Source organism: Exiguobacterium alkaliphilum 12/1, assembly GCF_000714435.1.
Taxonomy (GTDB): domain Bacteria; phylum Bacillota; class Bacilli; order Exiguobacteriales; family Exiguobacteriaceae; genus Exiguobacterium; species Exiguobacterium alkaliphilum.
The window spans coordinates 1-43,482 of record NZ_JJMW01000043.1 but is presented as its reverse complement, the minus strand read 5'-3'; the positions used below and the strand labels follow the sequence as shown (position 1 = coordinate 43,482).

43 protein-coding genes and 2 tRNA genes are annotated in these 43,482 nt (G+C 53.0%); 44 read left to right on the top strand and 1 reads right to left on the bottom strand.

Annotated features, from left to right (window positions below; genetic code table 11):
- Positions 1-91 precede the first annotated feature (91 nt).
- From RT52_RS10535 to rsmI, 9 genes are all read left to right on the top strand, one after another.
- Entirely contained in the window at positions 92-1,513 is a 1,422-nt protein-coding gene (locus RT52_RS10535; RefSeq protein WP_245175518.1) for an aminotransferase class I/II-fold pyridoxal phosphate-dependent enzyme, read from the top strand.
- 2 nt (positions 1,514-1,515) lie between these two features.
- Entirely contained in the window at positions 1,516-2,157 is a 642-nt protein-coding gene (gene tmk, locus RT52_RS10530) for a dTMP kinase (RefSeq protein ID WP_051690338.1), read from the top strand.
- On the top strand, positions 2,154-2,483 hold the full coding sequence (locus tag RT52_RS10525; RefSeq protein WP_034803672.1) for a cyclic-di-AMP receptor: 330 nt from the start codon (positions 2,154-2,156) through the stop codon (positions 2,481-2,483). The genes tmk and RT52_RS10525 overlap by 4 nt, the downstream gene beginning before the upstream one ends.
- Positions 2,484-2,497: 14 nt before the next feature.
- The gene (locus tag RT52_RS10520) at positions 2,498-3,490 is read left to right on the top strand and encodes a DNA polymerase (RefSeq protein ID WP_051622477.1); all 993 of its coding nucleotides are present in this window, start codon (positions 2,498-2,500) and stop codon (positions 3,488-3,490) included.
- Between the two features lie 6 nt (positions 3,491-3,496).
- Positions 3,497-4,327 carry a PSP1 domain-containing protein gene (locus RT52_RS10515; RefSeq protein ID WP_034817188.1) on the top strand — a complete coding sequence of 277 codons (831 nt, stop codon included), beginning with the start codon at positions 3,497-3,499 and terminating at the stop codon, positions 4,325-4,327.
- Between the two features lie 23 nt (positions 4,328-4,350).
- Positions 4,351-4,686 (top strand): DNA replication initiation control protein YabA, encoded by a 336-nt coding sequence (gene yabA, locus RT52_RS10510; RefSeq protein ID WP_034803771.1) that lies wholly within the window; start codon positions 4,351-4,353, stop codon positions 4,684-4,686.
- A gap of 69 nt (positions 4,687-4,755) precedes the next feature.
- On the top strand, positions 4,756-5,490 hold the full coding sequence (locus RT52_RS10505; protein ID WP_034817186.1) for a tRNA1(Val) (adenine(37)-N6)-methyltransferase: 735 nt from the start codon (positions 4,756-4,758) through the stop codon (positions 5,488-5,490).
- Positions 5,483-5,761, top strand: coding sequence for a GIY-YIG nuclease family protein (locus RT52_RS10500; protein ID WP_034803681.1), 279 nt, complete (start codon positions 5,483-5,485; stop codon positions 5,759-5,761). The genes RT52_RS10505 and RT52_RS10500 overlap by 8 nt, the downstream gene beginning before the upstream one ends.
- A complete protein-coding gene (rsmI, locus tag RT52_RS10495) occupies positions 5,733-6,602 on the top strand; it encodes a 16S rRNA (cytidine(1402)-2'-O)-methyltransferase (protein ID WP_034817183.1) in 870 nt (289 codons plus the stop codon). Before RT52_RS10500 ends, rsmI begins: the two co-directional genes overlap by 29 nt.
- Before the next feature lie 16 nt (positions 6,603-6,618).
- Here the strand turns inward: rsmI and RT52_RS10490 are convergent, their stop codons facing one another.
- Entirely contained in the window at positions 6,619-6,912 is a 294-nt protein-coding gene (locus RT52_RS10490; RefSeq protein ID WP_034803687.1) for an AbrB/MazE/SpoVT family DNA-binding domain-containing protein, read from the bottom strand.
- Between the two features lie 327 nt (positions 6,913-7,239).
- On the opposite strand from RT52_RS10490, the gene metG reads away from it, so the two are divergent.
- From metG to lysS, 35 genes are all read left to right on the top strand, one after another.
- The gene (metG, locus tag RT52_RS10485; protein ID WP_034817181.1) at positions 7,240-9,195 is read left to right on the top strand and encodes a methionine--tRNA ligase; all 1,956 of its coding nucleotides are present in this window, start codon (positions 7,240-7,242) and stop codon (positions 9,193-9,195) included.
- Between the two features lie 53 nt (positions 9,196-9,248).
- Positions 9,249-10,016 (top strand): TatD family hydrolase, encoded by a 768-nt coding sequence (locus RT52_RS10480; protein ID WP_034817179.1) that lies wholly within the window; start codon positions 9,249-9,251, stop codon positions 10,014-10,016.
- A complete protein-coding gene (locus tag RT52_RS10475) occupies positions 10,016-11,305 on the top strand; it encodes a 3D domain-containing protein (protein WP_034803696.1) in 1,290 nt (429 codons plus the stop codon). Before RT52_RS10480 ends, RT52_RS10475 begins: the two co-directional genes overlap by 1 nt.
- Positions 11,298-11,858 carry a ribonuclease M5 gene (gene rnmV, locus RT52_RS10470; protein ID WP_034803698.1) on the top strand — a complete coding sequence of 187 codons (561 nt, stop codon included), beginning with the start codon at positions 11,298-11,300 and terminating at the stop codon, positions 11,856-11,858. The genes RT52_RS10475 and rnmV overlap by 8 nt, the downstream gene beginning before the upstream one ends.
- Complete coding sequence (gene rsmA / locus RT52_RS10465; protein WP_034817177.1) at positions 11,855-12,733, top strand: 16S rRNA (adenine(1518)-N(6)/adenine(1519)-N(6))-dimethyltransferase RsmA; 879 nt, start codon at positions 11,855-11,857, stop codon at positions 12,731-12,733. Before rnmV ends, rsmA begins: the two co-directional genes overlap by 4 nt.
- A gap of 83 nt (positions 12,734-12,816) precedes the next feature.
- Entirely contained in the window at positions 12,817-13,053 is a 237-nt protein-coding gene (locus tag RT52_RS10460; RefSeq protein WP_021065751.1) for a Veg family protein, read from the top strand.
- A gap of 100 nt (positions 13,054-13,153) precedes the next feature.
- A complete protein-coding gene (gene ispE, locus RT52_RS10455) occupies positions 13,154-14,017 on the top strand; it encodes a 4-(cytidine 5'-diphospho)-2-C-methyl-D-erythritol kinase (protein ID WP_034817192.1) in 864 nt (287 codons plus the stop codon).
- A gap of 73 nt (positions 14,018-14,090) precedes the next feature.
- On the top strand, positions 14,091-14,915 hold the full coding sequence (gene purR, locus RT52_RS10450; protein WP_034803704.1) for a pur operon repressor: 825 nt from the start codon (positions 14,091-14,093) through the stop codon (positions 14,913-14,915).
- A gap of 136 nt (positions 14,916-15,051) precedes the next feature.
- Positions 15,052-15,354, top strand: coding sequence for a septation regulator SpoVG (gene spoVG, locus RT52_RS10445; RefSeq protein WP_034803706.1), 303 nt, complete (start codon positions 15,052-15,054; stop codon positions 15,352-15,354).
- 184 nt (positions 15,355-15,538) lie between these two features.
- Positions 15,539-16,894, top strand: a complete 1,356-nt coding sequence (glmU, locus tag RT52_RS10440; protein WP_034817175.1) for a bifunctional UDP-N-acetylglucosamine diphosphorylase/glucosamine-1-phosphate N-acetyltransferase GlmU — start codon at positions 15,539-15,541, stop codon at positions 16,892-16,894.
- Positions 16,895-16,939: 45 nt separating this feature from the next.
- The gene (locus RT52_RS10435; protein ID WP_034803710.1) at positions 16,940-17,896 is read left to right on the top strand and encodes a ribose-phosphate diphosphokinase; all 957 of its coding nucleotides are present in this window, start codon (positions 16,940-16,942) and stop codon (positions 17,894-17,896) included.
- A gap of 54 nt (positions 17,897-17,950) precedes the next feature.
- Positions 17,951-18,508: an aminoacyl-tRNA hydrolase gene (gene pth, locus RT52_RS10430; RefSeq protein WP_034803713.1), complete on the top strand. Its 558-nt coding sequence runs from the start codon at positions 17,951-17,953 to the stop codon at positions 18,506-18,508.
- Between the two features lie 45 nt (positions 18,509-18,553).
- Positions 18,554-22,078, top strand: a complete 3,525-nt coding sequence (mfd, locus tag RT52_RS10425; RefSeq protein ID WP_034817173.1) for a transcription-repair coupling factor — start codon at positions 18,554-18,556, stop codon at positions 22,076-22,078.
- A complete protein-coding gene (locus RT52_RS10420; protein WP_034817171.1) occupies positions 22,062-23,615 on the top strand; it encodes a polysaccharide biosynthesis protein in 1,554 nt (517 codons plus the stop codon). The genes mfd and RT52_RS10420 overlap by 17 nt, the downstream gene beginning before the upstream one ends.
- 1 nt (position 23,616) lies before the next feature.
- Complete coding sequence (gene yabN, locus RT52_RS10415; protein ID WP_034817170.1) at positions 23,617-25,032, top strand: bifunctional methyltransferase/pyrophosphohydrolase YabN; 1,416 nt, start codon at positions 23,617-23,619, stop codon at positions 25,030-25,032.
- On the top strand, positions 25,029-25,301 hold the full coding sequence (locus tag RT52_RS10410) for an RNA-binding S4 domain-containing protein (RefSeq protein WP_034817168.1): 273 nt from the start codon (positions 25,029-25,031) through the stop codon (positions 25,299-25,301). Before yabN ends, RT52_RS10410 begins: the two co-directional genes overlap by 4 nt.
- Before the next feature lie 45 nt (positions 25,302-25,346).
- Complete coding sequence (locus RT52_RS10405; protein WP_034817166.1) at positions 25,347-25,721, top strand: FtsB family cell division protein; 375 nt, start codon at positions 25,347-25,349, stop codon at positions 25,719-25,721.
- Positions 25,722-25,795: 74 nt separating this feature from the next.
- Positions 25,796-26,311 carry a S1 domain-containing RNA-binding protein gene (locus tag RT52_RS10400; protein ID WP_034817164.1) on the top strand — a complete coding sequence of 172 codons (516 nt, stop codon included), beginning with the start codon at positions 25,796-25,798 and terminating at the stop codon, positions 26,309-26,311.
- A 203-nt stretch (positions 26,312-26,514) separates the two neighbouring features.
- Complete coding sequence (locus RT52_RS10395; RefSeq protein WP_034817162.1) at positions 26,515-28,917, top strand: YhgE/Pip domain-containing protein; 2,403 nt, start codon at positions 26,515-26,517, stop codon at positions 28,915-28,917.
- A gap of 142 nt (positions 28,918-29,059) precedes the next feature.
- Positions 29,060-29,136: transfer RNA gene (locus tag RT52_RS10390), tRNA-Met, on the top strand.
- A 9-nt stretch (positions 29,137-29,145) separates the two neighbouring features.
- A tRNA-Glu gene (locus tag RT52_RS10385) sits at positions 29,146-29,217 on the top strand.
- A gap of 66 nt (positions 29,218-29,283) precedes the next feature.
- A complete protein-coding gene (gene tilS, locus RT52_RS10380) occupies positions 29,284-30,507 on the top strand; it encodes a tRNA lysidine(34) synthetase TilS (protein WP_034817160.1) in 1,224 nt (407 codons plus the stop codon).
- Positions 30,508-30,542: 35 nt separating this feature from the next.
- On the top strand, positions 30,543-31,088 hold the full coding sequence (hpt, locus tag RT52_RS10375; RefSeq protein WP_034817159.1) for a hypoxanthine phosphoribosyltransferase: 546 nt from the start codon (positions 30,543-30,545) through the stop codon (positions 31,086-31,088).
- A 105-nt stretch (positions 31,089-31,193) separates the two neighbouring features.
- A complete protein-coding gene (gene ftsH, locus RT52_RS10370) occupies positions 31,194-33,215 on the top strand; it encodes an ATP-dependent zinc metalloprotease FtsH (protein ID WP_034817157.1) in 2,022 nt (673 codons plus the stop codon).
- A 94-nt stretch (positions 33,216-33,309) separates the two neighbouring features.
- Positions 33,310-34,074, top strand: coding sequence for a type III pantothenate kinase (locus RT52_RS10365; RefSeq protein ID WP_034803743.1), 765 nt, complete (start codon positions 33,310-33,312; stop codon positions 34,072-34,074).
- A gap of 20 nt (positions 34,075-34,094) precedes the next feature.
- Positions 34,095-35,021 (top strand): Hsp33 family molecular chaperone HslO, encoded by a 927-nt coding sequence (hslO, locus tag RT52_RS10360; protein WP_051690337.1) that lies wholly within the window; start codon positions 34,095-34,097, stop codon positions 35,019-35,021.
- 86 nt (positions 35,022-35,107) lie between these two features.
- The gene (cysK, locus tag RT52_RS10355) at positions 35,108-36,061 is read left to right on the top strand and encodes a cysteine synthase A (RefSeq protein WP_034803744.1); all 954 of its coding nucleotides are present in this window, start codon (positions 35,108-35,110) and stop codon (positions 36,059-36,061) included.
- A gap of 125 nt (positions 36,062-36,186) precedes the next feature.
- The gene (locus RT52_RS10350; RefSeq protein ID WP_051690339.1) at positions 36,187-37,536 is read left to right on the top strand and encodes an anthranilate synthase component I family protein; all 1,350 of its coding nucleotides are present in this window, start codon (positions 36,187-36,189) and stop codon (positions 37,534-37,536) included.
- Positions 37,533-38,117 carry an aminodeoxychorismate/anthranilate synthase component II gene (gene pabA / locus RT52_RS10345; RefSeq protein ID WP_034803748.1) on the top strand — a complete coding sequence of 195 codons (585 nt, stop codon included), beginning with the start codon at positions 37,533-37,535 and terminating at the stop codon, positions 38,115-38,117. The genes RT52_RS10350 and pabA overlap by 4 nt, the downstream gene beginning before the upstream one ends.
- Positions 38,101-38,934 (top strand): aminotransferase class IV, encoded by an 834-nt coding sequence (locus RT52_RS10340; protein WP_034817155.1) that lies wholly within the window; start codon positions 38,101-38,103, stop codon positions 38,932-38,934. The genes pabA and RT52_RS10340 overlap by 17 nt, the downstream gene beginning before the upstream one ends.
- Entirely contained in the window at positions 38,931-39,716 is a 786-nt protein-coding gene (gene folP / locus RT52_RS10335; protein ID WP_034817153.1) for a dihydropteroate synthase, read from the top strand. The genes RT52_RS10340 and folP overlap by 4 nt, the downstream gene beginning before the upstream one ends.
- The gene (gene folB / locus RT52_RS10330; protein WP_034817152.1) at positions 39,709-40,074 is read left to right on the top strand and encodes a dihydroneopterin aldolase; all 366 of its coding nucleotides are present in this window, start codon (positions 39,709-39,711) and stop codon (positions 40,072-40,074) included. Before folP ends, folB begins: the two co-directional genes overlap by 8 nt.
- Positions 40,071-40,574: a 2-amino-4-hydroxy-6-hydroxymethyldihydropteridine diphosphokinase gene (gene folK / locus RT52_RS10325; protein WP_034817150.1), complete on the top strand. Its 504-nt coding sequence runs from the start codon at positions 40,071-40,073 to the stop codon at positions 40,572-40,574. The genes folB and folK overlap by 4 nt, the downstream gene beginning before the upstream one ends.
- Before the next feature lie 23 nt (positions 40,575-40,597).
- Positions 40,598-41,593 (top strand): tRNA dihydrouridine synthase DusB, encoded by a 996-nt coding sequence (gene dusB, locus RT52_RS10320; RefSeq protein ID WP_034803760.1) that lies wholly within the window; start codon positions 40,598-40,600, stop codon positions 41,591-41,593.
- A 148-nt stretch (positions 41,594-41,741) separates the two neighbouring features.
- On the top strand, positions 41,742-43,232 hold the full coding sequence (gene lysS / locus RT52_RS10315; RefSeq protein WP_034803763.1) for a lysine--tRNA ligase: 1,491 nt from the start codon (positions 41,742-41,744) through the stop codon (positions 43,230-43,232).
- Positions 43,233-43,482: the final 250 nt, after the last annotated feature.

Genomic DNA, 43,482 nt, shown 5'->3' with positions numbered 1-43,482 from the left:
ATAGGACGTTGCCAGGCAACATGAGACGATCAAGCATCTGCTTGGTCGTCTCTTTTTTGTCTATATGCAAAACGATTAAGGAGGTTTTTTGATGACACGCCGATCTAAAAAGAACCCTTTCACATTCATGGAAGTTTTAGAACAACATGTGCGGGAAAGTCGTGTATCCTTTCATGTCCCTGGCCACCATAACGGTACTGTTCACGATCCAAGTTTACCGACAGCGTTCCATAAAATCATGCCGTATGATTTAACCGAGCTCGAGCAATTGGATGATTTACATCAGGCAGAGGGAATCATCCAGCAAGGTGAGGAAGCGCTTGGAACGCTCTATAAAAGTAAGAGTAAATGGTTGGTCAATGGTTCGACCGCGGGAAATTGGAGCATGCTAGCTGCGACTGTAAAACGTGGGGAACGTGTGTATGTACAACGAAATTCACATAAGTCCGTGTGGAATGCGATTGAGTGGTTAGGCTTAGAACCGATTTTATTGTCGCCTGAATTGGAACGGGGAAGCGGTATTCCTACGGTCGTCAATTTAGCTACGGTTCAAGAAGCGGTCGAGCGCTATCCAGGTGGTAAAGCACTGCTTCTCACATCACCGACGTACTATGGCGATATGGCTGATATTCAAGCAATCAGTACGTATTTAAACCAACATATGATCCCGTTGCTCGTTGATGAAGCGCATGGTGCGCACTTGATTTACGACGGATTGCCAAGACGTTCAGCGATTTTTGAAGGGGCGAGCGCGGTTGTTCAGTCGGCTCATAAAACGTTGCCTGCTTTTACGATGGGCGCTTGGTTACATTACAAAGAGAATGTCGATGAGAACCGATTGTTTCATGCCCTGTCTTCATTTCAAACGTCTAGTCCGTCTTACTTGATTATGGCGTCGTTAGACCATGCGCGGACTTATCTTGAACACTTGACGGAGCGAGACTGGTCAAGTATTCAAACAAGTCATTTCGCTTTTGTCATGGAATTGAAGCGCGCAGGATTTGCCGTTAAAGTCGGAGATGATTTTACAAAAGTCACGATTCTGACGTATCCGAAAAACGGTTTGATCTTTAGTCGCCACTTAGCATCGATTGGCATAGATATCGAGCTTGCCGCTGAAGATCATGTGTTACTCTGTTTGCCGTTACGGGAAATAAAGATGGAAGAGATTCATCATTGGGTGAAACTGATTCAAAATGCATCGAAACATGTGCCGCTGATTGAGGACGATGAAACGATTTATCCTTACCCTTCTACGGAGCAAGTCTCGAAATTAACTATGCTTCATGACGTCGTGAAAACGGTGAGGCTTTCTTTTCAAGACGCAGTCGGTCAAATTGCAGCGGAAACGATTATCCCTTATCCTCCAGGTATTCCGTGGATCTTAAAAGGGGAAATGGTGACAGAGGAAAAAGTTCGCGTGTTGGTCGAGTGGATTTCTCTCGGGCGGAAGCTTCAAGCGAGCAGACATGTTATGATGAAACAAATCGATGTTATCGTAGAGGAGTTTTAAGTGTGAATGGGATGTTTATTACAGTGGAAGGGCCAGATGGCTCTGGAAAAACGACACAATTGAAATTACTAGAGCAAGCTTTAAGCGCTCAAGGGTATGAAGTCGTCACCACACGTGAGCCGGGGGGAACGAAAGTCGGAAACAGCATCCGCGAGATTTTGTTATCACCTGAACACGATGAGATGACGGCTAGGGTAGAGATGATGTTATATGCAGCCTCGCGAGCCCAAAACGTAGAACAAGTGATTCGACCTGCCTTGTCACGAGGTGCGATTGTCGTCTGTGACCGTTTCATCGATGCTTCGGTCGCCTATCAAGGTTTCGGATTAGGATACGATTTAGAACACGTCCTATCATTAAATGAGTGGGCAACAGGCGGCTTAACCCCAGACTTAACGTTTCTTTTCGATTTGACACCAAGTGAAGCAAGTAACCGTATGCGGGAACGCGGGCAATTGGACCGAATCGAGAGCCGGGACGAAGCGTTCCACCAACGCGTCTATGACGGTTTTCAAACATTGCTTGCGCAGCACCCTGATCGGATGGTACGAATCGATGCGAATGAGACGATTGAATCGATACAAGATGAAGTACTAGATATTACATGTGAGCGATTAAACGAAAAAGGAGTGAACAAAGCATGAAGATGGTAATTGCGATTGTACATGATAAAGATAGCGCCCGTTTATCTGACGCTTTGATTGAAGAGGACTTTCGAGCGACGAAACTTGCGACGACTGGTGGGTTCTTAAAAGAAGGAAACACGACGTTCATGATCGGTGTACCGAAAGAACGACTCGAGGATTTGCTTTCGCTCATCAAATCAAATTGCTCGAGCCGTGATCAGATGATCACACCGATTTCTCCGATGGGTGGCCACGCCGATTCGTATATCCCGTATCCCGTAGAAGTACAGGTAGGCGGCGCTACGGTATTCGTCTTGCCGATTGAAGGATTCCATCAGTTTTAATGGGAGTGGGACAGATGCGTTTTGAACAATTGGCCGCGTCTCAGACCGTTGTCGCCAAAGTGATGGAGAACTCGATTCGGACTGATAAAGTCGGGCACGCCTATATCTTTTCGGGCGATTATGAACCTTACTTGATTGAGACCGCTCAACTGTTTGCCAAGTCACTCTTTTGTGAGGCGCCAGATGGGGTAGAACCTTGTGGAGATTGTCGGAATTGTCGGCGGATGGATTCAGGAAACCTAGTCGATTATCTCGAGATGGAGCCGGACGGGGCAAGTATAAAAAAAGAACAGATTCAACAACTGCTCAGTGATTTGTCGTTACGCGGAGCCGAAGGAGATCGGCAAGTGTATGTGATTCATCAGGCCCATAAAATGACGACGCAGGCGGCGAATAGTCTGCTTAAGTTTTTTGAAGAGCCAGGTGTCGGGAAACTCGCGATTCTTGTGACGACACAGCCGCAACTGTTGTTGCCGACAATTCGCTCACGAGCCCAGCAGCTCGTCTTTCGACCGATTGATCGGAATGAGTTGGCGGATAAGTTGTCTGCGGACGTCGCATGTACGACGGATTTGGCTCGCTTGGCGCTCGCTGTTTATCCGAAATGGGATGACGCCCGTGAAGTGCTTCACAACGAGTGGTTTGTACAGTCGTATGGGCTAGTGGTACAATTAGTTGAAGTATTGACTAAACGACCACAGGAGTTACTCCTATTCGCCCAAGAGAAGTGGCTCGGCCATTTTAAAGGGCGCAATGAGTTACGAGTGGGCCTCGAATTGTTTGAGAGCTGGTTAGAAGAGTCGCTCCGGTTCAAAGTCCGGACGGATTACACGCCGCAACTGTTCACTCGCGAACAGGCGTTGTATCAGGCGTTCATCAGTAATCGTTCGGCGCATAAGATTGTCCATGCGATTGAACACGTCCATGAGGCGATTCGACGACTCGAGGCAAACGTCAATCCTCAATTAACGTTCGAACGGTTAACGTTCGATTTACAGAAAGGATAAGAGAGCGTGCTTGAAGTAGTCGGAGTCCGCTTTAAAGAAGCGGGAAAAATCTATTACTTTTCACCAGGCGAAGCAACGCTTGAACGTGGGGACCATGTCATCGTCGAGACGGTGCGTGGTATTGAATACGGGGAAATCGTCCAAGTCGGGAAACAACTTGGGGAAGATGAAGTCGTTTTACCTCTAAAAACGATTCTTCGTGTCGCTGATCAAAAAGATGCTCAAATCGTCCAAGAAAATCGATTGGCAGCTTTTGACGCTCACGCCGTCTGTGAAGAAAAAATACGTGAACATCGACTGGAGATGAAACTCGTCGATGTTGAATATACATTTGATCGCAACAAAGTCATCTTTTATTTCACGGCAGAAGGTCGGGTCGATTTTCGAGAACTCGTCAAAGATTTGGCGAGCGTCTTCCGCACGCGCATCGAACTCCGTCAAATCGGTGTCCGGGATGAAGCGAAACTACTCAGTGGGATCGGTCCATGTGGCCGTGTCTTATGTTGTTCTTCCTTCTTAGGAGAGTTTGAACCGGTTTCGATCAAGATGGCGAAAGATCAAAACCTTTCCTTGAACCCGAATAAAATTTCCGGTGTGTGCGGCCGTCTCATGTGTTGCTTGAAGTATGAGAATGATACGTATGAAGAGTTGAAGCGTGACTTGCCGGACGTTGGGAAACGAATCAAGATTCCTGAAGGTGACGGACGTGTCATCGGCCTCAACATTTTGGATCAACTGATTCAAGTCGAGTTGAGCGACCGGACCCGTGTTGTGACGTATACGATTGACGAACTCGTTGAGGTCGGTGCGATCAAACGAAAACCGTCGAAACAGTGATGGGGTGCTGAGCAGTGGAACGAATGGATAAAAAGGAAGTTATGATGCGCGTCGATGCCATCGAGCAACAAATGCAGCTGTTGACGGAGCATCTAGGTGTACTGAAAGAGCAGTTGGCCTATTTGCTCGAAGAAAACCAGCATATGTATCTCGAGAATCATCACTTGCGTGAAAAAGTCGAGCAACTCGCAGAAGTGGAGACGACGGATGGCGATGCGCAAATCGCATTGTCGGGCAAAGGGCAAAACAATTTGGCCGCCTTGTATCAAGAAGGGTTCCATATCTGTAATTTGCACTACGGACAAGTACGAAAAGACGGCGATTGTCTTTTCTGCATGTCGATGTTAAATAAACACTAATACATTGGGGCGATAGACGGGGAAGTCACCCGTCCGTCGCCTTTGTCGTTATGTAGGAGGGAACGAAGCGTGACTGTAAAACAAGGGGAGCGGCTCGATGATTTGCTCGGACGCCCCGGAAAAATTATTCAAAGCGACGATGTGTTTTCGTTCTCGTTAGATGCGGTGCTACTCGCTGAGTTCGTCTGGGTACCCATCCAAAAAGGAAACCTAGTCGATTTGTGTGCCGGAACGGGTGCGATTCCGCTCTTCTTATCGTATCGGACAAAGGGGAGCGTCACAGGCATCGAGATTCAACCGAGACTCGTCGATATGGCGAACCGTAGCATCGCGGTGAACCGTCTCGAGCATCGACTGCAGATTATAGAAGGCGACGTCAAAGAAGCGGCGACACGGCTAGGCCACGCCCGTTACGATGTCGTCACGTGTAATCCACCGTATTTTCTGGCAAACGAGACGTCGCTCCGCAATCAAAACGAACACCATACGATTGCGCGCCATGAAGTGCTCTGTACACTCGAGGATTGTATCCAATCGGCGAGTCAGCTCGTCAAACCAGGCGGAAAAGTGGCGTTCGTCCACCGTCCGGAGCGGCTACTCGATATCGTCACGCTCATGCGGACATATCGAATCGAGCCGAAGCGGATGCAGCTCGTCTATCCAAAAGCGGGACGAGCGGCGAATACATTATTGATAGAGGGGTCAAAAGATGGAAAAGCTGGGCTCACGATTTTACCACCGCTTATCGTCTATGAAGATGATGACACGTATACGAAAACGATGCGAGACATCCTCGATGCGTAAGCACTACGTATATATTTTGGAGTGCCAAGACCACACGTATTACACGGGTTATACGAACGACCTCGACAAGCGGCTTCGTACCCATAACGCTGGAAAAGGTGCCAAATACACGCGAGCACGTTTACCTGTAACGCTCTGTTACGTGAAATCGTTTGAGACGAAACGAGAAGCCATGCGTTATGAGTGGTCAATCAAGCAATTGACCCGCGCCCAAAAACAAACGTTGATGGAGGGGACGAGCAATGAACTCACAGAAAAGTTACCAGACTGACGGACCGACGCTTTACATCGTGCCGACCCCGATCGGTAACCTAGAAGACATGACATATCGCGCCGTGCGTATGTTGCGCGAGGTGGACTTGATTGCGGCCGAAGATACACGCCAGACGATGAAACTGTGCCGTCACTTTGAAATCGATACGAAGCTTGTCAGTTACCATGAACATAATAAACAAGTGAGCGGGCCACGGCTGATTGAAGATATCGAGAATGGAAAATCGGTGGCTGTCGTATCCGACGCCGGGATGCCTGGCATCTCTGACCCCGGTAGTGACCTCGTTCGGCTCGCGATTCAAGCGAAGGTACCGGTCGTCGTCTTGCCAGGGGCAAATGCAGCGCTCACAGCGCTCGTCGCGTCCGGACTGCCGACAGAACGCTTTTTATATTACGGGTTTTTGCCACGCAAAAAGAAAGAACGGGTCGACGTGCTAGCGTCGCTTCAATATGAGCCAGGGACGCTCGTCTTCTACGAAGCCCCGCATCGCTTAAAAGAGATGCTACAAGGGGTGAAAGCTGTGCTCGGCAATCGTGACGTCGTACTTGGGCGGGAATTGACGAAGACGTTCGAGGAGTTTTTGCGAGGAACGGCCGATGAGGCGCTCGCTTGGTGTGAAGGTGAAGTCCGCGGAGAGTTCGTCGTGTTGGTGGGAGGTTCGACCGAGTCGGCTCCGACGCAAGATTGGTGGGAGACGCTCTCGCCGCTCGAACACGTCGATCGTTATATCGAGGACGGGCTAAAGCCGAACGCAGCGATTAAACAAGTGGCGAAAGAGCGTGGTCTCTCACGCAACGACGTCTATGACGCGTATCACGGAGTCGACAAAAAAGAGTAAGCAAGGAGTTCCTTGCTTACTCTTCGTTGTAGTAATTCTCAAGCATGTTTTTCAACTCGACGAGAACACGTTGTGCGCCTTCTGGTGAAAGAATCAACTTTCCGTCCGCCAACTTGAAGTTATCGTCTGATACTTCGCCTGTTACTTGGCAAGTCATGTTCGGCTTATATTTTTTCAAAACGATTTGCTCGTTGTCGACGTAAATTTCAAGTGCGTCTTTCTCAGCAATTCCGAGTGTGCGGCGCAATTCGATTGGAATAACGACCCGACCGAGCTCGTCCACTTTCCGTACGATACCTGTTGATTTCATTTTGTGTTTCCTCCTCCGATGATGTCGAAATCTCTTGGTGACATGAATCGTCAAAATTCGACAATGTGGCTACAGCAAAAAGCATACTAAACTTTCCAATTGCAGTCAACTGCTTACTATTGGAATTGTGCTTTTTCGAAAAATGACGATAAAGGAACGATATACACCTAAATTTCCCCGTAACGTAGAGCTTTAAACAAAGAAAGGGTTTTTTTGGAACATTTATTTGAATAGGCAACAAATTAATTCCAAACAATTGGTTTGGAAAAAGGTTTGTCGAACCGTGTATAATGGAAATTGCAAATGTCGAAAGGATGGAGAACAACTATGGCGAAGCCTACTTTTTATATTACTACCCCAATCTATTACCCGAGCGCGAAGTTGCACATCGGTCACGCCTATACGACCGTGGCAGGTGACGCGATTGCCCGCTATAAGCGATTGAAAGGATTTGACGTCCGTTATTTGACGGGCACTGACGAGCACGGACAAAAGATTCAAGAGAAGGCGAAAGAAGCCGGCGTCACCCCACAGGCGTTCGTCGACGAAGTCGTGAAAGATATCAAAGTATTATGGGATCGCCTCGAGATCTCGTACGACGATTATATTCGAACGACGGAAGGCCGTCATAAGGCTGTCGTCGAACACGTCTTTGAGACGCTTCTTAAGAACGGAGACATTTACCTCGGTGAATATGAAGGCTGGTATTCGGTGCCGGACGAGACGTATTACACCGAGTCGCAACTTGTCGACGGCAAGAGCCCCGACAGCGGACATCCAGTCGAACTCGTGCGGGAAGAGTGTTACTTCTTCCGTCTCAGCAAGTATGCGGACCGCCTCATCGAATATTTCGAGTCGCATCCGGACTTTATCTTGCCAGAATCGCGAAAGACCGAGATGATCAACAACTTCTTGAAGCCGGGTCTTCAAGATTTGGCCGTCTCCCGGACAACGTTCGACTGGGGTGTCCAAGTCCCGTCGAACCCGAAGCATGTCGTCTACGTATGGGTCGATGCGCTCACGAACTATATCTCGTCACTCGGCTACGGGACGGACAACGACGAGTTGTTCAACCGTTACTGGCCGGCTGACGTGCATTTGGTCGGAAAAGAGATCGTCCGTTTCCATACAATTATCTGGCCAGCTCTCCTCATGGCGCTTGACCTTCCGTTGCCAAAACAAGTATTTGCGCACGGTTGGCTCCTCATGAAAGACGGCAAGATGTCCAAGTCAAAAGGGAACGTCGTCGACCCAATTCCGCTCATCGATCGCTACGGCCTCGACTCGCTTCGTTACTACTTGTTGCGTGAAGTCCCGTTCGGCGCGGACGGCACGTTCACACCAGAAGCGTTCGTCGACCGGTTGAACTTCGACCTCGCCAACGATCTCGGCAACCTGCTGAACCGGACCGTCGCGATGATTAAGAAGTACTTCGACGGGAACGTACCAGCGTATGCGGGGAACGTGACGGCGTTCGACGCCGACTTGCTTCGCGTCGTCGAAGAAACGACGTCGAAGACGGAAGCGGCGATGGAGCATATGGAGTTCTCGGTCGCGCTCACAAACATCTGGCAGCTCGTCAGCCGAGCGAACAAGTATATCGATGAGACGCAACCGTGGGTGCTCGCGAAAGATGAAGCGAAACGAGACGAACTCGCGTCGGTCATGACCCACTTGGCTGGCGTCTTGCGCCACGTCGCTGTCATGATTCAACCGTTCATGACACGGGCACCGAAAGAGATGTTCCGTCAACTCGGACTCGAAGGACAAGACATGTCATGGGAAGCGCTCGATACGTTTGCGGCCTTTGACGGAGCGGTCGTCACGGACGGCACGCCAATCTTCCCACGTCGCGATGTGAAAGAAGAGGTAGATGCGATTCAAGAAATGATGCGTCAAGCCTCGAAAGCACGTGTCGAAGAGGAAGCAGAGGAAGAGGCAGCGGATGAAGACGTCCGTCCTGAAATCACAATCGACGTCTTTGACCAAGTCGAGTTCCGGGTCGGGCAAATCGTCGAAGCCGATAAAATCAAAAAAGCGAAAAAACTGTTGAAACTTCAAGTCGATCTCGGTAGCGAGACGCGCCAAATCGTCTCGGGCATCGCCGAATGGTATGCACCGGAAGAGTTGGTCGGCAAAAAAGTCATCGTCGTCGCCAACTTGAAGCCGGTCAAGCTCCGGGGCGAGTTGTCTCAAGGAATGATTTTGGCAGCCGATAAAGATGGTAAGTTAGAACTTGCAACCGTATCTGAGAATATGCCGAACGGGGCCATCGTCAAATAATTTTTGAGGGAGACTTCGGTCTCCCTCTGTTTGTTTAAAAAGGAGGATGCACGATGTTGATTGACACGCACACACACATTAACGCCGATCAATTCAAAGATGACGTCGATGAAACGATTAGACGGGCACGTGAGGCGGGGGTGTCCCCGATGCTCGTCGTCGGCTTCGATGATGAGACGATCTCGCGCGCGATCGAACTCGCCGAGACGTACGAAGACATTTACGCGATTGTCGGCTGGCACCCGGTCGATGCAATCGACTGCACACCAACGGACTTGGAACGAATCGAGGCGTTGATGGGGCACCCGAAAGTGATGGCGCTCGGTGAGATTGGACTCGACTATCATTGGGACAAATCTCCGAAAGACGTACAGCAACGTCTGTTCCGTGAACAAATTGCCATTGCGAGGCGCACGAACATGCCAATCGTCATCCACAACCGCGAGGCGACGGCAGACGTGCTCGATCTGTTAGAAGAAGAGCACGCCGAAGAGATTGGTGGCGTCTTCCACAGCTACAGCATGTCGGTCGAACTACTTGAGCGTTGCCTGCGCATGAACTTCTATATCTCACTCGGTGGCCCGGTCACGTTCAAGAATGCGAAAGTCCCAAAAGAAGTGGCGAAACAAGTCCCGCTCGATCGCCTGTTAGTCGAGACGGACTGCCCGTATTTGACGCCGACGCCGTTCCGCGGTAAACGGAACGAACCGGCCTACGTCACCTATGTCGCCGAAGAAATCGCCGCGCTACGAGGTATCTCGCTTGAGGAACTTGCTGAAGCGACGACCGCGAACGCGAAGCGGCTCTTCCGTCTACCGTGATGGTTAAACGAATCGCGCTCAGCGCTGTCGTACTCGTGACAGCGGTACTCGCCTATACGTTGACGCAACCGGAGACGGTGACGATCATCGACGGCACAAACCGAATCGAGCATGAGACGCGGGCGACGTCCGTGTTCGAGGTGCTCGAAGAGACCGGCATCACGGTCGAAGACGCCGATTACGTGACGCCGGCACTCAGTGCGGAACTGTCTGCCGAACGCATGATTTACATCGAACGCGCGAATACGGTCTCACTTCAAATCGGTTATGGGCAGACGGAGACGATTGAGACGCGAGAACGGACCGTCCGCGACGTGTTGCTTCGATACGGGGTGACGGTGCGCGACGGAGACGACGTCTATCCGGACGTGCGCACACCCGTCACATCCGGGATGACGATTCGGTATCAACCGGTGCTCGCGGTTAATCTGATCGTCGAGGATGAGGCGAAGACGTTGAATACGATGGCGAAGACGGTCGAGCAAGTGTTGCGCGAAGCCGGAATCAGCGTGTCAGAGCGCGATACGATCGCACCGGCGCTGTCGACAACGCTTCGAGAAGGCATGACGATTACCGTCAATACGAGTCGGGACGTCGTGCAATACGAGAATCGGCTTATCCCGTTTGAGATCGTGAAAGAAGACGATGATACGCTTGAAATCGGTCAAACCGAGGTCGCCCAAGTCGGAGTACCCGGGCTAGAGCGGACGCGGTATGCAGTGACGGTCGAAAATGGTACAATTACAAATCGGACCGAGACAAGTGTCGAAACGTTGCAAACCGTGCGTCCGCAAATCATTAAGATTGGGACAAAACCGGTGCCAGAGCCGGCCGAAGAAGCGACGCCGGTTCCGACAGAATCTGAGAGTCCATTCCGTGAAGAGGCCGAAATCAAAATCGAAGAGACACCTCTGCCTGAGGATGTGCTCGATTTTTCAGCGGCCAAACAACTTCTCGTTGAGGCGACCGCCTACACGAATAACCCCGAAGATACGATCACGTTTGACGGACGCGTCTTGACGCGTAGCGGCTATGACGTGACCGATACGATTCTGTACGAAGGGATGCGAATCATCGCGGTCGACCCGTCAATCATTCCGCTCGGGACACGTGTGTATGTCGAAGGGTTCGGTATGGCCATCGCCCTCGATACCGGCAGTGCCATCAAAGGGAATATCATCGACATCCTGATGGACACGAAAGAAGAAGCGGTCACGTTCGGACGGAAGCCGCTCACGATTTGGGTCATCCCGAAGCAAGAAGAGAAAGAAGGAAGCGAAGATGCGTGAAAAAATACAAGAAGTGATTGTCGTCGAGGGACGGGACGATACGACCCGGCTCCAAGAAGTGTATGACGTCGACACGATTGAGACGAACGGGTCGGCCGTCTCGAAACAGACGCTTGAACGGGTGAGGCGCGCCCAAGAGACGCGCGGCGTGATTATTTTGACGGACCCGGACTATCCGGGCGACCGCATTCGCGCCATCGTCGATGAATACGTTCCCGGCTGTAAGCACGCCTACTTGCCCCGGGCCGAGGCGAAAGACAAGCGCGGGAAAATCGGCGTTGAACATGCGACACCGGACACGATTCGCCGTGTGCTCGAGGCCGTGTACGAAGACCGAGTCGAGACCGACTTGCCACTCGTCACGCGAAAAATGGTGCTCGACGCCGATTTGATTGGTGGGGCCGAGGCGTCGAGACGACGAAAACGTCTCGGTGTGTTGCTTCGCATCGGCGAACCGAACGCGAAACAGTTCGTGAAACGAGTCGAGGCGATGCGCGTCACGACCGAGGAGTGGGAACGGGCGCTCAAGCAGTTAGAGGAGGAAAATCATTGAAAGACATTGCAACCATTCATCGGACGAAAGCCATTTTAGAACGGCATGGCTTCTCGTTCAAAAAGTCACTCGGTCAAAACTTTTTGATCGACTTGAACATCTTAAATAAAATCGTCGACGCGGCCGAACTCGGTGAAGCGAGCGGCGTGCTCGAGATTGGACCAGGCATCGGATCGCTGACAGAGCAGTCTGCGAAACGTGCGAAAAAAGTCGTCGCGCTCGAAATCGACCAACGCTTGTTGCCGATTCTAGAGGACACGATGGCGCCTTATCCGCACGTCCACGTCATTCACGGAGATGCGCTCGAGCTCGATCTTCCGGCTATCGTCGAGCGTGAGTTTTTGAACGAAGGGATTGACGACATCTCGGTCGTCGCTAACTTACCGTATTACGTGACGACGCCAATCATCATGCGTTTGCTCGAGAGTCAAGTTCCGTTTCGTTCGCTCGTCATGATGATTCAAAAAGAAGTGGCGGAACGCATCGGGGCGAAGCCGGGAACGAAGGCGTATGGCTCGCTCTCGATCGCGATTCAATATTATGCCGAGGCCGACGTGAGCTTTATCGTCCCGAAAAACGTCTTCATGCCGGCACCAAACGTCGATTCCGCCGTCATCACGTTGAAGATGCGCCCGCAGCCTGCCGTCGAAGTAAAAGACGAAGCGTTCTTCTTCGAAATCGCGCGAGCCAGTTTCGCGCAACGGCGTAAAACGATCTTGAACAACTTGACGAATCATCTCGGCAAAGACAAAAAAGTGGAGCTCGAACGCCTGTTGAACGAGGCGGGCATCGATCCGAAGCGTCGAGGTGAAACGTTGACACTCGAGGAGTTTGCACGTCTTGCTGACACAATTTTACCACTTAAAAATAGTTGACGACCGGATTCCGAGTCGCTATAATATTTAATCTTTATTTTCTTTTTTCAATGTGTTATACTTGTAACAGTGAGGTGAAGCGTATGCCAAAGACGTTACAAGAAATCAGACAGAAACTCGAATCGCATGTTGGAGAACGATTGACGTTGAAAGCAAACGGCGGTCGTAAGAAAGTCGTTACTCGGTTTGGAACGCTCGTTGAGACGTATCCCGCGGTGTTCGTCGTCAAATTGGATGAAGACCACCATAACGTGGAACGTGTCTCATATAGCTACGCTGATGTCCTAACGGATACAGTTAAAATTGAATTCAGCAATTGAACGATAAATGAGGGGCGGATGCATTGGCAGCTGCTTCTTTTTTTGTGCGCTCGTTTACGGTACAATGGCGAACAGGAGATACATGGGAAGGGTGAACGATATGCGCACGATTAGTGTGAAAGCGCCGGCAAAAATCAACTTGACGCTCGACGTTCTCGGAAAGCGAACGGACGGCTATCATGAAGTGGAAATGATTATGACGACGGTCGACTTGTCTGACCGCTTAGAACTTACGGTCCTCGATACCGATGAGATTCGGATTCAATCGGAGCACGCCTACGTCCCGAGCGATCATCGGAACTTGGCGTATCGGGCGGCCGACTTGTTGCGGAAGCGGTTCGGCATCACAAAAGGCGTCGAAATCGTTTTGGATAAACACATTCCGGTGGCGGCCGGACTGGCTGGAGGTTCGAGTGACGCGGCGGCCACGCTCCGCGGGATGAACGAACTGTTTGACCTTGGGCTGTCGCTCGAACAATTGGCTGAGCTCGGGGCGGAGGTCGGTTCCGACGTCTCGTTTTGTGTCATGGGTGGCACGGCCATCGCGCGCGGTCGCGGCGAGAAGTTAGAACTCATTCCGTCACCTCCACCGTGCTACGTCGTCTTGGCGAAACCGAAGATTGGGGTCTCGACGGCTGACGTCTATCGGGCTGTCGACATGGATCAGATGATTCATCCGAATACGGAAGCGATGGTCAAAGCGATTCACGAACGGGACTTTCACACGATTTGTGACAACCTCGGCAACGCGCTTGAGGCGGTCACGCTCGAGATGCATCCAGAGGTTCGTCAAATCAAAGAGACGATGCTCCACTGCGGCGCGGACGGGGTGCTTATGAGCGGGAGCGGCCCGACCGTATTTGCGCTCATCGAACACGAACAAAAAGCCCATCGCGTCTATAACGGGCTGAAAGGATTCTGTCCAGAAGTGTTCGTCGTTCGGATTCTCGGGAAAAAACATTGAACAAAGACGAATGAGTCTGATATATTCTGTTTAGAACATTCGTCTATTATTGGAAAAGTGAAGGGGAATCCGTATGAAAATCCGTAGAAGTGGTCGTCTCGTCGATATGACCCGTTATTTACTCGATCATCCGCATCAGCTCGTCTCGTTGTCGATGTTTTCGAGCCGCTATAAAGCCGCCAAGTCGTCCATCAGCGAAGACTTGGTCATCGTCAGTGAGATGCTCGCCCACGATGGTACCGGCAAGCTCGTCACTGTCCCTGGGGCGGCCGGTGGCGTCATGTTTATCCCAGGTTGGAGCAAAGACAAATCGCTGTCGATGATTGACGGTTTATGCGACCAACTGTCGAAGCCGGAGCGTCTGCTTCCGGGAGGGTACCTCTATTTGACGGACGTGCTCGGTAACCCGCGCCAAGTGAAGCCGATGGGGCAAGTGTTCGCCTCGGTCTTTGCTGACCGAAAAGTCGACGTCGTCATGACGATTGCGACGAAAGGGATTCCGCTCGCGTACGCGGTCGCCGAACAGCTCGGCGTCCCGTTCGTCATCGTTCGTTCGGACAGCCGGGTGACGGAAGGATCGACGGTCAGTATTAACTACGTGTCCGGCTCTTCAAAAGCGATTCGGACGATGGCACTCGCACGTCGTAGTCTGCCGCGCGGTGCGAACGTCTTACTCATTGACGACTTCATGAAAGCCGGAGGTACGATTCGCGGCATGATGAGCTTGTTGAACGAGTTCGAAGCCAACCTTGCTGGTGTCGGTGTACTCATGGAAGCCGAAGGTGCCGAGAAGAAGATGGTCAGCGAATACGTCAGTTTGATGAAGTTGACGAACGTCGATTCAGATGAAGGGCTCGTCACAATTTCACGCGGAAACGTCGAACAGTTCTTAAAGTGATTGGCAAAAATTTGATTTCGTTTTATGATGAAAGGGTATAGAAGTCATACGGAATCAGTTACGTTCGCTAGAAGTCACCTTTACCTTTTATAAAGGACACCTTGGTACAGACAACGATGAAAAGGGGATGCGAAACATGCAGATCACAGACGTAAAAATTCGCAAAGTGGCAACAGAAGGTAGAATGAAGGCGCTCGCCTCGATCACGCTCGATCACGAGTTCGTGGTCCACGACCTTCGGATCATCGAAGGGAGCACCGGCCTGTTCGTCGCCATGCCGAGCAAACGGACACCAGAAGGCATCTTTCGTGATATCGCGCATCCGATTAACGGCGATATGCGTCAAAAAGTCGAAGCGGCCGTGCTAGAAGCGTACGCTGAGATTGACGTTACCTCATACGAGGCAGAAGAGATGATGAACGGGATGCAAGAATCCTAATAAGTCAGCGGGACGACATATCGTTCCGCTGCTTTTTTGCGTGCGTTTGGTTACGAATCAGTACAACGGTTGAAACGAGGTCGCTGTTTCGATATAGTAGAAACGGTGTAAATAGGATTTATATGCAGAAAAACCGAACTATAGCTATAAAATCACAGTCGATTGAGATAGGAGCGAATCAAGAATGGATCGTTTTGCAGTCATTTTGGCAGCAGGGAAAGGGACGCGCATGAAGTCGAAGCTATATAAAGTACTTCATCCGGTCCTTGGCAAACCAATGGTCGAGCACGTCGTCGACCAACTCGACAAAATCGGGGTCAGTCGTCAAATCGTCATCGTCGGCCATGGGGCTGAAGCGGTACAAGACACACTCGGATCTCGTGTCGACTACGCGGTTCAAGAAGAGCAACTCGGAACGGGCCATGCCGTCCAGATGGCAGAGGTGGAGCTCGCCGGGAAGGCTGGCGCGACGCTCGTCGTCTGCGGCGACACACCGCTTTTGACAGCGGAGACGCTAGAAGCGTTACTCGCGCATCACGAAGCGCAACAGGCGAAAGTGACGGTGCTTACGGCAATCGCGGACGATGCGACCGGATATGGCCGCGTCATTCGTGGTGCAGACGGCAACGTGACGAAAGTCGTCGAGCATAAAGACGCATCTGAAGCCGAACTTGAAATTCGTGAAATCAACACGGGTACGTACGTCTTCGACAACGAGTTGTTGTTTGAGGCGCTCCGTCAAGTCGGCAACGACAATGCACAAGGCGAGTACTACTTGCCAGACGTCATCGCGATCGCGAAAGAGGCAGGCGAAGTCGTGGCCGCACACACGGCTCCGACATTTGACGAGACGATCGGTGTCAATGACCGAGTCGCGCTCTCGCAAGCTGAGACGATTATGCGTAAACGGACGAATGAACGCTTGATGCGTGAAGGCGTCACGTTCATGGACCCAGCGTCGACATACATCTCACCGGATGCGGTCATCGGCTCGGACACGATCATCTACCCAGGGACGGTCATTCTCGGGAAGACGGTCATCGGTTCGGAATGTATCATCGGACCGAACTCGGATATCCGCGACAGTGTGATTGAAGACGGTGCAACGGTACGTCAATCCGTCTTGAGCGATAGCCGTGTCGGTAGCAACGCGCAAGTTGGTCCGTTCGCTCACCTTCGTCAACAAGCTGTACTCGGCGCGAACACACGTGTCGGCAACTTCGTTGAAATTAAGAAGTCGACGTTCGGGGACGGGGCGAAGGCCTCGCACCTCAGCTACATCGGTGACGCGTCAATCGGTGACCGCGTCAACCTCGGTTGCGGATCGATCACGGTCAACTACGATGGGACGAACAAGTTCGAGACAATCGTCGAAGCAGATGCGTTCGTCGGTTGCAATGTCAACTTGATCGCACCGGTCACGGTCGGAAAAGGGGCGATTGTCGCCGCCGGCTCGACAATCACGGACAATGTTCCGGAAGAAGCGCTTGCGATCGCCCGTGAGCGTCAAACGAATAAAGAAGGTTACACGAAACGATAAGTTGCTGCCAATTACTATTGAACACGATGGAGGAGAATCCTAAACATGTCTACTGTATATGAACGTGAAATTCGCCTATTTAGCTTAAATTCCAACCGCCCGCTCGCTGAAGAGATTTCAAAAGAAATCGGAATCCCACTCAGCGACTGCCAAGTGAAGCGGTTCAGCGATGGAGAACTTTACATCAACATCGAGGAAAGCGTACGCGGAGACGATGTGTACATCATCCAATCGACGAGCTCGCCGGTCAACGAGACGCTCATGGAGTTGCTCGTCATGATCGACGCGTTGAAACGCGCATCGGTCCGTACGATTAACGTCGTCATGCCGTATTACGGCTACGCACGCCAAGACCGCAAGGCGCGCTCGCGTGAACCGATCACGGCAAAACTTGTGGCTGACCTTCTTACAGTAGCTGGTGCGACTCGATTGATCACAATGGACTTGCACGCCGCTCAAATTCAAGGTTTCTTCAACATTCCAGTAGACCAATTGTTAGGAGTTCCCCTCATCTCGACGTACTTCGAGACAGAAGAATTCAAGTCGAAAGATATCGTCGTCGTGTCACCGGACCACGGTGGTGTCACACGCGCCCGTAAATTGGCGGAGCGCTTGAAAGCGCCGATCGCCATCATCGACAAGCGTCGCCCGGAAGCGAACGTGGCAGAAGTGATGAACATCGTCGGCAGCGTCGAAGGCAAGACGGCGATCTTAATCGATGACATCATCGACACGGCCGGTACGATCACGCTCGCAGCGGATGCCATCGTTCAAGCAGGTGCGAAAGAAGTGTACGCGTCATGTACGCACCCAGTCTTGTCTGGCCCGGCAATGGAGCGTATCGACAACTCGTCAATCAAAGAACTTGTTGTCTTGAACACGATCGATTTACAAGGTCGCGAATGTTCAAACAAAATCAAGCAAATGTCGGTCGCCCGTTTGCTTGGGGAAGCAATTATGCGTGTCCACGAGCACAAATCGGTGAGCACGTTATTCGATTAAAAAACGAGGCCCGAAGGCGTCCGCCTTTGGGCTTTTTTGTTCAGGAGGAAACGGATGAAATGCATCGTCGGCCTTGGGAATCCAGGCAAAAAATATGAGATGACCCGTCACAACGTTGGCTTTTTGGCGATTGACCGTCTCGCCGAGAAACACGGGATTCAATTGGATGAAGCGAAGTTTAAGGCGCTCATGGGAACGGGAAGAATCAATGGAGAACGTGTCGTGCTCGTCAAGCCGCTCACGTACATGAATTTATCGGGTGAGTCGGTTCGTCCGATTTTAGACTATTATAAGATTGACCTCGACGACTTGCTCGTCATCTATGACGACCTCGACATGGTACCCGGCAAACTACGGTTCCGTCCGAAAGGGAGCGCGGGAGGCCATAACGGAATCAAGTCGTTGATTCAGCACCTGGGCACGCAAGACTTTAAACGCTTGAAGCTCGGCATCGGTCGTCCGCCCCATCCGGTGAAAGTCGTCGACTGGGTGCTCATGAATTATCGAAAAGAAGACATGCCAGAATTGAATGATACGCTCGATCAAGCCGTATCCGCGGCAACCGATTTCGTGGATACCGAATGGATCGCGCTCATGAATCGATATAACTAAAGGGTCGCCGCACCCTTTTTTGTCGTATGAGGTGGAGGAAAACAAATGAACGCTCTAGAGAGATTTATGGTGGCGTTGCCTGAAACGAAAACCATTCGCGACAGGTTGCCGAAACTGGACCGTCAGCTCGTGACGGGATTGACGACGAGTGCGAAGGCGCTCGTTTTGGCAGGGCTCGCCAAAGAGACGTCACGACGTCTCGTCGTCGTCACCCACAACATGTATCAGGCCCAAAAAATGTACGACCAACTCGAGGCGTTGATTGGACCGGACAAAGCGTTGCTCTATCCAATCGATGAGACGCTCGCGGGCGAACTGTCGTTAACGTCGAGCCCAGAGCTTTTAGCGACCCGAATCGAGGCCAGGACGCGTCTCCTTCATGAACAAGGAGGCGTCGTTGTCGTGCCGCTCGGCGGCTTGCGTCGTTTCATCCCAAGCCCGGACGATTGGCAAGCGAGTCATCACGTCATTCGACCAGGACAAGAGTTAGAGTTGAAGCCGTTCGCGGAACGACTCGTCACACTCGGTTATGAACGGACCGCGACCGTGACGGCACCGGGTGAATTCTCGGTCCGTGGTAGCATCCTCGATGTCTATCCGCTGACGGAGGCCCGACCGTTCCGTATCGACTTATTCGATACGGAAGTAGATTCGGTCTTCACGTTCGACGCCGAGACACAGCGTTCGCTCGGTGTGGCGAAAGAAGCCGTCATCCCACCAGCGACGGAGTTCGTGGCGTCGGCGGATCAATTGAAAAAAGCTGGAGACGCGTTAAATCGACAATATGAGCGGACGTTGTCGCTCATCGAAACGGAGACGATTCGTCAGGCGCTTGAAGACGGGATTGCCGGTGACATTGAGACGCTTCGGCGAGGGGACGTGCCGAGTCAAATCGGGAAATTCACGCCGCTCCTCTATAAAGCGACGCTCCTCGATTACGTCGGTGCGGAAGCGGTGCTCATTTTAGACGAAGTCGCGCGAATCGAAGATGCGGCCGATGTGCAAGACCGTGAAGAAGCCGAATGGTTCTCGTCGTTAATCGAACGGGGAGAGTCGGTCTCCAACTATACACTCGCCGTGCCGATGCATAAAGTGTTCCGTGACTTGAAACAAGTCGCCTTCTCGCTATTGCCGTCACGCCGTTCGGGCATCCCGGAGGCGAACACGGTTCACCTCAGTTGTCGCCCACTTCCGGCGTTCCACGGCCAGATGCATTTGTTGAAGCAAGAAGTCGAGCGTTGGCAGCAAAGTGACCACCGCATCGTCTTCCTCGCCGGAGACAAGGACCGGGCGGACAAAGTCGCGACGCTACTTGAAGATTACGGCATCCCTTCTACGTTTACGAACGTGGACGGGGAACTGTTACCACGTCACGCCCACGTCATGATCGGTCAAATCGAAGGTGGGTTCGAACTCTCGACGAGCCGACTCGTCGTCGTCTCGGAAGAAGAACTGTTCAAACGGGTGGCGAAGCGAAAACGTCAGACGAAGAATTTGACGAACGCCGAACGAATCAAGAGTTACCAAGAGCTGAAACCGAACGACCACGTCGTCCATATCCATCACGGGATTGGGAAGTATCTCGGCATCAAGACGATTGAAGTCGGCGGCATTCATCAGGACTATTTGCATCTCGTCTATGCCGGCGACGATGCGTTGTACGTACCGGTCGATCAAATCGACCTCGTCCAAAAGTACGTCGGCGCCGAAGGTAAAGAACCAAAAATTTATAAGCTCGGTGGCACGGAGTGGAAGAAAGTAAAATCAAAAGTCGCGAAATCAGTCGAAGATATCGCCGACGAGTTGATTAAACTGTATGCGGCACGGGAAGCGTCCGTCGGTTATGCGTTCCCAGGCGATGACGAAGAGATGAGTCAGTTCGAGTCGTCGTTCCCATACGCCGAGACCGAAGACCAAGTCCGCTCGATCGCAGAAATCAAAGCGGACATGGAGCGTTCGCGCCCGATGGACCGCCTTCTTTGTGGAGACGTCGGATACGGGAAGACGGAAGTGGCGATTCGAGCTGCGTTCAAAGCAGTGCTCGCTGGGAAGCAAGTCGCGTTCCTCGTGCCGACGACCGTCCTCGCCCAGCAGCATTACGAGACGATGCTCGAGCGTTTCAGCGAGTTCCCGATTAACGTCTCGGTCATGAGCCGTTTCCGCTCCAAGAGCGAGATGGCGGCGACGAAAAAAGGCTTGAAGGAAGGAACGATTGACGTCGTCGTCGGGACGCACCGTGTCTTGTCAAAAGACGTCACGTTCGCCGACCTCGGTCTCGTCATCATCGATGAAGAGCAGCGCTTCGGGGTGAAGCATAAAGAGCGACTCAAACAGTTGAAGACGAACATCGACGTGTTGACGCTGACGGCGACCCCGATTCCACGGACGCTCCACATGTCGATGATCGGCATTCGCGACTTATCCGTACTCGAGACACCACCGGAGAACCGCTACCCCGTCCAGACGTACGTCATGGAGTACGATGGGATTGTGCTCCGCGAGGCGCTCGAGCGCGAACTCGCCCGAGGTGGTCAAGCGTTCTTCCTCTATAACCGTGTCGAAGGCATCGAGCGCAAAGCCGAAGAGATTCGGGCACTATTGCCGGAAGCGCGCATCGCGACAGCGCACGGGCGGATGACCGAGACAGAGCTTGAAAGTCAGCTCATCAGTTTCTTAGAAGGCGAGGCCGATATTCTCGTCTCGACGACGATTATCGAGACGGGCATCGACATCCCGAACGTCAACACGCTCATCGTCCACGATGCGGATAAGATGGGGCTGTCGCAACTGTATCAGCTCCGCGGCCGTGTCGGACGTTCAAATCGGATTGCCTACGCATACTTCACGTACCGGAAAGACAAACGGTTGACGGAAGTGGCAGAGAGCCGATTACAGGCGATTAAAGAATTTACCGAGCTCGGAAGCGGCTTCAAGATCGCGATGCGTGACTTGTCGATTCGCGGTGCCGGTAACCTGCTCGGGGCTCAACAGTCCGGATTCATTGACTCGGTCGGTTTCGACTTGTACTCGCAAATGTTGTCTGAAGCGATCGAAGAGCGGAAGGACCGCATGCGCGGACAGGCCAAACAAGTCGTCTTTAAACCAGAAATCTCGTTCCAAGCCGATGCGTACATCCCGGACGATTACTTGTCGGATAGCGAACTGAAAATCGAGATGTATAAACGTTTCAAATACGTCGATACACCGGAAGCGTTGTTCGCGCTCCAAGACGAGTTGATTGAGCGGTTCGGGGAGTTCCCGGAACCGGTCGCGCTATTGATTCAATTGACACGCCTCCGGATTTACGGCGAGATGGCGCGAGTAGCGCGGATTAAACAAGTGCCAGGCCGCGTCGAGATCGTCTTGACGATGGAGTCGACGACAGCGCTTGACGTCCCATCCTTCATGGAGTGGACGATGCCGCTCGGCCGTAAACTCGGCGTCGGTCAAGACAACGGCGCACTCAAGCTGTCGCTTAGCGGACGCATGCCGGTCGTCGAACTGTTGAATGATGCCGATACGGTCCTCGAAGAGTTGACGAAGAGGTTGGCGCATGCGGCCGTCAAGTAAGTTTGCGACAGGCGTCGTCTTGTTCGCTCTCGCGGGCTATATCACGAAAGTCATCAGCTTCGCGTATCGCGTCCCGTACCAGAACATTGCGGGAGACTTCGGTTTGTATGCTTATCAGACGGTCTATCCGTTCGCAGCAATCGTCGCATCGCTCGGCATGTACGCGATGCCCGTCGTCATCGCAAAGATTGGTGTCGGGGCGAACGGGCCGAAGCGGAAACTCGAAGTGTTGTGGGGGAGCTTTTATATTTTGCTCGGACTCGCCTTCGTGCTTGTCATGGGGATGTGGTCGCTCGCGCCGCTCCTTGCGGGCTGGCTCGGCGACCCAAACCTCTCCTCGACACTTCGTGTGATCAGCCTGAGTTATTTGCTCATGCCGGCGCTCGCAGTGCTGAGAGGATCATTCCAATCGATTGACGACTTAAAACCGTGTGCCTTGTCGCAAGTGCTAGAGAACCTCGTACGCGTCACGGTCCTACTTGCCGTACTCGTCATCGGCGTGCACCTCGGACTCGATGCTTACGCCTTGAGCCGCTACGCTTACGCGGCGACGCTCGTCGGCGGAATCGTAGCAATCGTCGTCCTCAGCGTGTGGGCGAAAGGCTTGCGACTACGGCTCGTCCCGGTCCAAAAGGTGACGCTCCAGGCCGCATTTCGTGTCATCGTGACGACTGGGTTTGCGGTCGGCTTCGCCTCACTCGGCATTCTATGGATGCAACTCGTCGACTCGTTCACGATCGTCAACTTGATGGGGGGCGATTTCGAGGCGAAAGTGAGTAAAGGCGTGTTCGACCGTGGTTATCCGCTCGTCCAATTCGCGATTCTGTTCACGACCGCGCTCGGGATGGCAAACGTGCCGAGCCTTGTACGACATTACCGGGCCCGGCAGATTGAAGCGACGGCGAGCGGTCTTCGCTCGATGATTCGGGTGACGACCGCTGTCGCGGCCGCGGCAACGATTGGACTCATGGGTGTGATGCTCCCGCTGAACGTGGCGTTGTTCGAGAATGCGGACGGGACGTTCGCGCTCGTCCTCCTTTCGACGAGTACGTTCGCCGCCTCCCTCGCCGTCGCGAGCATGACGTGTCTGCAGGCGATTGACCGGGAGCGGACGGCCGCGTTCGGGATGCTTGTCGCGATTGGAATGAAACTCGTGGTCAATCTCATGCTCGTTCCAAACTACGGGATTGAAGGGGCGGCCATTGGGACGTCTGTCGCCTTTTTAGGGATGGCCGCCTTTAACTTTAATCGGCTCGACCGAGTCATCCCGCTCGGCATGCTACGCTTCAAACATTATGGATTACTCGTCAAAACGGTCACGCCGATGGGTCTTGTCCTCTTCGGTTTGAACGTGCTCGCGCTCGATCGGATGACGCACCGCCTCGATGCCTTCGTCTGGCTCGGGGGGATGGTGTTGATCGGGGCCGGCCTATACGCGTGGCGGCTTTGGCGCGAGCGCGTCCTCTTAATCGGAGAGTGGGAGATGATTCCGCTCGGCAACCGTTTCGTCAATTTGATGGATAAAAAGGAGAACTGATATGAGCTTTGGAATTACCGTCGTCGGACTCGGGTCCGGCGAACTTGAACAACTGCCGCTCGGCGTATATCGTCATTTGAAACGACAGCCGCTCGTCTGGTTACGGACAAGGAACCATCCGGTCGTCGACGAACTCGAGGCGGAAGGAATACACTTCGAGTCGTTCGATTCGGTCTACGAGACGTCGGAAACGTTTGAAGACGTCTACGAACAAATCGTCGCATCTCTCATCGAGAAAAGTGACGAGCTCGCTATTACGTATGCTGTCCCGGGTCATCCGTTCGTAGCCGAACGGACGGTCGAGTTGCTCGTTGAACGAGGCGCGGATGTCACGTTTCTCGGTGGACAGAGCTTTCTGGACGCGATGTTTCAGGCGCTTCGCATCGATCCGATTAATGGCTTCCAGTTGCTCGATGCGACCGCGCTCGATATCGAGCGGCTGCAAGTGACGCAACACGTCCTCATCGGTCAAGTGTATGACGGTTTCGTCGCCGGAGATGTGAAAGTTCAGTTAATGGAACGTTATCCGGATGAACATGTCGTCAAGCTCGTCACGGCAGCCGGAACGAAGCACGAGCAGATTCGAGAAGTACCGCTCTATGAGATGGATCGGGTCGCCGAAGTCGACAACTTGACGACGCTATACGTGCCGCCGTTGACCGATGAGGCGTATTTGGCCCGTGAATTTGCCACGCTTCACCACATCATCGCGACGCTCCGAGGTCCGAACGGATGTCCGTGGGACCGGAAGCAGACGCATGAGTCGCTTCGTAAGTATTTGCTCGAGGAAGCGTACGAGTTGATTGAAGCGATTGACGAACAAGACGATGACGCCATCATCGAAGAGCTCGGCGACGTGTTACTCCAAGTCATGCTGCACGCCCAAATCGGTGCCGATGACGGCTATTTCGATATCCGGGACGTCATCGGGTCAATCAGTGAGAAAATGGTGCGGCGACACCCGCACGTCTTCGGGGATGTGACGGTCGCTGACGCCGATGATGTCATTTCGAACTGGAATGCGATTAAACAGACCGAAAAAGGGGAAAAGAGAAAATCGCAACTAGACGGTGTGCTCATGACACAACCGGGATTGATGCGAGCCGAACAGCTGCAGAAGAAAGCCGCCCACGTCGGGTTCGAATGGGACGATGTGAGCGGTGCGTTCGCGAAACTCGAAGAAGAAGTGCGCGAGTGGAAAGAACGCCCGGAAGACGAGACGGAGTTAGGTGATGTGTTGTTCTCCATCGTCAACGTCGCCAGATACTATAAGTTGAACGCCGAGCAAGCACTCGAACGAACGAATCAAAAATTCAAGAGACGGTTTGAATACATCGAGGCGAACGGGTCCGTCGAGGACATGACGCTCGAACAGATGGACCGACTCTGGAACGAAGCGAAGGAGCAAGGACTATGAGGTTGGATAAATTTTTGAAAGTGTCCCGGTTAATCAAGCGCCGGACGTTGGCCAAAGAAGTAGCGGATCAAGGTCGTATCGAACTGAACGGACAAGTCGCGAAAGCGAGCACGGACGTCAAAGTCGGAGACGAGCTTACAATCCGTTTCGGGAACAAGCTTGTCACGGTCGTGATCGATTCGATTGCAGAACATGCCCGTAAAGAAGACGCGAAAGAAATGTATCGCCTGATCAAAGAAGAAAAGGTGAACAGTGGTACGGAAGCGTAAAAAAAAGGTATACTGAACGTATCAGGACAGGAGGAAGGTGATTCGATGAATGGACGTACCCCGACAGAGCGAAAACAGCGAATTCGGGCTCTCGACGAACGGAGAGAACAGCTGGAAAAAGAACAGAGCCGGCGACGTATCCATCTTCGACGCCGCCTGGCTGCGGCCTCCCTTCTCTTTTTGTTAATGATCGTGCTCATCGGTCAAAGTTACTTCTCGAAAGTCGGTTACGTCTCGGAACAAGAGCGAAAGCAAAATGAGGCGCAAATCGAGTTGACCGAAGTGAAAGGTGAGCAAGCGGAATTGAAGGAGCAGGTCGAACGTTTACAAGACGAAGAATATATCGCCAACCTCGCGCGCAACGAGCTGTTGTTCTCGAAAGATGGCGAGATTATTTTTTACTTCTCCCCAGAGGAATAAGTCGGTTCGTTGACCGTTGACGAAACGACTCGTATAATTGTAGGGAATCAATCAAAAAAGGAGTACATTATTTTATGTCAATTGAAGTAGGAAGCAAGGTACAAGGCAAGGTTACAGGGATTACGCATTTCGGAGCGTTCGTAGAACTTCCAAACGGGAAGACAGGTTTGGTCCACATCAGTGAAGTGGCGGATTCTTACGTCAAAGACATCAACGAAGTCCTCACAGTCGGCCAGGAAGTCACAGTCAAAATCTTGAACGTCGAAAACGATGGCAAAATCGGGTTGTCCATCAAGAAAGCGGTCGATCGCCCTGTGAGCGAACGCCCTGAGCGTCCGGCTGGCGAACGTTTCTCACGCGGTCCACGTCCAGGCGGCCCGGGCCAAGGCCAAGGCGGTCCACGCGGCGGCGGTGGCCCACGCGGTGGCGGTCCACGTGGCGGCGGTGGCGGCCGTCGTGAAGTGCGACGCGAGCCAGAGACGTTTGACACGTTGATGAGCAAGTTCTTGAAAGATAGCGATGAGCGTCTCACAACGTTGAAACGTCAAACCGACTCAAAACGCGGTGGACGTGGCGCCAAGCGCGGGTAACCCTTCGTAACACCATTCGCTTCTACTCACCATACAAGCTCTTCCTGTAGGAGAGGCACGACCACAGACGATCATCGTCTGTGGTTTTTTCGTGTTTAAAGTTATGAAAAATAACTAAAAAGGGTTGATTTTTTTATCGCGAGCGAGCAGAATAGGAACCATGAAAAAATAGTTATGTTTTATAAGTGAAGGTGGAGAAACGTATGAATGGATGGAAACTTTGGAAAGCCGAGTGGCGGAGCATCGTGAAAAACCCTCGCGTCTTGATTCCGATTTTAGCGGTCGCACTCGTACCGCTCATGTATGCGGGCATGTTCTTATGGGCGTTTTGGGATCCGTACGGTCAGATGAAAGATTTACCTGTCGCGATCGTCAACGAGGATGAAGGGGCGACGTTCAATGGGGATTCGCTCGCTGTCGGAGACGAACTCGTCGACAAGCTGCTCACGTCGGAGGCGTTCGATTTCATCGAGACGACGAAAGCCGAGGCCGAGACGGGACTCGAAAACCACGATTATTACATGGCAATCGAGATTCCGAAAGACTTCTCAGCAAAAGCGACGACCGCGCTCGATGAGTTACCGGAACAGCTCGAACTGACGTATATCGCCAATGAGTCCTATAACTTTTTGGCCGCCCAAATCGGGGGTTCGGCGATGGAGCAAGTGAAAGCAGAGTTATCGACCGAGGTCGCCAAGCAGTACGTCAGCGCCATGCGTGATGGCATCGACGAAGTGGCCGTAGGTCTTGAGGAAGCGGCAGATGGGGCAGCCAAACTCGCCGACGGATCCAAGACGGCCGAGAAAGGTGCGACTGAACTTGCTGATGGCACCGCTTTACTCGCTTCGAAACAACAAGAGTTGGCAGACGGAGCAGGCCAGTTAGGTGAGGGTGTGTCCCAACTCGCAACCGGGACGATCGACTTGGCGGACGGAAGTCAACAAGTGTATGAAGGAAGTGCGGCCCTCTCAGACGGGGCCGACCGCGTGAATGAAGGTGCGTCTGACCTGTTAGACGGAACGAATCGACTCGTCGAAGGGACGACGACGTTCGCCTCGAAACTGGAGGAACTGTACGCGGGTGCGAAGTCGCTTGACGATGGTGTACAGACTTTGGCGGCGGGAGTCGAGCAGGCGAAGGCTGGAAGTGCACAGCTCGTCGCCGGTTCGAACGAATTGGCGAACGGGATGACGAACGCCAAACAAGGCAATGCTGCACTTTTGGCAGGGGAGGCTGAACTGATTGACGGGATCGATCAAATGAAGACGACGCTACTCGCCAGTCAAGACGAGTTGATGCAACAGCTTTCGGCGTTGGTAGCATCCGGTCAGCCGATTCCACCAGACGTGCTTCAACAAGTGGTCAGTCGACTTGAGGAAGGTAAACAGGCGACAACGGCCGGATTTGATGAGCTCACGATAGGTGCGGAACGCATTCGAGACGGACAAACCGAACTTGGTGCGGGCTTGACGAAAGCAGAAGCGGGAGCGAACGCACTTGCTTCCGGTCTGGCCGAACTCGATTCAGGACAAACCGAGTTAGCGGATGGGGCCGCGGCGCTCGCAACCGGTTCGGGACGGCTCGAGCAAGGTGCCAAAACGGCTATGACGAGTTCGGGGGAGCTTGCATCAGCGAGTACGGCGTTGAATGCGGGTGTGGGGCAGTTGAGAGATGGGACGTCTGAACTGGCATCCGGCAGTACACGTTTGACGGAAGCGACAGGCACGTTGACAGAAGGAAGTAAACAGCTCGCTGCCGGTGCGAAAGACGCAGAGACTGGTACACGCACGCTGACTGAAGGGGCGATGCAACTCGCCGACGGCGGGAAGACGGTCGCGTCAGGAAGCAGTGAATTGAGAGACGGCTTGTCTGAACTGGAATCGGGAAACGTCACGCTACGTGACGCGTTGGCTGAAGGTGCGGAGCAAGCGTCCATCGAGCTTGGAGACGAGAACGTCGACATGATGGCCGGCCCGGTCAAGGTTGTCGACGCATCGATTCATCACGTACCGAACTATGGGACCGGCTTTGCGCCGTACTTCATGTCCCTCGGCCTATTCGTCGGGGCGCTCTTATTGTCCATCGTGTACCCGTTATACGATCCAGCCGGAAAACCGAAGCGCAGCCTCTCTTGGCTGCTCTCGAAATCCGGTGTGCTCGTTGTCGTCGGGTTCGTCCAAGCGCTCGTCTTGAACGTCGCCATGGTTCAACTACTCGGTTTAGACGTGGACGCACCGCTTCGCTTCTTCGGGTTCAGTTGGCTCGTCAGCATCACGTTCTTGTTGATCGTGCAATTACTCGTGACGACACTTGGCAATCCGGGTCGTTTCGTCGCCATCGTCTTGCTCATTTTGCAATTGACGACGTCGGCCGGAACGTTCCCGCTTGAGTTGATTCCAAAGGCGCTCCAACCGTTCAACGCGGTCTTGCCGATGACGTACACGGTCGCGGGGTATAAAGAAATCCTCTCTGGTGACGGTGCCCAATATTTACAGTCGGCCACAAGTTATCTCACCGTCGCGTCACTCGCATGCTTCCTACTGCTATGGGGCTACTTTAGAATGGCGTGGAAGAAAAAATATCGGGTCGCGGCAGCAGAAGCATGATGTAAAAATAAAAGGAAATCGTGTATAGTGGGAAAGACGACACGATACACGATTCTTTTTTTAAAAAACTTTAAAAAAAGAATTGACACAAATGTGGTGACTGGTTATTATAGAAAATGTGCTTAGGACACAACAATAACATGGCGGTGTAGCTCAGCTGGCTAGAGCGTACGGTTCATACCCGTGAGGTCGTGGGTTCGACTCCCTCCGCCGCTACCATTTTATTTAGGCCCGTTGGTCAAGCGGTTAAGACACCGCCCTTTCACGGCGGTAACACGGGTTCGAATCCCGTACGGGTCACTTACCTAAGCGAACAAGTCATCTCATCTGAGGTGGCTTTTTTTGTTATCTCGAGGAGGGATAGACATGCCGAACGTCTTGCTTGCCGTTTCGGGCGGCGTCGATTCGATCGTCTTGCTTCATCAGATGGTTGCAAAAGGCATCGCCGTGGGCGTCGCTCACGTCCATCACGGGCAGCGCCGTGCATCCGATGAAGAATATCGATTCGTGGAACGACTCGCGTGCGCGTACGGCGTCCCGTTTCACGGCACGCGATTGGAACTTGAAGCCGCCTCGCAATCCGCTTTTCGGGAAGCGCGCTACGCCTTTTTCGAGACGGTCATGCGTGAACATGGCTATCGGGAGTTGATGACGGCCCATCACGCCGACGATGTCGTCGAGACGGTGCTCATTCAGTTACACCGTAACGTCATCGAAGTGACGGGCATCCCGGAACGTCGCCCGTTCGGTAGCGGAACACTCGTCCGACCGTTGTTAGACGAGACGAAACAACGGCTCATCGAGTATGCGGAGCACCACAACTTGGAATGGCGGGAAGATGCCACGAACGCGAAGACCGATTATTTACGCAATGAAATGCGTCATCTGATCATTCCGGAGCTACAAGCTGAATGGCCGACGCTTGTGCAAGACGTATGCACAGCGGCGCGTCTGAACCGTGAAATTTGGCAGCGACGGTATGTGGCCATGGCCGACTGGATGGCGCGTCACGTCCGGTTTGAAATGAAAGCGTTTCATGTGAAACTTGCGACGCTTGCGACCTTGTCGGAAGAAGAGCGGCATGTGCTCGGCCGGCTTTTATCGCAGCGTTTTGGGGTACAGGTAGCGGAAGGCATGACGCGACTCATGCGAAGTAAGCGAGGGACGGGTGTTTACGATGTGGGCGGGGATTTTCGTTTAGAGAAGCGTGACGGTAGCCTCGCTCTGACGGAACGGGGGCGACTGTCAATCCCGTCGCCGCAACGAGTCGAGACGCTCCCGGAACGCGTGACGTTTGGTGAACACGTCGTTTCGCTCGAGGTGACGGATGGTGGTCGCGGTTTCCCGCTCGATGCACTCGAGTGGCCCTTATACGTTCGCGCCCCGCGCCCGGGTGACCGAATCAGCCTCTCGGTCGGGACGAAGAAAGTCGCCCGCGTTTTAATAGATGCAAAAGTCCCGCGGGAAAAACGGGCGCTCATCCCGTTATTAGTTGACGCAAGCGATCGGATTATCGCTATAGTAGGAATAAGAGTTTCCGATTTTCCGGAGAAGTCGGATGCGAGATGCCCACAATTAATGGTAAAATGATGATTGTGTCGGATTAGAAAGAGGAGGATTTTAAGATGTCATTAAAGAACGATATGGAAAAGGTGCTCATTTCGAGCGAAGAAATTCAAGTAAAAGTGAAAGAACTCGCGACAACGCTCAGCGAAGAATATAAAGAAGAGTTCCCGCTTCTCGTCTGTGTACTGAAAGGCGCGATGCCGTTCATGTCGGACCTCGTCAAAGAGATGGACATTCATCTTGAGATGGACTTCATGGACGTATCGACGTACCACGGCGGGACGTCATCGACAGGTGAAGTGAAAATTGAGAAAGATTTAAATACGTCTGTAGAAGGTCGTGACATCTTGATTGTAGAAGATATCATTGATAGCGGGCTCACGCTCGCCTATCTCGTCGACCTCCTTAAGTATCGTAAAGCCAAGTCGGTGAAGATCGTCACGTTACTCGACAAGCCGACAGGCCGTAAAAACGGATTGTCCGCAGATTATAGCGGTTTCGTTATCCCGCACGAATTCGTTGTCGGCTACGGTCTCGACTATGAAGAGAAATATCGCAACCTCCCTTACGTCGGTGTGCTCAAGCCGAGCGTTTACGGGGGCTAACGTTTTTCTTTTGAAAATGTGACGTGGTAAGATAAAAGAAATACCCAAAGTATACACATATACTGAATGGGCGAGAACATCGTTTCTCGGAATAGGAGGCAGAGAATGAATCGTGCAGTGAAAAACACCTTAGTTTTCGGTGTGATTTTCCTAGCCTTGATCTTGTTCCTTCAATATTTACAAAACCCGAGTAGCCAGAGTGAGACGCTCACGTACTCGGAGTTCTTGGAATATGTGGAAGAAGGTCGGATTGAAACGGCGACCGTGCAAGAAATTCCGGGTGCCATCTCGATTACAGGTGATTTAACAGGAGATGACGACCAGCGTTTTGAAACGAACATCCCGGCCAACGAGGCCGAATATGCCGAAGTGCTCTCGTCACTTCGTGCGAATACGAACATTAGTGTCGAAGAAGCGGAGTCGAGCGGGAACTGGTTCAGTATCGTATTTGCGATCTTACCGTTCATCATCATCTTCATCTTGTTCTTCTTCTTGCTCAACCAAGCCCAAGGTGGCGGCGGTGGCGGTCGTGTGATGAACTTCGGGAAATCGAAGGCGAAACTATACGACCAAGAGAAGCGCCGTGTGACGTTCAAGGACGTTGCCGGAGCGGACGAAGAGAAGCAAGAACTGATTGAAGTCGTTGAGTTCTTGAAAGACCCGCGCAAGTTCTCGAAACTAGGCGCACGGATTCCAAAAGGTGTCCTTCTTGTCGGTCCTCCAGGGACAGGTAAGACACTCCTCGCTCGTGCAGCGGCGGGTGAAGCCGGCGTACCGTTCTTCTCGATTTCAGGTTCTGATTTCGTCGAGATGTTCGTCGGGGTCGGGGCATCACGTGTCCGTGACTTGTTCGAGAACGCGAAGAAGAACGCACCGTGTATCATCTTCATCGATGAGATCGATGCGGTCGGACGCCAACGTGGTGCCGGTCTCGGTGGCGGCCACGATGAGCGTGAGCAGACGCTTAACCAACTCCTTGTTGAAATGGATGGATTCAGTGATAACGAAGGCATCATCATGATTGCCGCGACGAACCGTCCGGACATTCTTGACCCGGCCCTTCTCCGTCCGGGACGTTTTGACCGTCAAATCACGGTCGACCGCCCTGACGTGAAAGGCCGTGAAGAAGTCTTAAAAGTCCATGCACGCAACAAGCCGCTCGATTCGACGGTCGACTTGAAGTCGATCGCGCAGCGGACACCTGGTTTCTCAGGTGCGGACTTGGAGAACTTGCTCAACGAGGCGGCGCTCGTCGCAGCCCGCTCGAACCGTGCGGCTGTTTCGATTGTCGACGTGGAAGAGGCGATTGACCGTGTCATCGCTGGCCCTTCGAAGAAGAGTCGCGTCATCTCGGAGAAAGAACGAAACATCGTGGCCTACCATGAGGCGGGTCATACGATTATCGGGATTGAACTTGAGAACGCCGATGAAGTGCATAAAGTGACGATTGTCCCACGCGGAAACGCGGGCGGATACGTCGTCATGCTTCCAAAAGAAGATCGCTACTTCATGACGAAACCTGAGCTTGAGGATAAGATTGTCGGACTCCTCGGCGGTCGCGTCGCCGAAGACATCATCTTCGGTGAAGTGTCGACGGGCGCGAGCAATGACTTCCAACGTGCGACTGGGATTGCGCGGAAGATGGTCATGGATTACGGGATGAGCGACAAGCTTGGGCCGCTCCAGCTCGGCTCAAATCATGGTGGCCAAGTGTTCTTGGGCCGTGACTTCCAAACAGAACAGAACTACTCGGATGCCATCGCACAAGAAATCGATCTTGAGATTCGCGAAATCATCAATCGCTGCTACGCGAAAGCGAAGCAAGTGTTGACCGATCGTCGCGACGATCTTGAACTCGTTGCGAAAACGCTGCTTGAAGTCGAGACGCTCGACTCGAAGCAGATTCGTCACTTGATTGAAACACGCGAATATCTCCCGCACGAGCCGGCAGAGCCGACGAATGCAACGGATGATTCAGACGAGGCGAAAAAAGATGAGGCGGCCGTCAAGCACGGACAAGTCATCGACCAGCCGGAGTCGGTTCAAGAAGTGAAGCCGGACGTCGTCCCGGAAGGCGATAAGCCTGAGGCGACACCGACAGAACGCCCGAACAACGATTCACGGTAAGTGTTAGAGACGAATGCCCTTCATGAGGCATTCGTCTTTTTTCGTGTTATAATTCGAGCGAACTGTAATTGACAACAAAGTGAGGAACGCTATCATGATTTTAGTGATTGATGTTGGGAATACAAATATTGTTCTTGGGATGTATGACGGTGAGACGCTCGTCCACCATTGGCGCATCTCGACGGACCGCACAAAAACGACCGATGAGTATGGAATGCTCATCAAGTCACTGTTTGATCATTCGAACGTCTCGTTCGACCAAGTTGATGGCGTGATTCTCTCGTCCGTCGTCCCGCCGGTCATCTTTCCACTCGAACAGATGTCGCAACGCTACTTCAACGTCCGCCCGATCGTCGTCGGTCCCGGTGTGAAGACAGGCCTCGACATCCACGTCGACAATCCACGAGAAGTCGGTGCTGACCGCATCGTCAATGCGGTCGCCGGGATTGCCAAATACGACGGACCGCTCATTATCGTTGATTTTGGGACGGCGACGACGTACTGTTACATCGATGCGAACCGACGCTATCACGGCGGCATCATCTCGCCGGGCATCATGATTTCGGTCGAGGCGCTCTATCAACGTGCGGCGAAGTTGCCGCGCATCGAACTCGCGACCCCGCCGACCGTCGTTGGAAAAAACACGATTCAAGCAATGCAGTCCGGGACGTACTACGGGTACGTCGCACAAGTCGATGGCATCGTCAGCCGTATCAAGCGCGAAGTCGGGGAAGCGACCGTCATCGCCACGGGCGGACTGGCCCGCTTGATTAGCGAACACGCGGAGACGATCGATGCCGTTGATTCGTTCTTGACGCTCGACGGGCTTCGCCTCATCTATGAACGCAACCAGAAATGACCATAAAGGAGTTACACGATATGATTCAACCAGAACAACAAGCATTACTTGACCAAATGAAAGCCGATTACCTCGTCCGTGCCCTCGGGTTCAACGGGGAAGTCCGCGCCTTCGCCGTCCGCACGACGAAGACGATTTTTGAGACGCAGCTCCGCCATCAGACGACACCGGTCGCCTCGGCGGCGCTCGGTCGGACGATGACGATTGGGACGATGATCGGAGCGATGCAAAAAGGCGCCGCCCGCGTCACGCTCAAAGTCGAAGGCGACGGACCGATTGGTAAAATCATCGTCGATGCCGACACGGCCGGAGATGTGCGTGGATACGTGTCGCATCCGCGCGTCGAAGGCGGCACGTTCGTCAACGACCACGGCCTGACGAAACTGAAAGTCGGCGAAGTTGTTGGCCGTGGGACGATCTCGGTCATCAAAGACCTCGGTTTGAAAGACTATGTCGGCGGCTCGTCTGAGATTCAAACGGGTGAAATCAGTGAAGATTTCACGTACTACTTCGCAACGTCAGAGCAAGTGCCGTCAATCGTCGGCGCGGGCGTCCTCGTCCTCCCGGAAGATGAATCGATTCTCGCGGCAGGTGGGATTATCATTCAATTGATGCCAGACGCGTCAGAAGAGACGATTCAGGCGCTCGAGCAGGCGCTCAAGACGTTCCCGCCGGTATCGGTGTTAATCGGAGAAGAAAAGACACCGGAAGAGATGCTCGAGATGCTTCTTGGCGACAGTCTAGAACTACTTGACCAAAAACCGGTCCAATTTAACTGCACGTGTAGCCGTGACCGCATGGAAAGTGCGATTATCGGGCTCGGCGCCGAAGAGATTCGTCAAATGATTGAAGAAGACGGCGGCGCGGAAGCGGTTTGTCACTTCTGTGGTGAAAAGTATCACTTCTCGGCGGAACAGCTCGAGGCGATGAAACAACAAGCGCGTTAAGCGGCTTCGTTCCAAATTGCATATTTTCAATTCGATAGGGTATGATTACATTATCGGAATAGTCGGAATTATGAGGAGGAAGTAACATGCGTATCGTAGATTCAGTGACAGACTTGATTGGGAAGACACCGATTGTGAAGTTGAACGGGCTGACAGGTCCGGAAGATGCAACGGTTTATATGAAGTTAGAGTACATGAATCCGGGCTCGAGTGTAAAAGACCGGATTGCACTTGCCATGATCGAGGCAGCTGAAAAAGAAGGCATCTTGAAGCCGGGCGATACCATCATCGAACCGACAAGTGGCAACACGGGGATCGGACTCGCGATGGTCAGCGCAGCGAAAGGCTATAAAGCGATTCTCGTCATGCCGGAGACGATGAGCATGGAGCGTCGCAACTTGCTTCGCGGTTACGGGGCGGAGCTCATCTTGACGCCAGGTCCTGAAGGAATGGGCGGCGCGATTCGTCGCGCGACCGAAGAAGCGGAAGCGAACGGCTACTTCCTGCCTCAACAATTCAACAATGCGGCCAACCCAAACGTCCACGAGATGACGACGGGACCTGAGATTGTCGACGCGTTCGAGGCCTCAGGATTGGACGTCGATGCGTTCATCGCTGGTGTTGGAACGGGTGGCACGATTACAGGTGCCGGTAAAGTGTTGAAGGCGAAATATCCGGACGTGAAAATCTTGGCAGTTGAACCTGTTGATTCGCCGGTCCTTTCAGGCGGAAAGCCGGGGCCGCATAAAATCCAAGGCATCGGCGCAGGGTTCGTCCCATCGATTCTCGATACGGAGATTTATGAAGGTGTCCTGCAAATCACGACGGACCAAGCGTTCGAATACGCTCGACTCGCGGCACGGACGAACGGGGTCCTCGGTGGCATCTCGTCAGGCGCGGCCATCGCAGCAGCGGTCGATACGGCGAAACAACTCGGCAAAGGCAAAAACGTGCTTGCGATCATCCCATCAAACGGAGAACGCTACTTGAGCACGCCGCTCTACCAATTCGACGAAGAATCGGACAGTGTCCGTTCATAATGTATGAGGCAGTTCCTAGAAGACAACTTCTTTCGGGAACTGCCTTTTCTTGTGTACAATTAGAGGCATGAACTAGAGGAACGGGGGAATCGGATGTGCGGACGACAGCGTTCAAAACAATCCATATGACAAAACAGAAGATGTACGACACATACTTAACGTTGACGGAAGGGAAGTCCCACCATGCGTGGCTCGAGAGCGGCCGGGCCGGTCGGTACACGATGGCGGGCGTCGAGCCGTTCGGGACGCTTCACGTGAAAGATCACATCGGGACGTTGAAGACGGAAGCAGGGCTTGAAACGTTAAACGGTCGCCCGCTCGACATCGTCGAAGCGGTCCGTTCGCGTTATGCGGTCGAACGTCCGGACGGGGCACCCCCGTTCTTTGGCGGCATGATCGGCTATGTGAGCTATGACGTCGCGCGGACGCTCGAGCGGTTGCCACGTGAAGCGGCCGATGACTTGGCGACGCCGGACGTTTCGTTCTTGTTGTTCGATGAAGTGGCCGTCTTCGATGAAGACGAGTCGCTCTTGTACGTCATGGTCACGGCAGAAGGAAACGTCGAGGCAAAGCTCGATCGGTTCGCGGCACTTTGGCAGACGGAGACACATTACGCTTTCGCACCCGTCGCCGATCGTGACGTGGAGCGGGCGCGATCCCTATCGCAAGCACAGTTCGTCGCGGCGGTGCAGACGATTCAAGCATATATCGTGGAAGGCGACGTGTTCCAAGTCAACTTGAGCGTCAGACAATCCGAGCCGCTCCTCGCCGACCCGCGCCACGTCTATGACACGCTTCGTGAGATGAACCCGTCACCGTATATGGGTTACTTCAAAGACGATTTTTTGACGATGGTATCGGCGTCGCCCGAGCTGTTAATTGAGAAGCACGGTTCTGCCATCTCGACACGCCCGATCGCCGGGACGCGGCCGCGGGGACGTGACGAGGCGGAAGACATGGAACTGGCCCGAACGCTGTTAGATAACGAGAAAGAGCGGGCCGAACATGTCATGCTCGTCGATTTGGAACGAAACGATCTTGGGAAAGTGGCGGCGTACGGCACCGTCCACGTCGACGAGTTGATGGTCATCGAAAAGTACTCGCACGTCCAACATATCGTCTCAAACGTCCGCGGTCTGATTCGGGACGATGTTTCCGGTGCTGAAGCGCTCGGGGCGATGTTCCCGGGCGGAACGATTACAGGGGCGCCGAAAATTCGGACGATGGAGATTATCGAGGAACTCGAACCGGTTCGGCGCGGCATTTATACCGGCTCGTACGGTTGGCTCAGTTGGGCCGACGACCTCGTCTTCAACATTACGATTCGGACGATGGTCGTCAAAGACGGGGTGGCACACGTTCAAGCCGGCGCGGGCATCGTCATCGACTCGGACCCGGTCGCCGAATATGAAGAATCGTTGTCAAAGGCGAAAGCGCTCTGGGCGGCGAAAGCGAAAGCGGAGGAGACAACATGATTTTACTCATCGACAACTATGATTCATTCACATATAACTTGGTGCAATATTTCGGTGAGCTCGGCGAACAACTCGTCGTCCGCCGGAACGACGACATCACGCTCGAGGAAATCGAGGCGCTGGCTCCGAGCTATCTCGTCATCTCGCCGGGACCATGTACCCCGAATGAGGCCGGCATCAGTGTGGAGGCGATTCGTACGTTTGCCGGGAAAGTTCCGATTCTTGGCGTCTGCCTCGGTCATCAAGCGATCGCGCAAGCGTTCGGTGGCGAAGTCGTCCATGCCGAGCGGCTCATGCACGGGAAGACGTCGAACATTCGGCATGACGGCAAGACGCTCTTTCAAGACGTCCCCCAAGATACGGTCGTCACGCGATATCATTCGCTCGCCGTTGACCGTGCGTCGCTCCCGGACTGTCTCGACGTGACGGCCGAGACGCGGGAAGGTGAGATTATGGCGCTCCGCCACAAGACGTTGCCGATTGAAGGGGTGCAATATCATCCGGAGGCGATTTTGACGGAGCATGGCAAAGAGATGATTCGAAACTTTATCGAGGTGTATCGTCATGTGGCTATGGCATAACGGCGAGTTACGTGGAAGCGATGAAGTGTGCATCCCCGTGTCCGATCACGGTTTCCTGTACGGAATGGGGTTGTTTGAAACGTTTCGGACGTTTGACGGGAAGCCGTTCTTGTTCGATGCGCATTGGGAGAGACTCACTGACAGTTTGGACGCGCTGTGGATCGACTTGCCTTATCGAAAGCGAGACATCGAACAAGCGATTCAAGACGTCGTTCGACAAAACGATGCCCCAAACCTTTACATTCGCCTCAACGTATCAGCCGGTGTCGCACCACTCGGGCTTCACGACGGACGGTATGGGCGGCCGAACGTGACGCTCCTCGTCAAGCCGCTCGCCGAAGCGTTCGCACCGGTTGAAAAGCGACTCGAGGCGTTGCCGTTTCCGCGAAGCCGGCCTGAAGCCGCGTTTCGTTTGAAGTCGCATCATTATATGAACAATATTCTCGGGAAACGTGCCTTGATTGACCGTGAGGCCGAAGGGTTGTTTGCGGATGAGAGTGGAAGCGTCGTAGAAGGGCTCGTCTCGAACGTATTTTGGACGGAACGGGACGGTCGTCTCTTTACGACACCGCTCTCATCGGGCGCGCTCGCCGGTGTGACCCGAAAATGGGTGATGGAGACGTTTGACGTATCGGAGCGGGCTGTCACGTTTGAAGAGTTGGCCGAGGCCGAAGAGATTTGGCTGACGAACTCGATTCAACAAATTGCGCCGGTGACCGATTTTTCTGGCCGTCGTTTCCCTGGTAAAGAAGGAGCGCGCTTCACGGAGGTGTGGCAACGTGTATTGAAGACGATTGAAAAGGAGAGTGCGACATGACGAACGTGATGGGGATTTTGAATGTGACACCGGATTCATTCTCGGATGGTGGCCGCTATACGGTGCTTGACGATGCGATTGCGCATGCGAGGCAACTCGTCGAGGATGGGGCCGATGCGATTGATGTCGGCGGCGAGTCGACACGGCCAGGGGCGCAGTTCGTATCAGCTGAAGAAGAGATTGAACGGGTCGTCCCGGTCATTCGCCGATTAAAAGCAGAGCTCGACGTGTTGGTTTCGATTGACACGTACAAGCCGGAAGTCGCGCGAGCGGCCGTCGAAGCCGGGGCGGATATCATCAACGATGTCTGGGGATCGAAATGGGGCGATCGCTCGATGGTGCAGGTGGCCAACGCGTATGGCGTCCCAATTATTTTGATGCACAACCGGGACAATCGGAATTACGGACATTTCATCGAAGAAGTCGTCGGCGACATTCAAGAATCGATTGAGCTCGCGCACGAGGCAGGTTTGTCGGACGAGTTGATTTGGCTCGACCCGGGCATCGGTTTCGCGAAAGACTATGCACAGAACCTTGAACTGATGAACCGGCTTGATGTCATCACGAACCTCGGGTACCCGGTTCTGCTCGGGACGTCCCGGAAGTCGTTTATCGGACAGGCGCTCGACTTACCGACCGAGGAACGTCTAGAAGGGACGATTGCGACGACGTGTCTCGGCATTATGAAAGGTTGCGCTTGGGTAAGGGTGCATGACGTGCGCGCGAATAAGCGGGCGGCGCAGATGATGGATGTGATGTTAGGAGGCGGACAGCATGGATAAGATGTTTGTGACCGGGATGCGCTTTTACGGGTATCACGGTGTGTTTGAAGAAGAAAATCGACTCGGGCAGCGATTTAATATCGATTTGATGTGTGAACTCGACCTGGCACCGGCCGGATTGTCGGATGATTTAGATGACGGGGTCAGCTACGCCGGTTTGTATCAAGTGACAGAAGCGATCGTCACGGGCGAACCGGTCAACCTGCTCGAGACGCTCGGCGAACGAATCACGCAAGCCGTGCTCGCCCACAGCGATAAGATTCAAAGCGTGACCGTCAAAGTGATCAAACCGGACCCGCCGATTCCGGGACACTACGACTCGGTCGCCATCGAGATGACGCGGAGTCGAAACGGATGATGTATATCGCACTCGGTTCAAACATCGGTGAGCGGGCCCGTTACTTACACGAGGCGATTGAAGCGATGGAGGCGGAAGGGCTTCGTGTCACGAGTCGGTCGTCCGTCTATGAGACGGCACCGGTCGGATATACGGACCAGCCTTCGTTCTATAATATGGTCGTTGCAGTCGTCACGGCACGTTCGGCCGAAGGCGTCCTCGACCGGTTACAACACATCGAGCGACAGCTTGGGCGGGAACGTCTCTTTAAGAACGGCCCCCGTACAATCGACCTTGACATCTTGGTTTATAACGGCGAAGATATACAATCGAAGCACTTGTCTGTACCGCATCCGCGGATGCATGAACGCGCTTTTGTCCTCGCCCCGCTCGCGGAAATCGCTCCGACGCTCGTGGTGAGAGGCCAGACGGTTCACGACCTGCTCCTCGCGCTACCGGAAGCGGAACGGCGCGATGTAGTCCGGCTTGAATCGTTACAGTCGCTCGTTGAATCGGTTTAACGTCTATAAAAGGAAGTGGAGCTATGTCAGGTTTTAAGATTGGAAACGTGGACATTAAGAATCGGGCCGTGCTCGCCCCGATGGCCGGCGTCACGAATCCGGCATTTCGTCTCATCGCGAAAGAGTTCGGTGCCGGGCTCGTCTGTGCCGAGATGGTGAGCGATAAAGGGATTTTGTTAGAGAACGCGCGGACGCTACGGATGCTGTACGTCGATGAGCGAGAAAAACCGCTCAGTCTTCAAATCTTTGGCGGGTCGAAAGAGACGCTCGTACAGGCGGCGAGGTACGTCGACCAAAATACGAATGCGGACATTATCGACATCAACATGGGTTGCCCGGTCCCAAAAGTGACGAAGTGTGAGGCGGGGGCGAAGTGGTTGCTCGACCCGGAGAAAGTGTATGAGATGGTGAATGCCGTCTCGAACGCGGTCGAAAAGCCGGTCACCGTCAAAATGCGTCTCGGTTGGGATGAGGATCATATTTATATTCTTGATAATGTACGTGCTGCCCAGTCAGGTGGTGCCTCGGCGATTGCGATTCATGGCCGGACCCGTTCCCAACAATATGAAGGAACGGCGAACTGGGAATGGATTGGCGAGGCGAAAAAGATTGCGACCGTCCCGATTATCGGGAATGGCGATATCTCGACACCGCAAGAAGCGAAACACGCGATTGACCATTACGGCGTTGATGCCGTCATGATTGGCCGTGCCGCTTTAGGGAACCCGTGGATGCTTTACCAGACGGTTCAATATTTGGAGACGGGCGAGCTTCCGCCAGAACCGGCAGCGCGGGAGAAGATTGATATTTGTATGCTTCACCTTGATCGTTTGATTGCCATCAAAGGTGAGTTGACGGCGGTTCGTGAGATGCGTCAGCACGCGGCTTGGTACTTAAAAGGATTGAAAGGGAGCGGCCCGGTTCGCAAGCAAATCAATGAGGCTGAATCACGTGATACGTTCGGGATCATTTTGTACCATTTCGTCGAGCAACTCGAACGACAGATGCAAGAAGTGTGAACTAGTGTAAAAAAGTGATTTATGGTAAGCTTGTTTGGCGAAAAAGCGCTACGCAATGAGCGAACGGCTCAGGCTGTGCTGTTGGCCATCGGGTCGACAGTTTTTTATTAGAGAGAAACCCAATACGTATAGAGGAGTGAATGGAGTAGTGAGTCACGAGTTGGAAATGAACGACCAAATGCAGGTGCGTTTTGAAAAGATGACGGAAATGCGCGAACGCGGCTTAGACCCGTTCGGTCAGCGGTTCGAACGCTCGGCCCATGCCGGTGAATTGCACGAACAATATGAGGCGATTGAGAAAGAAGCGCTCGCTGAACAAGCTGTCGACGTGACGCTTGCTGGCCGAATCATGACGAAGCGTGGGAAAGGGAAAGTCTTCTTTGCCCACATCCAAGACGTCACTGGCCAGATTCAAATTTATGTTCGCAAGAATGATGTCGGTGACGAGGCGTTCGATTTGTTTAAATCGTCTGACCTTGGTGACATCGTCGGTGTGAAAGGGAAATTGTTCAAAACGAACGTGGGAGAATTGTCGATTCACGTTGAAGCGTTTGAACTGTTGACGAAAGCGTTGCGACCGCTTCCGGATAAATACCACGGACTTAAAGATGTCGAACAACGTTATCGCCAACGTTATCTCGACTTAATCACAAACAATGATTCACGTCAGACGTTTATTTTGCGTAGCCGAATCATCTCGGAAATCCGTACTTTCTTAAATCAACGCGGTTACCTTGAAGTGGAAACGCCGATGCTTCATACGATTGCCGGTGGTGCAGCGGCCCGTCCGTTCTTGACGCATCACAATGCACTCGATATGGAACTATATATGCGAATTGCGATTGAGCTCCACTTGAAGCGCCTCATCGTCGGTGGACTTGAGCGCGTCTATGAAATCGGACGCGTCTTCCGTAACGAAGGAATCTCGACACGTCACAACCCAGAGTTCACGATGATTGAGCTATATGAAGCATATGCGGATTATAACGACATCATGGATTTGACGGAAGAATTGGTTGCGCACGTCGCGAAAGAAGTGCTAGGCACGACAGATGTCCAGTACGGTGAAGATACGATTCATCTCGGAATCGGTTGGAAACGTGCCCACATGGTCGACTTGGTGAAAGAGGAGACAGGTGTCGACTTCTGGCAACAGATGTCGGATGAAGAAGCACGCGCACTTGCGAAAGAGCACGGTGTCGAAGTTCAAGATCATATGACGTTCGGTCATATCGTCAATGAATTCTTTGAACAAAAAGTAGAAGAGACGTTGCTTCAACCGACTTTCGTCACTGGCCATCCGGTCGAAGTGTCACCACTTGCGAAAAAGAATGATCAAGACCCACGCTTCACGGACCGCTTTGAGTTGTTCATCGTCCGTCGTGAACACGCGAACGCGTTCACGGAGTTGAACGACCCGATCGATCAACGTGAGCGTTTCGAAGCACAGTTGCTTGAGAAAGAAGCGGGGAATGATGAAGCACACGAACTCGATAACGATTTCCTAGAGGCGCTCGAATATGGCATGCCACCGACTGGCGGTCTCGGAATCGGAATTGACCGTCTTGTCATGTTGCTCACAGATGCACCATCAATTCGTGACGTCTTACTCTTCCCAACAATGCGTCACCAGCAATAAATGCCGACTTCACGTGGCTTTGCCCCCGTCCCAGCTTGACTGGCCGGGGGTGTTTTTATCCGTTTTAAAATTATTTTTAAAAAGTTTTTGAAAAACACTTGCCTTTCAGTTCGACATACGGTAAATTAATAAACGTTGCCGCTGATGGCAGCGGAAAGAAATAAAAAAGTGGTTGACAACTGTGTCGATGACTTGTATTATTTTAAGAGTCGCCAATGAGCGACAGACGAACTTTGAAAACTGAACGATG

Excerpts from the sequence above, each read along its gene's own strand:
- folK (WP_034817150.1), top strand. The coding sequence starts at position 40,071 with ATGATGTATATCGCACTCGGTTCAAACATCGGTGAGCGGGCCCGTTAC.
- ftsH (WP_034817157.1), top strand. The coding sequence starts at position 31,194 with ATGAATCGTGCAGTGAAAAACACCTTAGTTTTCGGTGTGATTTTCCTA.
- ispE (WP_034817192.1), top strand. The coding sequence starts at position 13,154 with ATGCGCACGATTAGTGTGAAAGCGCCGGCAAAAATCAACTTGACGCTC.
- dusB (WP_034803760.1), top strand. The coding sequence starts at position 40,598 with ATGTCAGGTTTTAAGATTGGAAACGTGGACATTAAGAATCGGGCCGTG.
- rsmI (WP_034817183.1), top strand. The coding sequence starts at position 5,733 with ATGAACTCACAGAAAAGTTACCAGACTGACGGACCGACGCTTTACATC.
- RT52_RS10400 (WP_034817164.1), top strand. The coding sequence starts at position 25,796 with ATGTCAATTGAAGTAGGAAGCAAGGTACAAGGCAAGGTTACAGGGATT.
- rnmV (WP_034803698.1), top strand. The coding sequence starts at position 11,298 with ATGCGTGAAAAAATACAAGAAGTGATTGTCGTCGAGGGACGGGACGAT.
- RT52_RS10365 (WP_034803743.1), top strand. The coding sequence starts at position 33,310 with ATGATTTTAGTGATTGATGTTGGGAATACAAATATTGTTCTTGGGATG.
- tilS (WP_034817160.1), top strand. The coding sequence starts at position 29,284 with ATGCCGAACGTCTTGCTTGCCGTTTCGGGCGGCGTCGATTCGATCGTC.
- folP (WP_034817153.1), top strand. The coding sequence starts at position 38,931 with ATGACGAACGTGATGGGGATTTTGAATGTGACACCGGATTCATTCTCG.
- glmU (WP_034817175.1), top strand. The coding sequence starts at position 15,539 with ATGGATCGTTTTGCAGTCATTTTGGCAGCAGGGAAAGGGACGCGCATG.
- purR (WP_034803704.1), top strand. The coding sequence starts at position 14,091 with ATGAAAATCCGTAGAAGTGGTCGTCTCGTCGATATGACCCGTTATTTA.
- RT52_RS10435 (WP_034803710.1), top strand. The coding sequence starts at position 16,940 with ATGTCTACTGTATATGAACGTGAAATTCGCCTATTTAGCTTAAATTCC.
- RT52_RS10500 (WP_034803681.1), top strand. The coding sequence starts at position 5,483 with ATGCGTAAGCACTACGTATATATTTTGGAGTGCCAAGACCACACGTAT.
- RT52_RS10340 (WP_034817155.1), top strand. The coding sequence starts at position 38,101 with ATGTGGCTATGGCATAACGGCGAGTTACGTGGAAGCGATGAAGTGTGC.
- RT52_RS10410 (WP_034817168.1), top strand. The coding sequence starts at position 25,029 with ATGAGGTTGGATAAATTTTTGAAAGTGTCCCGGTTAATCAAGCGCCGG.
- RT52_RS10490 (WP_034803687.1), bottom strand. The coding sequence starts at position 6,912 with ATGAAATCAACAGGTATCGTACGGAAAGTGGACGAGCTCGGTCGGGTC.
- hslO (WP_051690337.1), top strand. The coding sequence starts at position 34,095 with ATGATTCAACCAGAACAACAAGCATTACTTGACCAAATGAAAGCCGAT.
- RT52_RS10405 (WP_034817166.1), top strand. The coding sequence starts at position 25,347 with ATGAATGGACGTACCCCGACAGAGCGAAAACAGCGAATTCGGGCTCTC.
- RT52_RS10480 (WP_034817179.1), top strand. The coding sequence starts at position 9,249 with ATGTTGATTGACACGCACACACACATTAACGCCGATCAATTCAAAGAT.
- spoVG (WP_034803706.1), top strand. The coding sequence starts at position 15,052 with ATGCAGATCACAGACGTAAAAATTCGCAAAGTGGCAACAGAAGGTAGA.
- RT52_RS10475 (WP_034803696.1), top strand. The coding sequence starts at position 10,016 with ATGGTTAAACGAATCGCGCTCAGCGCTGTCGTACTCGTGACAGCGGTA.
- RT52_RS10460 (WP_021065751.1), top strand. The coding sequence starts at position 12,817 with ATGCCAAAGACGTTACAAGAAATCAGACAGAAACTCGAATCGCATGTT.
- pth (WP_034803713.1), top strand. The coding sequence starts at position 17,951 with ATGAAATGCATCGTCGGCCTTGGGAATCCAGGCAAAAAATATGAGATG.
- RT52_RS10350 (WP_051690339.1), top strand. The coding sequence starts at position 36,187 with ATGACAAAACAGAAGATGTACGACACATACTTAACGTTGACGGAAGGG.
- RT52_RS10420 (WP_034817171.1), top strand. The coding sequence starts at position 22,062 with ATGCGGCCGTCAAGTAAGTTTGCGACAGGCGTCGTCTTGTTCGCTCTC.
- hpt (WP_034817159.1), top strand. The coding sequence starts at position 30,543 with ATGTCATTAAAGAACGATATGGAAAAGGTGCTCATTTCGAGCGAAGAA.
- folB (WP_034817152.1), top strand. The coding sequence starts at position 39,709 with ATGGATAAGATGTTTGTGACCGGGATGCGCTTTTACGGGTATCACGGT.
- RT52_RS10520 (WP_051622477.1), top strand. The coding sequence starts at position 2,498 with ATGCGTTTTGAACAATTGGCCGCGTCTCAGACCGTTGTCGCCAAAGTG.
- RT52_RS10525 (WP_034803672.1), top strand. The coding sequence starts at position 2,154 with ATGAAGATGGTAATTGCGATTGTACATGATAAAGATAGCGCCCGTTTA.
- cysK (WP_034803744.1), top strand. The coding sequence starts at position 35,108 with ATGCGTATCGTAGATTCAGTGACAGACTTGATTGGGAAGACACCGATT.
- pabA (WP_034803748.1), top strand. The coding sequence starts at position 37,533 with ATGATTTTACTCATCGACAACTATGATTCATTCACATATAACTTGGTG.
- metG (WP_034817181.1), top strand. The coding sequence starts at position 7,240 with ATGGCGAAGCCTACTTTTTATATTACTACCCCAATCTATTACCCGAGC.
- yabA (WP_034803771.1), top strand. The coding sequence starts at position 4,351 with ATGGATAAAAAGGAAGTTATGATGCGCGTCGATGCCATCGAGCAACAA.
- mfd (WP_034817173.1), top strand. The coding sequence starts at position 18,554 with ATGAACGCTCTAGAGAGATTTATGGTGGCGTTGCCTGAAACGAAAACC.
- RT52_RS10535 (WP_245175518.1), top strand. The coding sequence starts at position 92 with ATGACACGCCGATCTAAAAAGAACCCTTTCACATTCATGGAAGTTTTA.
- yabN (WP_034817170.1), top strand. The coding sequence starts at position 23,617 with ATGAGCTTTGGAATTACCGTCGTCGGACTCGGGTCCGGCGAACTTGAA.
- RT52_RS10395 (WP_034817162.1), top strand. The coding sequence starts at position 26,515 with ATGAATGGATGGAAACTTTGGAAAGCCGAGTGGCGGAGCATCGTGAAA.